This is a genomic window from Paracoccus sp. UBA889, assembly GCA_002294185.1.
GTDB lineage: Bacteria > Pseudomonadota > Alphaproteobacteria > Rhodobacterales > Rhodobacteraceae > Paracoccus.
The window spans coordinates 1-55,001 of the sequence record DBFD01000027.1 but is presented as its reverse complement, the minus strand read 5'-3'; the positions used below and the strand labels follow the sequence as shown (position 1 = coordinate 55,001).

58 protein-coding genes (1 of these 58 running past the window's edge) are annotated in these 55,001 nt (G+C 65.7%); 28 read left to right on the top strand and 30 right to left on the bottom strand.

What is annotated here, in order from left to right:
* The 3 genes in view from rfbB to rfbA are tightly spaced (each overlapping or abutting the next) and all read left to right on the top strand, a layout consistent with a single transcriptional unit that may run on beyond the window.
* Nucleotides 1-125, top strand: the 3' portion of a protein-coding gene (gene rfbB / locus B4L36_RS04760) for a dTDP-glucose 4,6-dehydratase (protein ID WP_292953150.1). It extends 916 nt beyond the left edge of the window; only the last 125 of its 1,041 coding nucleotides appear in the window; its start codon lies off the left edge, out of view; it ends in the stop codon at nt 123-125.
* Nucleotides 122-979, top strand: a complete 858-nt coding sequence (gene rfbD / locus B4L36_RS04755; RefSeq protein WP_292953147.1) for a dTDP-4-dehydrorhamnose reductase — start codon at nt 122-124, stop codon at nt 977-979. Before rfbB ends, rfbD begins: the two co-directional genes overlap by 4 nt.
* The gene (rfbA, locus tag B4L36_RS04750) at nt 976-1,857 is read left to right on the top strand and encodes a glucose-1-phosphate thymidylyltransferase RfbA (RefSeq protein WP_292953144.1); all 882 of its coding nucleotides are present in this window, start codon (nt 976-978) and stop codon (nt 1,855-1,857) included. Before rfbD ends, rfbA begins: the two co-directional genes overlap by 4 nt.
* Before the next feature lie 23 nt (nt 1,858-1,880).
* Here rfbA and B4L36_RS04745 read toward each other — a convergent pair whose 3' ends face one another.
* The 9 genes from B4L36_RS04745 to B4L36_RS04705 are packed head-to-tail and all read right to left on the bottom strand — an operon-like array spanning nt 1,881 to nt 6,498.
* Nucleotides 1,881-2,447 (bottom strand): hypothetical protein, encoded by a 567-nt coding sequence (locus tag B4L36_RS04745; RefSeq protein WP_292953141.1) that lies wholly within the window; start codon nt 2,445-2,447, stop codon nt 1,881-1,883.
* 9 nt (nt 2,448-2,456) lie between these two features.
* The gene (gene flgH, locus B4L36_RS04740; protein WP_292953138.1) at nt 2,457-3,182 is read right to left on the bottom strand and encodes a flagellar basal body L-ring protein FlgH; all 726 of its coding nucleotides are present in this window, start codon (nt 3,180-3,182) and stop codon (nt 2,457-2,459) included.
* Between the two features lie 26 nt (nt 3,183-3,208).
* Nucleotides 3,209-3,625, bottom strand: a complete 417-nt coding sequence (flgA, locus tag B4L36_RS04735; protein WP_292953135.1) for a flagellar basal body P-ring formation chaperone FlgA — start codon at nt 3,623-3,625, stop codon at nt 3,209-3,211.
* Nucleotides 3,625-4,410, bottom strand: coding sequence for a flagellar basal-body rod protein FlgG (gene flgG, locus B4L36_RS04730; RefSeq protein ID WP_292953132.1), 786 nt, complete (start codon nt 4,408-4,410; stop codon nt 3,625-3,627). The genes flgA and flgG overlap by 1 nt, the downstream gene beginning before the upstream one ends.
* 11 nt (nt 4,411-4,421) lie before the next feature.
* Entirely contained in the window at nt 4,422-5,138 is a 717-nt protein-coding gene (locus B4L36_RS04725; protein WP_292953129.1) for a flagellar hook-basal body complex protein, read from the bottom strand.
* 3 nt (nt 5,139-5,141) lie between these two features.
* Nucleotides 5,142-5,408 (bottom strand): flagellar biosynthetic protein FliQ, encoded by a 267-nt coding sequence (locus B4L36_RS04720; RefSeq protein WP_292953126.1) that lies wholly within the window; start codon nt 5,406-5,408, stop codon nt 5,142-5,144.
* 3 nt (nt 5,409-5,411) lie between these two features.
* On the bottom strand, nt 5,412-5,696 hold the full coding sequence (locus tag B4L36_RS04715; RefSeq protein ID WP_292953123.1) for a flagellar hook-basal body complex protein FliE: 285 nt from the start codon (nt 5,694-5,696) through the stop codon (nt 5,412-5,414).
* An 11-nt stretch (nt 5,697-5,707) separates the two neighbouring features.
* Nucleotides 5,708-6,100 carry a flagellar basal body rod protein FlgC gene (gene flgC / locus B4L36_RS04710; protein WP_292953120.1) on the bottom strand — a complete coding sequence of 131 codons (393 nt, stop codon included), beginning with the start codon at nt 6,098-6,100 and terminating at the stop codon, nt 5,708-5,710.
* An 11-nt stretch (nt 6,101-6,111) separates the two neighbouring features.
* Nucleotides 6,112-6,498: a FlgB family protein gene (locus tag B4L36_RS04705; RefSeq protein ID WP_292953117.1), complete on the bottom strand. Its 387-nt coding sequence runs from the start codon at nt 6,496-6,498 to the stop codon at nt 6,112-6,114.
* A 98-nt stretch (nt 6,499-6,596) separates the two neighbouring features.
* Between B4L36_RS04705 and B4L36_RS04700 the strand changes: the two genes are divergently transcribed.
* Nucleotides 6,597-7,934, top strand: coding sequence for a FliI/YscN family ATPase (locus B4L36_RS04700; protein ID WP_292953114.1), 1,338 nt, complete (start codon nt 6,597-6,599; stop codon nt 7,932-7,934).
* A gap of 113 nt (nt 7,935-8,047) precedes the next feature.
* A complete protein-coding gene (locus tag B4L36_RS04695; protein WP_292953111.1) occupies nt 8,048-8,779 on the top strand; it encodes a Crp/Fnr family transcriptional regulator in 732 nt (243 codons plus the stop codon).
* 4 nt (nt 8,780-8,783) lie between these two features.
* Here B4L36_RS04695 and B4L36_RS04690 read toward each other — a convergent pair whose 3' ends face one another.
* Nucleotides 8,784-9,638 (bottom strand): extensin family protein, encoded by an 855-nt coding sequence (locus B4L36_RS04690; RefSeq protein ID WP_292953108.1) that lies wholly within the window; start codon nt 9,636-9,638, stop codon nt 8,784-8,786.
* Nucleotides 9,635-10,999, bottom strand: coding sequence for a L,D-transpeptidase family protein (locus B4L36_RS04685; RefSeq protein WP_292953105.1), 1,365 nt, complete (start codon nt 10,997-10,999; stop codon nt 9,635-9,637). Before B4L36_RS04685 ends, B4L36_RS04690 begins: the two co-directional genes overlap by 4 nt.
* A gap of 380 nt (nt 11,000-11,379) precedes the next feature.
* Between B4L36_RS04685 and B4L36_RS04680 the strand changes: the two genes are divergently transcribed.
* A complete protein-coding gene (locus B4L36_RS04680; protein ID WP_292953102.1) occupies nt 11,380-12,693 on the top strand; it encodes a TRAP transporter large permease in 1,314 nt (437 codons plus the stop codon).
* Here B4L36_RS04680 and B4L36_RS04675 read toward each other — a convergent pair.
* Complete coding sequence (locus tag B4L36_RS04675) at nt 12,690-13,379, bottom strand: GntR family transcriptional regulator (RefSeq protein ID WP_292953099.1); 690 nt, start codon at nt 13,377-13,379, stop codon at nt 12,690-12,692. The genes B4L36_RS04680 and B4L36_RS04675 overlap by 4 nt on opposite strands.
* A 291-nt stretch (nt 13,380-13,670) precedes the next feature.
* Between B4L36_RS04675 and B4L36_RS04670 the strand changes: the two genes are divergently transcribed.
* The 5 genes from B4L36_RS04670 (at nt 13,671) to B4L36_RS04650 (ending at nt 18,945) form a co-directional block, all read left to right on the top strand.
* Nucleotides 13,671-14,879 carry an MFS transporter gene (locus B4L36_RS04670; RefSeq protein ID WP_292953096.1) on the top strand — a complete coding sequence of 403 codons (1,209 nt, stop codon included), beginning with the start codon at nt 13,671-13,673 and terminating at the stop codon, nt 14,877-14,879.
* Complete coding sequence (locus B4L36_RS04665; RefSeq protein WP_292953093.1) at nt 14,879-16,588, top strand: glycosyl transferase family 90; 1,710 nt, start codon at nt 14,879-14,881, stop codon at nt 16,586-16,588. The genes B4L36_RS04670 and B4L36_RS04665 overlap by 1 nt, the downstream gene beginning before the upstream one ends.
* Before the next feature lie 23 nt (nt 16,589-16,611).
* Nucleotides 16,612-17,091, top strand: a complete 480-nt coding sequence (locus B4L36_RS04660; protein ID WP_292953090.1) for an ureidoglycolate lyase — start codon at nt 16,612-16,614, stop codon at nt 17,089-17,091.
* A complete protein-coding gene (locus B4L36_RS04655; RefSeq protein WP_292953087.1) occupies nt 17,088-17,726 on the top strand; it encodes a ribonuclease HII in 639 nt (212 codons plus the stop codon). The genes B4L36_RS04660 and B4L36_RS04655 overlap by 4 nt, the downstream gene beginning before the upstream one ends.
* Before the next feature lie 88 nt (nt 17,727-17,814).
* Nucleotides 17,815-18,945, top strand: a complete 1,131-nt coding sequence (locus tag B4L36_RS04650; RefSeq protein ID WP_292953084.1) for a site-specific DNA-methyltransferase — start codon at nt 17,815-17,817, stop codon at nt 18,943-18,945.
* Nucleotides 18,946-19,034: 89 nt separating this feature from the next.
* On the opposite strand, the gene B4L36_RS04645 is transcribed toward B4L36_RS04650, so the two are convergent.
* The 3 genes from B4L36_RS04645 to B4L36_RS04635 all read right to left on the bottom strand — a co-directional run bounded on the left by B4L36_RS04645 (nt 19,035) and on the right by B4L36_RS04635 (nt 22,217).
* Nucleotides 19,035-19,754 (bottom strand): Crp/Fnr family transcriptional regulator, encoded by a 720-nt coding sequence (locus B4L36_RS04645; RefSeq protein WP_292953081.1) that lies wholly within the window; start codon nt 19,752-19,754, stop codon nt 19,035-19,037.
* A gap of 303 nt (nt 19,755-20,057) precedes the next feature.
* Nucleotides 20,058-21,197, bottom strand: a complete 1,140-nt coding sequence (locus tag B4L36_RS04640) for an alkane 1-monooxygenase (RefSeq protein WP_292953079.1) — start codon at nt 21,195-21,197, stop codon at nt 20,058-20,060.
* Nucleotides 21,198-21,206: 9 nt separating this feature from the next.
* On the bottom strand, nt 21,207-22,217 hold the full coding sequence (locus tag B4L36_RS04635) for an A/G-specific adenine glycosylase (RefSeq protein WP_292953076.1): 1,011 nt from the start codon (nt 22,215-22,217) through the stop codon (nt 21,207-21,209).
* A gap of 100 nt (nt 22,218-22,317) precedes the next feature.
* On the opposite strand from B4L36_RS04635, the gene B4L36_RS04630 reads away from it, so the two are divergent.
* From B4L36_RS04630 to mscL, 3 genes are all read left to right on the top strand, one after another.
* Nucleotides 22,318-22,866 (top strand): DUF721 domain-containing protein, encoded by a 549-nt coding sequence (locus B4L36_RS04630; protein ID WP_292953073.1) that lies wholly within the window; start codon nt 22,318-22,320, stop codon nt 22,864-22,866.
* Nucleotides 22,863-23,489 (top strand): DsbA family protein, encoded by a 627-nt coding sequence (locus B4L36_RS04625; protein ID WP_292953070.1) that lies wholly within the window; start codon nt 22,863-22,865, stop codon nt 23,487-23,489. Before B4L36_RS04630 ends, B4L36_RS04625 begins: the two co-directional genes overlap by 4 nt.
* A 167-nt stretch (nt 23,490-23,656) precedes the next feature.
* Nucleotides 23,657-24,103 carry a large conductance mechanosensitive channel protein MscL gene (gene mscL / locus B4L36_RS04620; protein WP_292953067.1) on the top strand — a complete coding sequence of 149 codons (447 nt, stop codon included), beginning with the start codon at nt 23,657-23,659 and terminating at the stop codon, nt 24,101-24,103.
* A gap of 43 nt (nt 24,104-24,146) precedes the next feature.
* Here the strand turns inward: mscL and ald are convergent, their stop codons facing one another.
* Complete coding sequence (ald, locus tag B4L36_RS04615) at nt 24,147-25,265, bottom strand: alanine dehydrogenase (protein WP_292953064.1); 1,119 nt, start codon at nt 25,263-25,265, stop codon at nt 24,147-24,149.
* A 132-nt stretch (nt 25,266-25,397) separates the two neighbouring features.
* Between ald and B4L36_RS04610 the strand changes: the two genes are divergently transcribed.
* On the top strand, nt 25,398-25,859 hold the full coding sequence (locus B4L36_RS04610) for an Lrp/AsnC family transcriptional regulator (RefSeq protein WP_292953061.1): 462 nt from the start codon (nt 25,398-25,400) through the stop codon (nt 25,857-25,859).
* Here B4L36_RS04610 and B4L36_RS04605 read toward each other — a convergent pair.
* Together B4L36_RS04605 and rpsU are read right to left on the bottom strand one after the other, a co-directional pair.
* Nucleotides 25,812-26,549 (bottom strand): hypothetical protein, encoded by a 738-nt coding sequence (locus B4L36_RS04605; protein ID WP_292953058.1) that lies wholly within the window; start codon nt 26,547-26,549, stop codon nt 25,812-25,814. The genes B4L36_RS04610 and B4L36_RS04605 overlap by 48 nt on opposite strands.
* 163 nt (nt 26,550-26,712) lie before the next feature.
* The gene (gene rpsU / locus B4L36_RS04600) at nt 26,713-26,919 is read right to left on the bottom strand and encodes a 30S ribosomal protein S21 (RefSeq protein ID WP_292953055.1); all 207 of its coding nucleotides are present in this window, start codon (nt 26,917-26,919) and stop codon (nt 26,713-26,715) included.
* A 96-nt stretch (nt 26,920-27,015) separates the two neighbouring features.
* On the opposite strand from rpsU, the gene B4L36_RS04595 reads away from it, so the two are divergent.
* Together B4L36_RS04595 and B4L36_RS04590 are read left to right on the top strand one after the other, a co-directional pair.
* Nucleotides 27,016-27,669, top strand: coding sequence for a COQ9 family protein (locus tag B4L36_RS04595; protein WP_292953052.1), 654 nt, complete (start codon nt 27,016-27,018; stop codon nt 27,667-27,669).
* Between the two features lie 18 nt (nt 27,670-27,687).
* Complete coding sequence (locus tag B4L36_RS04590; protein ID WP_292953049.1) at nt 27,688-28,680, top strand: NAD(P)H-quinone oxidoreductase; 993 nt, start codon at nt 27,688-27,690, stop codon at nt 28,678-28,680.
* Here B4L36_RS04590 and B4L36_RS04585 read toward each other — a convergent pair.
* Nucleotides 28,677-28,973 carry an HNH endonuclease gene (locus tag B4L36_RS04585; protein ID WP_414692136.1) on the bottom strand — a complete coding sequence of 99 codons (297 nt, stop codon included), beginning with the start codon at nt 28,971-28,973 and terminating at the stop codon, nt 28,677-28,679. The two genes, B4L36_RS04590 and B4L36_RS04585, sit on opposite strands and share 4 nt — an antisense overlap.
* Nucleotides 28,969-30,855 (bottom strand): acyl-CoA synthetase, encoded by a 1,887-nt coding sequence (locus tag B4L36_RS04580; RefSeq protein ID WP_292953043.1) that lies wholly within the window; start codon nt 30,853-30,855, stop codon nt 28,969-28,971. The genes B4L36_RS04585 and B4L36_RS04580 overlap by 5 nt, the downstream gene beginning before the upstream one ends.
* 287 nt (nt 30,856-31,142) lie before the next feature.
* On the opposite strand from B4L36_RS04580, the gene B4L36_RS04575 reads away from it, so the two are divergent.
* Nucleotides 31,143-31,664, top strand: a complete 522-nt coding sequence (locus B4L36_RS04575) for a CAP domain-containing protein (protein ID WP_292953040.1) — start codon at nt 31,143-31,145, stop codon at nt 31,662-31,664.
* Here B4L36_RS04575 and B4L36_RS04570 read toward each other — a convergent pair.
* Nucleotides 31,661-33,469 carry an ABC transporter transmembrane domain-containing protein gene (locus tag B4L36_RS04570; RefSeq protein WP_292953037.1) on the bottom strand — a complete coding sequence of 603 codons (1,809 nt, stop codon included), beginning with the start codon at nt 33,467-33,469 and terminating at the stop codon, nt 31,661-31,663. The two genes, B4L36_RS04575 and B4L36_RS04570, sit on opposite strands and share 4 nt — an antisense overlap.
* Nucleotides 33,470-33,540: 71 nt before the next feature.
* Complete coding sequence (locus tag B4L36_RS04565; RefSeq protein WP_292953034.1) at nt 33,541-34,173, bottom strand: 5'-methylthioadenosine/S-adenosylhomocysteine nucleosidase; 633 nt, start codon at nt 34,171-34,173, stop codon at nt 33,541-33,543.
* Nucleotides 34,174-34,276: 103 nt separating this feature from the next.
* Between B4L36_RS04565 and zapE the strand changes: the two genes are divergently transcribed.
* The gene (zapE, locus tag B4L36_RS04560) at nt 34,277-35,389 is read left to right on the top strand and encodes a cell division protein ZapE (RefSeq protein WP_292953031.1); all 1,113 of its coding nucleotides are present in this window, start codon (nt 34,277-34,279) and stop codon (nt 35,387-35,389) included.
* Nucleotides 35,390-35,635: 246 nt separating this feature from the next.
* On the opposite strand, the gene B4L36_RS04555 is transcribed toward zapE, so the two are convergent.
* Both B4L36_RS04555 and accD read right to left on the bottom strand, forming a co-directional pair.
* Complete coding sequence (locus B4L36_RS04555) at nt 35,636-36,907, bottom strand: bifunctional folylpolyglutamate synthase/dihydrofolate synthase (RefSeq protein ID WP_292953028.1); 1,272 nt, start codon at nt 36,905-36,907, stop codon at nt 35,636-35,638.
* Between the two features lie 61 nt (nt 36,908-36,968).
* Nucleotides 36,969-37,913, bottom strand: coding sequence for an acetyl-CoA carboxylase, carboxyltransferase subunit beta (accD, locus tag B4L36_RS04550; RefSeq protein WP_292953025.1), 945 nt, complete (start codon nt 37,911-37,913; stop codon nt 36,969-36,971).
* A gap of 89 nt (nt 37,914-38,002) precedes the next feature.
* Here accD and cls point away from each other — a divergent pair, with 89 nt between their 5' ends.
* From cls to B4L36_RS04510, 8 genes are all read left to right on the top strand, one after another.
* Nucleotides 38,003-39,430, top strand: coding sequence for a cardiolipin synthase (gene cls / locus B4L36_RS04545; RefSeq protein ID WP_292953022.1), 1,428 nt, complete (start codon nt 38,003-38,005; stop codon nt 39,428-39,430).
* 14 nt (nt 39,431-39,444) lie between these two features.
* On the top strand, nt 39,445-39,777 hold the full coding sequence (locus B4L36_RS04540) for a 4a-hydroxytetrahydrobiopterin dehydratase (protein WP_292953020.1): 333 nt from the start codon (nt 39,445-39,447) through the stop codon (nt 39,775-39,777).
* Nucleotides 39,778-39,837: 60 nt separating this feature from the next.
* A complete protein-coding gene (gene ilvD / locus B4L36_RS04535; protein WP_292953018.1) occupies nt 39,838-41,571 on the top strand; it encodes a dihydroxy-acid dehydratase in 1,734 nt (577 codons plus the stop codon).
* Between the two features lie 9 nt (nt 41,572-41,580).
* On the top strand, nt 41,581-42,363 hold the full coding sequence (locus B4L36_RS04530) for a DUF6478 family protein (RefSeq protein WP_292953016.1): 783 nt from the start codon (nt 41,581-41,583) through the stop codon (nt 42,361-42,363).
* Nucleotides 42,364-42,373: 10 nt separating this feature from the next.
* Nucleotides 42,374-42,745, top strand: coding sequence for a hypothetical protein (locus B4L36_RS04525; protein WP_292953014.1), 372 nt, complete (start codon nt 42,374-42,376; stop codon nt 42,743-42,745).
* A gap of 108 nt (nt 42,746-42,853) precedes the next feature.
* The gene (locus B4L36_RS04520) at nt 42,854-43,954 is read left to right on the top strand and encodes a carboxynorspermidine decarboxylase (RefSeq protein WP_292953012.1); all 1,101 of its coding nucleotides are present in this window, start codon (nt 42,854-42,856) and stop codon (nt 43,952-43,954) included.
* Between the two features lie 35 nt (nt 43,955-43,989).
* A complete protein-coding gene (locus tag B4L36_RS04515) occupies nt 43,990-45,216 on the top strand; it encodes a saccharopine dehydrogenase family protein (RefSeq protein ID WP_292953010.1) in 1,227 nt (408 codons plus the stop codon).
* A gap of 109 nt (nt 45,217-45,325) precedes the next feature.
* Entirely contained in the window at nt 45,326-46,564 is a 1,239-nt protein-coding gene (locus B4L36_RS04510; RefSeq protein ID WP_292953008.1) for an AI-2E family transporter, read from the top strand.
* 107 nt (nt 46,565-46,671) lie between these two features.
* Here B4L36_RS04510 and B4L36_RS04505 read toward each other — a convergent pair whose 3' ends face one another.
* Nucleotides 46,672-47,109, bottom strand: coding sequence for a pore-forming ESAT-6 family protein (locus tag B4L36_RS04505; RefSeq protein ID WP_292953006.1), 438 nt, complete (start codon nt 47,107-47,109; stop codon nt 46,672-46,674).
* A 349-nt stretch (nt 47,110-47,458) separates the two neighbouring features.
* On the opposite strand from B4L36_RS04505, the gene B4L36_RS04500 reads away from it, so the two are divergent.
* On the top strand, nt 47,459-49,612 hold the full coding sequence (locus B4L36_RS04500) for a malate synthase G (RefSeq protein WP_292953004.1): 2,154 nt from the start codon (nt 47,459-47,461) through the stop codon (nt 49,610-49,612).
* Between the two features lie 316 nt (nt 49,613-49,928).
* Here the strand turns inward: B4L36_RS04500 and uvrC are convergent, their stop codons facing one another.
* The 5 genes from uvrC to B4L36_RS04475 form a co-directional block, all read right to left on the bottom strand.
* Nucleotides 49,929-51,779 (bottom strand): excinuclease ABC subunit UvrC, encoded by a 1,851-nt coding sequence (uvrC, locus tag B4L36_RS04495; RefSeq protein WP_292953003.1) that lies wholly within the window; start codon nt 51,777-51,779, stop codon nt 49,929-49,931.
* 294 nt (nt 51,780-52,073) lie between these two features.
* Nucleotides 52,074-52,847: an SDR family oxidoreductase gene (locus B4L36_RS04490; RefSeq protein ID WP_292953001.1), complete on the bottom strand. Its 774-nt coding sequence runs from the start codon at nt 52,845-52,847 to the stop codon at nt 52,074-52,076.
* Entirely contained in the window at nt 52,844-53,770 is a 927-nt protein-coding gene (locus B4L36_RS04485; protein ID WP_292952999.1) for a calcium/sodium antiporter, read from the bottom strand. The genes B4L36_RS04490 and B4L36_RS04485 overlap by 4 nt, the downstream gene beginning before the upstream one ends.
* Before the next feature lie 105 nt (nt 53,771-53,875).
* Nucleotides 53,876-54,688, bottom strand: coding sequence for a S49 family peptidase (locus B4L36_RS04480; RefSeq protein ID WP_292952997.1), 813 nt, complete (start codon nt 54,686-54,688; stop codon nt 53,876-53,878).
* 45 nt (nt 54,689-54,733) lie between these two features.
* On the bottom strand, nt 54,734-55,001 hold a 268-nt coding region (locus B4L36_RS04475), incomplete at its 5' end, for a substrate-binding domain-containing protein (protein WP_292952995.1).

Sequence of the window (55,001 nt, the reverse complement as noted above, 5' to 3'; positions counted from 1 at the left end):
GTCCCTCGGTGACCATAGAGGAGGGGCTGCGCCGGACCGTCCGGTGGTATCTGGACAATCCCGCGTGGTGGCAGCCCTTGCTGGGGCGGGACGGCGTCGGGAAGCGGTTGGGGACCGGTCGGTGAAGGGTTTGCTGGTCTTCGGTCTGAACGGACAACTGGCGCGGGAATTGCGTGGCCTGGCTCCAGAGGCGATTTTCCTCGGCCGGCAGCACGCGGATCTGTCAAGGCCGGAGCGCTGCGCCAAGGTGATCGGGACAATCGCACCCAGCGTCATCGTGAACGCAGCCGCCTATACCGCCGTCGACCGCGCCGAGACGGAGCGCGACCTTGCCTGGAAGATCAATGCCGAAGCGCCGGCCGAGATGGCGCGAGCGGCGAAAGCGTTGGGCATTCCCTTTTTGCATGTCTCGACCGACTATGTCTTCGACGGTTCAAGCCTGACGGCGTGGTCCGAGGATGATCCGACCAGAGCACTGGGGCAATACGGCGCCAGCAAGCTGGCCGGCGAACAGGCCATCGCCGATACGGGTGGGCGATGGGCCGTCCTGAGGACGTCATGGGTCTTTTCGGCGCATGGCAGCAATTTCGTGAAGACCATGCTGCGCCTCGGCGCGGAAAGGGAGATTCTGTCCATCGTCGCGGACCAGTCGGGTGGACCGACCCCCGCGAGGGATATTGCTCAAGCCCTGCTGCACATGGCAAGTCGGATGCTGACTGCAGAAACAACGCGCGGCATCTATCACTTTGCCGGAACCCCCGACGTGTCCTGGGCGGATTTCGCGCGCGAGATCTTTTCACATGCCGGCCTCACCTGCGAGGTGCGCGATATCGCGACGGCGGATTACCCGACGCCCGCCCGGCGCCCTTTGAATTCCAGACTGAACTGCCGCAAGATCGAGCGGGATTTCGGAATTTCACGCCCGGATTGGCGCGTTGGTCTGCAAGATGTGCTGCGTCAGTTGAAGGAGACAGCATGACCACGCGCAAGGGCATTGTGCTGGCAGGCGGATCGGGCACCCGGCTCTATCCGATCACGATGGGCGTGTCGAAGCAGCTTCTGCCGCTCTATGACAAGCCGATGATCTATTATCCGATCAGCGTTCTCATGCTGTCCGGAATCCGTGAGATCGCGATCATCACCACGCCGGAGGACCAGACCCAGTTTCAGCGACTGCTGGGTGATGGCAGCCAATGGGGACTGCGTTTCGAATGGATCGCGCAACCCTCGCCCGACGGGTTGGCCCAGGCATATCTTCTGGCCGAGAATTTTCTGGCCGGTGCACCCTCGGCGATGGTGTTGGGCGACAACATCTTCTTCGGGCATGGGTTGCCGGTGTTGCTGCAATCGGCCCATATGCGATCCGACGGCGGGACCGTTTTCGGTTACCGTGTCGCCGACCCGGAACGCTATGGCGTGGTGGATTTCGATGCGGCAGGCCGCGCGCGGGCGATCATCGAAAAGCCTGAAAGACCGCCTTCGAATTTCGCGGTGACTGGGCTGTATTTCCTCGACGGCAGCGCGTCACGGCGTGCGGCAAAGGTGCGACCTTCCGCACGGGGCGAGCTTGAGATCACGACATTGCTGGAAAGCTACCTTCAGGAAGGCGCGCTGACCGTCGAAAAGATGGGGCGCGGCTTCGCCTGGCTGGATACGGGAACCCATGCAAGCTTGCTGGATGCGGGAAATTTCGTGCGCACGCTGGAAAATCGGCAGGGTCTTCAGACCGGATGCCCGGAAGAAATTGCCTTCGAGGCCGGATGGATCAGCGCCGATCAGCTGAGCGCGCGTGCCGAGAAATTCTCGAAGAATTCCTACGGGCGGTATCTTCGCGCGCTGCTGGGAGATCGCGACTGACATTGGTGCCGGTGTCTTGCCGCTCAACTGGTCTGCCGTGCGATATCCTCGATCAGGACGGCGTCGATCTGCAGGTCCGTCGCGGCGCGGGCGGCCTTGAGCAATTCTTCGCGCAGAACGCGCTGTGACGGTTCGGTCGTGAAATTGCCGTCGAAACCGCCGGTATTGGCCTGGATCATCAACTGACGCAGCAAGGCGTCGCGCAGCCGGGATTCCTGCTTCTGCACCTTTTCCAGTTGTGCGGCATCGGTTTCGATGGTCAGGGTCACGATCATCATCGCGCCCATGTCGCCGTTTCGCATCAGCGGCACGAAGAATTGCGAAGGGAAGGTGAACCAGCCACGACCTTCGGTCTTCTCGTCGTTCCCACCGGAATCTCCATAGCCCGAGGACGCGCTGGCATCGGCCTTCGCGTCTTTTTCGCCGCCTGCCTGATCGGCCCGAGCGTCATCGGCGGGTTGCTGCTTGCCCTCCGTCGACGAGGCGATTTCGGTATTCCCGCTTTCGGTCGAAGGGCGCAGGATCTCGCCGCCGGCGATGCCGCCGCCAAGCGCGGCAAGCGGCAGCAGGAATGTCAGGATCTTCTTCATCGGCGGTCCTCAATAGGGCAGAAGGATATCAGCGATCTGCTGGCCATAGCGGGGTTGCTGCACATCCGTGATCTGCCCCCGACCGCCATAGGAAATGCGCGCACCGGCGATGCGGTCATAGGCGATCTCGTTGTTGCGGTCGATGTCGCCAGGCCGCACGAACCCGCTGACCGTCAGTTCGCGCAATTCGTAGTTCACCCGGACCTCTTGGGTGCCCTCGATCTGAAGGGTTCCATTGGGCAGCCGGTCGGTGACCGTCGCCGCGACCCGCAAGGTCAGCTTGTCGCGACGCGAGATATTGCCGCTGCCCTTGTAGGTCGAAGATGATTTCGCGTCGGCCAGATTGTCGAAGCTGGCGCCGTCCGGCAGCTTGTTGGCCAGCCGCTGCGGAATGCCGGCCATCTGCGGCATCGACATCTTGTCGCCCGCCGCGCGCGAACGGCCCGACGAATTGCTGATCTCTGCGCGATCGTCGATCTGGATCACCACCGTCAGGATGTCGCCGCGCGTCGCCGCACGCCGGTCGGTGATCAGAGAGGATGTGGTCCCGGCCCACAGCGATGCCGCAGCCTCCGGTCGGCCAGAATCGACCGGAATTTCCAGCGGCGGATTGGTCATGGCGATGAATTCCTCGCCTTCGCGGGGTGAGGTCAGTTGCGGCGGCCGGCCGATATTGGCGGCGCGGGAACAGGCACCCAATGCAAGGGCAAGGCAAAGCAGGTGGATCGGTTTCATCGGAATTCCTTGGCTTCTGCGCCGCGTCAGTTCAGCGTCGTGAGGCTGCCGTCTTCTTCGACGAGAGCATTGATGATGGAACGTGAATCGAGGTTCATCACCCGGATCACGTCGCCCGCCGCACCGTCCGACAGCGTCCGGCCCTGGGCATCGATCCGCAAGGCGCCGCGACGGAATGACAGGCGCACGATCTGGTTGCGCCCGACCAGCTTCGGGGCTTGCAGCAACGTCGCCTGGATGGGACGGCCCTCGTATATCGTGATGCGGGTCTGCAACCCGATGGCCTGCGACGGATCGTCCAGACCGGGCCGTTTGCTGTCGATGGCCCTGAGATCGGCGGCGGTGATGATGGTGCCCGCGGGCAGGGTGCGCGCCGCCGCCAATCCGCCGGCCGAGGCAGGCAGGGCGACCAGCAGCGCCGCGATTGTTGCAAGCGCCCGCATCACCGCACCTGCGTCGTGGCGCCGAGCATCTGGTCGGCGGCGGTGATGACCTTGGCGTTCAATTCGTATCCACGCTGTGCCTGGATCAGTTCGGTGATCTCGCGAACCGCGTCGACCGAACTGTCTTCCAGATAGCCCTGCCGCAAGGTGCCCAGACCCTGCTGACCGGGATTGGCAACGCCGGCCGCGCCAGAGGCCGCGGTTTCGAGGAACAGGTTCGACCCGATCGCCTCCAGCCCCTTTTCATTGGCGAAGCCGGCAAGCGTCAGTTGCCCCAGCAATTCCGGCTCGACGCGATCGTTGAAATAGGCATAGACCTCTCCCGCGGCGTTGATCGAGATTGATCGGGCATCATCGGGAATGGTGATTTCCGGCACCACGGGGTAACCATCCGAGGTCACGATCTGGCCTTCGGGTGACCTTTTCAGTCCGCCATCGCGTGTATATCCCGAGATCCCGGAGGGAAGCGTCACCTCCAGATAGCCGTCACCGTCGATCGCCAGGTCCAGATCGCCGCCGGTCTGGGTCAGCGAACCTTGCTGCAGGTTGATGCTGACGGCGGTGGGGCGGACGCCCAGGCCCAGTTGTACGCCGGCGGGGATAACGGTGCCATCGGCGGCGGTGACGGTGCCGGGGCGGGTGGCCTGCTGATATTGCAGATCCGCGAATTCGGCGCGCCGGGCATTGTAGCCGGTGGTGGACATGTTCGCGAGATTGTTCGAGATGACCTCGACCCGCGTCTGCTGCGCGCTCATGCCGGTTGCGGCGATTTGCAGGGCTCTCATGCTGTTTCCTCTCAGCGTGTCATGGCAGAGATCGCGTTACGGATCCGCTGGTCCTCGCGATCCAGAAAGGACTGGCCCAGCTCGTAGGCGCGCTGGACTTCGATCATGCGGGAAATCTCGAACACCGGATCGACGTTGGATTCCTCGAGAAACCCTTGCTGGATGCGCGGTGCCTCGACAGGCTCGGCATCGCCATCCAGTGCAAAGAGGGTTCCGCCCTGACGGGTCAGGTCGGAACCTTCCGGCGCATCGAACACGCCGATCCGGGCAAAGGGCGCACCATTCGCGGACATCGTGCCATCGGCGCCGACGGCGACCTTTCCCGCACCGGCGGGCAGGATGATCGGCGCCTGGCCCTCGTCCAGCAGCCGGTTGCCGTCGGCCGTCATCAATTCGCCTTCAGCCGATGGCAGGAAGGCGCCGGCGCGGGTCAGGCGCGGCCCGTCGGGGGTTTCGACCATGAAAAAGCCATCGCCCTCGATGGCGAGATCCAGGTTGCCATTCGTTTGCGTCAGCACGCCCTGCTTCAGGTCCAGCATCCGGCCGCGCGCATCCGCCATCGAAAGCGTATCGCCATTGCGGTCCAGCGCAGACAGATTCTCGGCGAAGATCACCCCTTCGCGGCGATATCCGGTCGTGTTCGCATTGGCGATGTTGTTCGCGACCACGCGCATTTCCTTCATCAGGCCCGATTGCCGGGTCAAAGAGGCGTAGATGGCATTTTCCATGGATCAGCCTCCGGCGATCAGGGGGATGATCTGGCCGAGATAGAAATCGGACAGCGCGGTGGTCATGAAGCTCATCGTGACCCAGAAGACGATCAGCATCAGCCCGACCTTGGGCACGAAGGTCAGCGTCAGTTCCTGCACCGAGGTCAGGGCCTGGAACAGGCCGATGACGACGCCCGCGACCAGCGCGACACCCAGCATCGGGGCAGAAATCCGCACCGCGATCAGCAGCGCCTGGCGCATCATGTCGAAAAGCAGAGTTTCGCCCATGGCTCAGACCGGCATCCGCAGGATTTCCTGATAGGCCTCGACGACCTTGTCGCGAATGGCGACGACCGTTTCCATCGCCAGTTCGGACTCGGCGATGGTCTGGACAAGCTGCTGGGTCTCGACCGAGCCGGTCATGGCGCCGGTCGAGGCGGCGTCGACCTGCGACATCTGGAGGGCGAAATCCTCGGCCGCCTGAGAGATTTTCTCGATCGCCGGTGACGATTGTCCAGGCGCCACGGCGCTGCGGGCGGCGGAATAGGCATTGGCGGCGTTCAGGCTGTTGATCATGGAATATCCTTTCAGCGGCGAAGAAGTTCAAGCAACGAAGAGCCCATCTGTCGGCTCTGTTCGAACATCTTCAGATTGGCCTCGTAGCTGCGGCCGGCTTCGCGGGAATCGGCGATCTCGATGACCAGATCGACGTTCGATCCGAGGTAATAACCGTCCTGGTCCGCAAGCGGGTTTGACGGGTCGTAGATCTGCGGCAGTTCGGACTGGTCCAACAGCGTTCGCGAGGTCTGAACCTCTCCGGTCGGGCGGCCGAAACGGACGGCCTCTTCGAAGGCGACCAGCTTTCGGCGATAGCCGGGCGTATCGGTATTGGCGATGTTTTCCGCGGTGCGGCGCAGGCGTTCGCTTTGCGCGCGCATTCCCGAGGCCGAAAGCTGCAGGGGCGAGACGGGGTCGGACATGGGTTTTTCCTTCAGCGGCGGCCGATGCTGGTGCGCATCAGGTTCAGGGCGGAACGGTAGATTCCCAGCGACAGATCGTGATCGCGCTTCAGTTCGGCCGCTTTCACCATCTCGTCCTCCAGCGAGACCGAATTGCCGTTGGGTGAGGTTCCGCTTGTCTTGGAGAAGGCGCGCATCGCGGCCGGCGACCACTCGGGCGTGGCCATATGGCGCGGATCCGTCGTGCGCATCGTGGCGAAGCCTGTGCGCCGATATCCTTCCTCGAAGGGCTCCAGATCCTGGGCCTTGTATCCCGGGGTGTCGGCATTCGCGACATTGCGTGCCACAAGTGTCTGCCGCTGGGCGGCATTCTGACCCATGGCGCGGGCCATTCGCATCATCTCGATGTTATCAAACATGAGGCTTCTCCTCATTCGGCGATAACCCGGTCTTAACCCCAATTGGTTTAGAAACCGTTTCACAGGCAGGAATTGCCGCTGACGGAGAAAGCCGCGAAATGGATAAGATTGAATCGATCGTCGCCCGAATCCGGAATCTGCGTCCGGCGCAGTATTATGGGCAGGTGCAGCAGATGCGCGCCGGGCTGATTTCCGTCGAGGGATTGAACGGCCATGCCTCGGTCGGAGACAGGGTATTGATTTCGCTTCAGAAAGGTTGTGTCGCCGGAGAGATCGTCGGTCTTGCACCGGATGTTTGCGACGTGCTGCCCGAAGGCAATGCCGACGGCCTTTCGGTCGGGGCCGAGGTCGAGCTGCTGTTCGCGCCGACCATCGCGCCCTGCGATTCGTGGATCGGGCGAATCATCGACCCTCTGGGTCGGCCGCTGGACAACAGGCCGCTGCCCAAGGGGCTTCAGCCGCGGCCGTTCCGCTGCGAGGCGCCGCCCGCGGTCGGCCGCAAGCGGCTGGGTGCGCGCCTGGCGACCGGGCTGGCGGTCTTCGACACGCTGCTGCCCTTGGTCGCCGGCCAGCGGATCGGGCTTTTCGCGGGGTCGGGCGTGGGCAAGTCCACCCTGCTTTCGAATCTTGCACGTGGGGTAGAAGCCGATGTCGTGGTGATCGCCATGATCGGCGAACGGGGACGGGAACTGCGCGAATTTGTTGAAAAAACACTTGGCACCGAAGGGATGAAGCGGGCCGTGATCGTGACGGCGACTTCGGATCGCTCGCCACTGATTCGCAGGCGCTGTGCCTGGGCCGCGATGGCGGTTGCCGAACATTTTCGCGACCAGGGCCGCCATGTCCTGCTTCTGGCCGATTCGATCACCCGTTTTGCCGAGGCCCATCGCGAGATCGCCCTGGCTGCGGGCGAGCCGCCAAGCTATCGCGGCTTTCCACCCTCGGTGTCGAACCTGATCATGGCTTTGGCCGAACGCGCCGGCCCCGGCCTCGACGGCAGCGGCGATATCACCGGCATTTTCAGCGTCTTGGTCGCCGGGTCCGATATGGAAGAACCGGTGGCCGACATCCTGCGCGGAACGCTGGATGGTCACGTGGTGCTGGACCGCGCAATCGCCGAGCGCGGAAGATTCCCGGCAGTGGATGTGGTCCGGTCGGTATCGCGGTCCTTGCCCGACGCAGCCACGCCCGAGGAAAACGCGATGATCGCCAAGGCGCGCGGGGCGATGGGCGCTTATGCGGAATCAGAACTGATGATTCGCGCGGGCCTCTATGCGCCGGGGTCGGATCCGCGACTGGATGAGGCGGTCAGGCTTTATCCGCAACTCGATGATTTCGTGGCCTTGTCGGGAAACAGCATCGCGCAGAGCTTCGAGCGCCTGTCCGAGGCTCTGCGCCTGCCACAGGCCGCCCGTCCGGCAAGACGGGCGGGATGAAGGAACAGGAAGTCTCGGCAATTACTTAATGAATGTTACACTAAGCCCCCCGACCATTGCGCCGGTCGGGCTGATTTGCAACTGTCCGGCAGTTGCGCGAAAGGAAGGGGCGGATGGCGATTACCGAGTATTTTATCCGCTATCTTCAACGGCGTGACAGTCTTTCCGAGGCCGACCTTCAGCGACTTCGCGCCTTGAAGACCGAGCAGGCCAGCTATGGTCCGGGCGACGTGATCGTGCCTTTCGACCGGACCGAGAGCCGCAGTTGCATGATGCTGCGCGGCCTGTCCGCCCGATCACACAAGCTGGTCGGCCGGCCCGACGATCGGGTGATCACGGCCTTGCATGTGCCCGGCGATTTCGTTGATCTTCACGGGTTCGTTCTGGCTGGGCTGGAACATGCCGTGATCGCTGTCGGTTCGGCCGAGGTCGAATTCATAGGTCACGATCAACTTACTGAAATAACAGAGAATTTTCCGCATCTGACACGGCTCTTATGGATGGCGACGCTGATCGACGCGGCTGTGCACCGGCAATGGCTGGTCGCGGCGGCCTCGCTGCGATCCAGCGCGCATCTGGCACATCTCTTGTGCGAGATCTACACGCGCCTGAATGTGGTCGGCGCGGCGGCGAACGGGCAATTTTCCCTGCCGCTGCTGCAACGCGAACTTGCAGACATCCTTGGCTATTCCCCGATCCATGTGAACCGGGCGGTCCGCGATCTGAGAGATCGGGGGCTGTTGCGCTGGTCCGGCGCCGACGTGACCATTCTGGATTGGCGCGGACTGGCGACACTGGCGCGTTTCGATGCGACCTATCTGGATCTGGAACGGCGCAACCGCTGAGCCTTTACTGACACAGGCGCCAGTCTCCGCGTCGCGCGGCAATGTCGAAATGCAGGTGTTCGGCATGGGCCTTGTTCACGCCCGGACCCAGGACAGTGGTGAAGAACAGGCAGGCCGCACCCCGAACCGTTCGCTGAAACGCCTCCGCCTGGTCGCCGCTGTCCCGTCGGGGCTGAACCGGCAGCGTCCCGGCCCCTTCGAACAGGAAAGCCGAGATGTCGATGGCATTTCCAAGCGCGTGTTCGGACAGTTTCGGGCGGGCCTGACCCGTGCCGACACGGGCGCGACAGGCATAGGTGCTGCCAAGCCGCAGCCCCGTCAGGCGGGGTGCGCCGGGCAGGGTCGCTGCCGCCGGCCGCGCGAAATCCCGCGCCCATAGACCAAGTGCCCGCGCGGTGTCGCATCGCATCTCCGCGCCGCCCTCGAGTATCAGGTCCGGCAGGATGCGCTGAACCCGGATCGGCCGGGCGATGCCGCAATCGGGATTGTCCGGATTCGTCACGGCGGGCCGGTTTTCGTAAACCGTGCCCAGCATCGCCAGAGCCAGTCGGCAGGCGGCGAAATCCTCGTCGCTTTCACGCGCCGCGTACCATGCGGGCGGTGCTGGCGGACCGAAGGCCTCGGCCGGCGGGGCCGCCGCTTCTTCGGTTTCGGGAACGCCGGCCTGCTCCGGCTTGGGGGGCGACGCCGTGGTTTCCTCGGATGCCTTGGCTTCCTCGGCGGGTCGTTCCGGCGGGCGGATGCCTGTCAGCGCGGACTGCGCCCTGACGGGGCCGGCGCCCGGTGGCCGTTCCTGCGCCACGGCCGGCCCGGCCAGCAGCAAGACCAGCAGGGTCAGAACCGGGGTCGGCCCCCTCAATTCTCGCCTTCCAGCGGCGGCACGACGAAGGCGTCCGGCAAGGCGCCCGACAGGGCATGGCTCAGCGGATCACCGCGCTGAGGCGCCAGCGACGCCGCCGCGTCGGCGGTTTCCTCGCTGGTGTTTTCATAGACCTTCGGGGGCGCGGGTGTGGCCCCGCCACCGGTTTCGGGCAGGGAAAGGGGTGCTGCGGGTTTCGTCGTGACCGTCGCCGGCGCGGGCAGGGTGTCGGACACGGTGTTTGTCTGCGTCACGGCTTCGGCGGCCGCGGCGCTGGCCGTTTCCAGCATCGCGTCCCTGGTTGCGGCCGGCTGCGCCCCTTCGCCCGTGACATCCGCGATCGTCACGCCCGCATCGAGGAACTCGACCGTGGTCACGCCGGGTATGACCAGCCTTGCCAGTTCCTGTGCGTCCCAGTTCGTCAGCCGCACGCAGCCGCGCGACTGGTTCCTGAACAATTGCGAAGGGGTCGGCGTGCCGTGGATGCCGTAGGTCGGCTTGGACAGATCGATCCAGACCGATCCCACCGGCCCGTTCGGGCCCGGCGGTATGATCAGCGCCTTGTCGTTGTTGCCCTGCTTGAAATTCTTCGACGGGTTGTAGGTATAGTTCGGATTTATCGCGACCGACGTGACACGGTGCTTGCCCGAGGGCGAGGGTGTCGCGTCCGAGCCGATGGTCGCCGGATAATCGACGATCATCCTGCCCGCTTCGTCATAGGCGGCCACGCGTCGCGTCGCCTTGTCGATGAAGATGCGGGCCACCTTCTTGCTCATGTTGGCAGCCGGGTTGGCGACCTTGATCGTCGATCCAGGCACCATCGGAACGCCCGGATTGAGGAAGGAGATGAACTTTTCGTCCATGTGGAAACGTTCGCCCAGCTTTTCGGCAATGCTGGTATAGCCCTGCGTGGACATCTTGGCCTTTTCGGCGAAATCGGACGGGATGTCGTCGACCAGCCCTTCGGCGTCCTCTTGGGTGATGGTGTAGGTCTGCGTCAACGGAATTTCGGAATAGGATTGCAGCAGGTTCCAGACATGCGGATCCATCAGCCCGTCCTCGGGCAGGCCGACGCGGCGTTCGAAGGCGCGGATGGCGCTTTCGCTCATCGCGCCCTTGTAGCCGTCGATGACGCCCGGCGACGTGCCCGAGCGATCCAGCAGAAGCTGCACCTTGGCTGTCAGCGCCGAACGGCCGCGCGGAAGATCGCCGCCATCATAGGCCGCAAGCTCCATCTGCTCTGCGGTGAAGGGCACATCGCGATCCTGCGTCGCGGCGCTGGTCTGGGCTGCCGCAGGGATCGCCGAGGCCGCAAGAAGCGACAGTCCGAAAAATGTCGAAAGGGCAAGGCGGCGCGGCATCAGGGTCTCCGGTGATCGTGTTTCGCCAGCATCGTGTGTTTCTCGGCAAAACTCCATAGACTGCGGGGGTCACGTTTCGTTCAAAATGCCGCCCCCGGGCGCGGCGCCTGTGAAACGGCCCTTCCCGCTCTGGTCAAGCGGGAAGAATTCAGCGAGGTTTCGCATGAAGGACGGACCGGGAAAGGGGGCCGGATGAGGATCTCCAGTTGCGGCAACCCGCAAGATCCGGCGCGACCGCCGCGATGAGGTCGACCAGGCCCCTCGCGCCGGACGTTCCGATGGCCGCGCCCCGAAGACGATGCCCGCTTTCGCGGAATCCGGCGACATTGCGCGAGACCGCGACGATCGACGATCGCTGCGGCAAAGGAACGGTCTAGGCCATGGCTGCAAGCCTTGGGCCGATCCTGCTGTTGCTTGCGCTGGTGCTGCTTTGGTTGCGGGTGCCGCTGGCCTTGGCGTTGTTGGCGATATCGGTGCCGGGGCTTTTGCTGATGCCGGCGGGCGGGGCGTTGCCCAGTGCGATTGCGTCGCTGTTTTCCTCGCTTGACGGCCTGCTCCATTCGCCCGGGCTGCTCCTGGTGCCGCTGGTCGTCCTGCTTGGCAATCTTGCGCTCTATGCCGGAATCAGCACGCGAATCTACGATGCCTCCGCCGTCTGGCTGAGATCGCTGCCGGGTGGCCCGGCGCTGGCCGCCGTGCTGGGTTGCGGCGGTTTCGCGGCCATTTCCGGATCGTCGACCGCCTGCGCCTCGACCATGGGCCGGATTTGCGTGCCCGAGATGCTGCGCCTGGGTTATGACCCGAAACTGGCCGCCGCATCGGTGGCAGCGGGCGGCACGCTGGGCTCGCTGATCCCGCCGTCGATCCTGTTCGTCCTGTTCGGCATCCTGACCGACAGGCCCATCGCGCCGCTGTTCATGGCGGGCATCCTGCCCGGCCTGCTGTCGCTGGCGGGCATGATCGCGGTCGTCGCATGGTGGGTGCGAAGCGATCCGGGCGCCGCGCCCGATGTCCCGCGCACGACCGCGACGCCGCTGGACGCCACCTTCGCCGCATGGCCCGCGATCCTGATCTTTGCCGTGATCGTCTTCGGCATCTTCAGCCGGGCGCTGACGGTGGCGCAGGCCGTCGCGATCTCGGTCGCGCTGACGCTTGCCATCGGTGTCGCGCAGACTCGGCTGACCTGGGGCGCTGTATGGCGCGCCTGCCGGGAAAGCCTGATCGAAAGCGTATCGATCCTGCTGGTCCTGGCGGGTGCCTGGCTGTTTGCCGATTTCGCCACGCAAAGCGGCATGGCCGAGGCCTTTTCGATGTCGGTCGCGCAGCTTGATCCCTCGTATCTGATGCTGATGCTGGCGATTGCTCTGATCTATCTGATCATGGGGATGTTTCTGGATCCGCTGGCCATCCTGGTCCTGACGCTGCCCTTCCTGGCCCGGCTGGTCGCGGATTACGACCTGAATCCGGTCTGGCTGGGCGTGGTCATCGTCAAGCTGCTGGAAATCGGGCTGATCACGCCGCCGGTCGGGCTGAACGTCTATATCATCGCCGGAGTGACACGCGACATGGGTATCGACCGCATTTTCGCCGGGATCGGGCGGTTCCTGGCCGTGGACCTTCTGGTCCTGACGATCCTGATCCTGTTTCCCGCGGTCTCGCTGCTGATCCCGACGGCGATGGGCGCCGTGCCCTAATCCTCGGAAACCAGCCGGTGCTGCGGCGGGTAGAACTGCCGCGAGAACGAGACCGGGGTCGCGTTGCGCCAGTTCGTCCGCTCGATCGCGAGGATCGGCGTTCCCGGCTCGATCCACAGATTGTGGGCACAGTCGCCGCTGGCGCCCTCGGCCAGGATCGTCACCCTGCCGCGCGTCAGGGGCACGTGCCGGGCCAGCCATTCGGGTGCCGACTGGCCCTCGAGATCGGCGCGCGTCAGGGGGGGCAGGGCGCGGGGGTTCAGCCAGATCGCCTCGCAGCAATGCGGCGCGCCATCGGCCAGATATTGCGCCTTGACCAGCAGCAGATTCTGGCTTGCCTCGACCTGCAGTGCGCGCAACGCCGCCTCCGAGGGGATCGGCCCCCGCTCGAACGCGGTCAGGACATAGCGATAAACCGCGCCGGCTGCCTCGATCTCGCTGCGGATGACCGGCATTTCCAGCGTCGTGCGCTGATGCGGCGTGGCCGTGACACGGGTCCCGACCTTGCGGCGGCGTTCGACCACGCCGCTTTCGGCCAGTTCGCGCAACGCGCGGTTCACCGTCGCGCGGGCGCAGCCCAATTGATGCGCAAGCTGGTGTTCCGTCGGGATCAGCGTGCCCGGCGCCCATTCGCCCGACCGGATCCGCTCCAGCACCTCGGCACGGACGGATTGCCAGGTGTTCATCCGTTTGGGCGCCCTGGCCGAGCCGCCGGGACGCAATGAACGGACGAAGGTCGGTGGAAGTTTTGTCATCTGAAACCTGAAACCGGCGAAAAGCACATGCCAATAGTGTCAATCCGCGCGGCCCGGAAGGAAACCTGTCGATATCGGCATAGTTGACGCAGCTGGAGCTTGGCTGTTCCAGCTTGTTTTCCAACACGAATCCCCCGCGTCCAGGTTGTGCCGGCCGGGGATTTCCAAGCCGCTCCGCGAATGATATTTCATCATCTGCAAGCGATCGGAGGACAGCGCGCCATGAGCGTCGGTGACAACCTGCCTGCGACCGGCCGCCCGCTGGCCGGCCCGGCCCGGACGACGTGGCCGATCCTGATGGCGATCAGCCTGTCTCACATGATCAACGACGTGATGCAGTCGATGCTGGCCGCGATCTATCCGCTGCTGCGGGTCGAATTCTCGCTGAGCTACGCGCAGATCGGGATCATGACCTTTGCCTTCCAAGTCACGGCCTCGCTGCTGCAGCCGCTGATCGGTATCGTGACCGACCGTCATCCGCAGCCAAGATCGCTGTCGCTGGGAATGGCCTCGACCTTCTGCGGCGTGCTGCTGCTGGCTTTTGCAAGCAGCTACGGGATGCTGCTGGCGGGCGCGATGATGATCGGCATCGGATCGGCCGTGTTCCATCCCGAAAGCTCGCGGGTGGCGCGGCTGGCTTCGGGCGGGCGGTTCGGGACCGCGCAATCGCTGTTCCAGCTTGGCGGCAATTCCGGACAATCGCTGGGGCCGTTGCTGGCGGCCTTCATCGTCGTGCCGCTGGGCCGACCGGCGGTGGCATGGTTTGCGGTCGCCGCGGCGCTTGGCATCGCGCTGTTGTGGCGTGTCGGCGACTGGGCCGAGGGGCGGCGCCGGGCCACGGCGGCACAGGTCGACCGCGCGCTGCGGCTGCCGCGCGATATGGTCTTCCGTTCGATCGCGGTTCTGGCCATTCTTGTCTTCACCAAGAATATCTACACCGCCGCCATGACCAGCTATTTCACCTTCTTCACCATCGAGAAGTTCGGCCTGTCCACGCAGGCGGCACAGATCATGCTGTTCCTGTTCCTCGGCGGCATGGCGGCAGGGGTCATGCTGGGCGGCGTCGTCGGGGACCGCGTGGGACCGTTGCGCGTGATCTGGTTCTCGATCCTCGGCGTTCTGCCCTTCACGCTGCTTTTGCCGCATGTCGGACTGGTGCCGACAGGTATTCTGGCAGTGCTGATCGGGCTGATCCTGGCCTCGGCATTTCCGGCCATCGTGGTCTATGCGCAGGAACTGGTGCCCGGCCGCACAGGCATGATCGCGGGGCTGTTCTTCGGCTTTTCCTTCGGCATGGGCGGCATCGCGGCCGCCGGGCTGGGGGTGCTGGCCGACGCGAGGGGGATCGAGACGGTGTTCCTGCTCTGCTCGTTCCTGCCGATCCTGGGCTGCCTGACGATCCTGCTGCCGCGCCGGCTGACCGGGGGCTGATGGCGGCCCCGATCTTCTTCCATATCAGTCCGGAATGGTGCGGTGACGCGCGGCTGGTGCGCCTGTTCCGCCGCAACGGCCACTGCGCCGCGATGGGCGAGAACGGCGACCTTGCCGCCCGGATCCTGCTGGCCGAGGCCGAGGGTCGGGTGCCGTTCTCGGGTCGCGACGACATCCGCCTGTTCGCGGGTCTGTGGCGCAACGACCCCTTCTGGCAGCCGCCGCTGGAGGCGTGGCGCCGCTTTGCCTTTCTGGCCCGCACCGTGCCGCAGGCGCATTTCATCCTGACCACGCGCGCGCTGGATGGCTGGCTGCTGGACCGCCTGACCCGCGACAGGGGCGCGGTCGCGCGGTGCCACGCCTATCACCGCGGCATCCCCGAAGCCGACCTGCCGGATTTGTGGAGGGCCGAATGGAACGCCCATCTCGCAGCCGTTCAGGACTTTTTCGGCGATGATCCGCGGCTGATCCGCGTGGATCTGGACCGCGAAAGCCCTCACGACCTGATCGACCGGCTGCGTCCCCTGATTTCCATGCCGCACAAGCCGGTTCCGCTGCATTGGATCGCCCCACCCAGGGCCATGCGCGATGACGATCTGCTGGCGGCGCTGGACCGGGTGCGGGCGCCGGCGGCCATCGATCCCGATTACGTTCGCGACGTGGCCGGGTTCTGTCTGCGCGGTCGGGCGCCGGGCAAGGGCGCGGTTGCGGGATTGTCGGGCTATGCCTGCCTCTGGGACGGCGGCGCCAGGGTGCTGGATCCGGCGGGCGCGCCGCGCCGGATCCGGGTCGCGGGATCCGTCGCAGTTTCGCAGCCTGGCCGCCATTTCAAGCTGCTCAGGGCCGAGGCGGTCATCAACGATGCCCTGCGACTGGGCCGCAGAAGCCCCCTGAGCATCGACATGGAGGATTCGCGCTGGCTCGGTTCGGATGACGGTGCCGCGCCGGGACGGCCGGTTCTGGGTCATTGCCGCCGCGAGGGCGCGCGCAACATGGTTCTGTGGCCTTTGCCGGGCCAGCACGATGTCGGCCTGCCGGGCTTTGATCCTGCCGCGCCGGCCGACCCCATCGCGTTCGAGGACAAGGAGGACCGGCTGGTCTGGCGCGGCATGATCTCGGGCAGCGAGATGCGCGATACGGTGCGGCCCGGCCCGGCCTCGCATGTGTTTCTGCGGCAACTGGCGGCGGCACAAGACGATGCCGATGCCCGGCAAGAGGCATTCGGGGGGCTGTGCCGCACCAGCCGCATGGCCTTTGTCCGGCGCTTCTGGGACCATCCGGATTTCGATCTGGGCGTCGTCATGGCCTGGGGCTATCGCGAATTCGCCGCGGATCCGCTGATCGCGCCCTATTGCGTGCCGCGCCGGAAGCCGGGCTTCTTCCGCCAGTTCCGCTATCAGCTTTGCCTGACCGGCTATGACCACGGCTCTAACTTCATTCCGATGATCGACAGCCGATCGGTGCTGCTGAAGGAAGAAGATGGCTGGGAAGTATTCTATTCCGGCCGCTTCAAACCGTGGAAACACTATATCCCCGTGGCACGGTATTGTGCGGATATCGAGGAAAAGCTGGCCTGGGCACGTGACAATCCCAGGGAATGCAAGGCGATGTCCGCCGCCGCCCGGACCGAATGCGCACGCCTGCGCGACCTGCCGACGCGCCGGGCAATCATGGCCGCGATCCTCGACGGGCTGGGCGAGGCGCGCTAGAGATGATCGCGCAAGGAGGCGCCATGACCACGATCCGAATCCGCCCCATCTCGGCCGATGCCTTCGCGCCTTTCGGTGATCTGCTGACGCCCCGCGACAGGCCCGACAGGATGATCAACGAAGGCCGCTGCGAACGGCATCATGCGCTGGCGACGGTGCAGCGCGGCGGCGGCGAGGCCATCGTGTCGATCTTCCGCAGTCAGCCGGTCAGCCTGCCCCATGATTGCACGCTGCTGGAACGGCATCCGCTGGGATCGCAGGCATTCATGCCGCTGGGGCCGGATCCCTGGCTGTCGGTCGTGGCGCCCGATCGAGACGGGCGGCCGGGCGATGTGCTGGCCTTTCTAGTGCCGTCGGGGATGGGGGTGAACCTGCGGGCGGGTGTCTGGCATGGTGTGCTGACGCCGCTGGACCGCGCCGCCGATTTCCTGGTCGTCGATCGCGAGGGCGAGGGCGTCAATCTTGAAGAAGTCCGCATCGCGCCGGTCAGCATTACCGCATGACCGGCCTGCCCGATTTCAGCCATGAACAGGCCGCCATGTCGCGCGGCGCCAGGCTGGTGGCCGGCGTCGACGAGGTCGGTCGCGGGCCTCTGGCCGGTCCGGTGACGGCGGCCGCGGTGGTGGTGCGGGATCCGGTGAACATCCCCGAGGGGCTGAACGATTCCAAGAAGGTCGGGCGCAAGCAGCGCGAAGTGCTGGCCGATTGGATCATGGCCCATTGCGACTGGTCCGTCGCCCATGTCGAGGTCGCGGATATCGAGCGGCTGAACATCTATCACGCAGCCCATCTTGCCATGGTCCGCGCCGTGGCCGGGTTGCGGTGCAGGCCCTGCCGGGTGCTGGTCGACGGCAACCGGGTGCCCGCCGCGCTGGACCGGCCTGCCGAGGCTATCGTGGGCGGCGACGCGCGGTCGCTGTCGATTGCGGCGGCCTCGATCCTGGCCAAGGTGTTGCGCGACCGCATCATGGTGGATTTGGCGCAACAGCATCCCGGCTATGGCTGGGAGGTGAACGCAGGCTATCCCACGCCCGCACACAAGCGTGCCCTTCTAGATTTGGGTCTGACCCCACATCATAGGCGCTCGTTTCGGCCGGTCCACAATATCTTGTGTAAACCCCGTTCTTCAAGCCCTTGATTCAAAAAAGAAATTGACGGCGAATCGCCTGTGACTCATCCTGTCCACAGATCAGACCGGCCAAAGCCGGCATCCCCGAGAGGCAGAGATGACGAAGACCAAGGAAAGCTGCGCCGCGGCGGCGCGACCGCTTCCGCTGAACCGGATTCTGGCGGGCGATTGCATCGAGATCATGAATTCGCTGCCCGAAGGCAGCATCGACCTGATTTTTGCCGACCCGCCCTATAACCTGCAATTGCGCGGCGACCTGCATCGGCCGGACAATTCCAAGGTCGATGCGGTGGATGATGACTGGGACCAGTTCGCCGGTTTCGCGGCCTATGACAGCTTTACCCGCGACTGGCTGGCCGCTGCGCGGCGCCTGTTGAAGCCTGATGGCGCGATCTGGGTCATCGGATCCTATCACAACATCTTCCGCGTCGGCGCCGAACTGCAGAACCAGGGTTTCTGGATCATGAACGACGTGATCTGGCGCAAGTCCAACCCGATGCCGAACTTTCGCGGCAAGCGGCTGACCAATGCGCATGAAACGATGATCTGGGCCTCGAAATCCGAAAGCTCGAAATACACTTTCAACTACGAGGCGCTGAAATCGTTGAACGAGGGTATCCAGATGCGCAGCGACTGGGTGATTCCGATCTGCAATGGCGGCGAGCGGCTGAAGGACGGAAAGGGCGACAAGGCCCATCCCACCCAGAAGCCCGAGGCCTTGCTGCATCGCGTGCTGATAGGCACCACCAGTCCCGGCGATGTCGTGCTGGATCCGTTCTTCGGGACCGGCACCACCGGCGCGGTGGCAAAGATGCTGGGCCGCGACTTCATCGGCATCGAACGCGAGGCTGCCTATCGCGAGGTCGCAGAAAAGCGGCTGGCGCGCATCCGCCGCTTCGACGCCGATGCGCTGGCAACGACGCGGGCCAAACGGGCCGAGCCGCGCGTGCCCTTTGGCCAGGTGATCGAACGCGGGATGCTGCGTCCGGGCGAGGAACTGTTTTCGCTGGGCAGCCGGCACAAGGCCAAGGTCCGCGCCGATGGCAGCCTGATCGGCAACGATGTCAAGGGCTCGATCCATCAGGTCGGCGCCGCGCTGGAGGGCGCTCCGTCCTGTAATGGCTGGACCTACTGGCATTTCAAGCGCGAGGGCAAGATGATCCCGATCGACCTCTTGCGCCAGCAGATCCGCGCCGAACTGGCCGGAGAAGTCGCCCGCCCGAATTGATCCCGAATACGGTTCGCCGTCGTTCCGCCGCCTGCCGCGCGGCGGGACCGCCTTGCCCCGCCATGTCCGCATGGCGGGGCCTTTTCGTCCTATGCGCCGTCTTCGCGCGGTACGGTGGTCTGCGGCAATGCCGTTAAATCCGATCCGGGGCGCGGACCCTGCAACCGGGCCCGGTCGAGGACGCGAATCGTGCCCCGGGTTATCTCCACGATGCCCGCGCCGCGCAGATGCGCCAGTGTCTGGTTCACCGTCTGGCGCGAACATCCCGCCAGCAGTGCCAGGTTGTTCTGGCTGATCAGCGCCTCGGGCCGGTCGGGCGCGGTCAGGCTTAGCAGATGGATGCGAATCCGGTCCTCGGCGGCGTAGAACATCGCGACCGATTGCTGAGCATTGTCGCGGGTCAGGCGGTCATGGAAGATGCCGGCAAAGTTTCGAAGCAGCGTTTCGGCGGGCAGGCAGGCCATGATCTTTTCCGCGCTGAAGGCGGCCAGCATCGTGTCGGGCCAGGTCGTGCAGGTCGCGGCGCAAACCCGGCCCGAGAAAATCTCGACCTCGCCCATGACTTCGCCCGGATTGGCGATATGAGCCAGAACGCGGTTGCCGTTGACGTCGATCACGCTGACCTCGACCCGCCCCTGCAGGATCAGGTAGCAATGGTCCGTCGGCTCGTCCTGACGCAGAATCTCGTGGGGTTTCGGATGATGGTGCAGGCTGCATGTCGCCAGAAAATCCTGGAATGCCGCACCATCCAGCCCCTTCAGCAGATCGGGACGGCGTTCATGCAGCATCTCGGCGGCGCGACGCGCCAAGATGGCAGAGCCGCCCGGCGGATGCCGCAACCTGATCGCAGAAATGTCTCGGGATGCCACGCCATGCTCCGCTGGGTTGTAAACCAGGCTACACAGCGTACCATAACATGAAAAATCCGGCGCAAAAGGCCGGGTCGGCCACGCCGATGGGCGTAGCGGATCGAAGGTGCTGAAAAAAGACGAACCGAGACCTGCGAACCTGCACCTTCGATCTGCCACCAAAGGAATACAGCGGAAATCCGCCGAAAGTGTCGGCTTGCCGACACTCGCGTTCTTTTTGGATCGAAAACGTGACGGCAGAGGCTATGGCGCGTTGCGCGGCATCGGCAGCGTGCCCCGGTCATAGGCGGTCCAGTCCTCGATATCGGGATAGAATTGCCGCCGCCACCTGCGCACGCGCGGGTTCATCTTCCGCCGCCACCAACAGGGCGCCATGGCCAGGAAATTCATCGCCGGATAACCCATCGGAAGCTGCGGCGCCTCGTCGGGCCCATAGGTCTGCAACAGCGGAAACCGGCGGTCGGGCCTGTAGTGATGGTCCGAATGACGCTGCAGATTGATCATCAGCCAGTTCGTGACCCTGTGGCTGGCATTCCAGCTGTGCCGCGGCCGGATATGTTCATAACGCCCTGCACCCAGATGACGGCGGGTCAGGCCATAATGTTCGACGTAATTCGTCAGCTCAAGCTGCCAGACGGCGATGAAGGCCTGGAAGACGAACAGCAAGAGGCCCACCCCGCCGCCCAGAATCAGCGCCAGCGCGACCATCCCCAGTTGCAGCGCTGCATAGCGCCAGAACGGGTTGCGCCGGTCCCGGGGCTTGCGGCGGGCGCGGGCCAGCAGCCGCGCCTCGGCCCGCCATGCGCTGCGCGGGCTTTCCAGCAGCACCCGCAGGAAAAAGCCGTAGAAACCCTCGTCATAGCGGGCCGAGACGGCATCGCGCGGTGTCGCCACCCAGGAATGGTGAACCAGAAGATGTTCGCTGCGGAAATGCGAATACAGCACGCTGGCCAGCAGCAGATCGCCCATCCAGCGTTCCAGGGCGGTCTTCTGATGCAGCAATTCATGGGCATAGACGATGCCGATCGTGCCCGACAGAACGCCGATCCCGAAGAACAGGCCCAGCTTTTCCAGCCCGGACAGGTGGCCGCTGTTCTGGACATACCAGATGGCGCCGAAAATGGCCGCGAATTGCAGCGGGAACCAGATGATCGTGATCGCGCGGTGCCAGAACAGCCGCTCGGCGCCTGCCCGCGGATCGGGATTGCCTTCGTTCAGTCCCAGAACGCTGTCCATGACCGAGGTCATGAACCAGGCGGCAAGCGGCAGCAGCAGCCACCACGCCCCTCCCATTCTGGCCGCAAGCGCGACCAGCGGCAGCATCAGCAGCGACATCCAGAACGGTGCCGCGGCGGGCAGCGGCGAGACGGGCTTCGGGGTCATGGCAAAAGCCTACGCCGCGATTTCCGCCCGCGCCAGATCCCAGACCTTGCGCATCAGGCCGGGCAGGGCCTTTCGGTCGATGTGACGCAACGGCACCAGCCGGCCGCGTTCCGGCCGGCCCGACAATTCGCCCAGCATGACACGCATCGTCAGGCTGAAATGAGTGAAGACGTGTCGCACCTCGCCGATCTCGGTCCAGTCGGCGGGACCGGGGGGCGGCAGGTCGCGCCCGTCCCATCCGGCCGAGGGAAAGGCCAGCGTGCCGCCCAGCAGACCGCTTGCAGGGCGTTCCTCCAGCAGCAGCGCATCGCCCTTGCGGGCGATCCAGACGATGCCGCTGCGCGCGGGTCTGGCAGCCTTCGGGGACTTGCGTGGCAGGTCGGATGCGATTCCGGCCGCGTATGCGTCGCAATCGCGAATCAGCGGGCAGATGCCGCAGGCCGGGCTGCGCGGGGTGCAGATCGTGGCGCCCAGATCCATCATCGCCTGGGCGAAATCGCCGGGCCTTTCGCGCGGCGTCAGGGTTTCTGCCAGGGTCGTCAGTTCGGGCTTGGCGGCGGGCAGCGGGGACGGCACCGCGAAAAGACGCGACACGACGCGCTCGACATTGCCATCGACGACCGTTTCCGGCTGCTCGAAGGCGATGGCGGCGATCGCGGCGGACGTATAGGCGCCGATCCCCGGCAGCGCGCGCAAGCCGTCGCGCGTATCGGGAAATCCGCCTCTTGCGGCCACGATGCGGGCGCAGGCCAAGAGGTTGCGGGCGCGGGCGTAATAGCCGAGGCCGGCCCATTCCGCCATGACCCGCGCATCCTCGGCGGCGGCCAGGTCCTCGACGGTGGGCCACAGCGCGGTGAAGCGTAGGAAATAATCCTTCACCGCCGCAACGGTGGTCTGCTGCAGCATCACCTCGGACAGCCAGACCCGGTATGGATCGGCCCGCCCGTGCCCAGGCCGGACCCGCCACGGCAGAATCCGGGCGTGACGGTCATACCAGTCCAGCAGGTCCGTCGCTATCATCCTGCCGTCACGCAATTATCAGGCTCCGTTTCAGCGACCACGCTTTCATCGCCGGTGTCCTCTGGCTAAGAATAAAGGGGTGATACCAGAACGGGCACAGATGGCACAGGCGAATGACAACAGCAGGAAGGGGTCCCGTCGTCGCAGGCGCGGCTTCGAGGCCGCATCATCGCTGCTGGCCGAGCGGGTGCAGAAGGCGGCCGAGGGGCGTGGCTTCGCGGTTTCCCGGCTGCTGACCCACTGGCCCGAGATTGCCGGCGACAAGCTGGCCGGCCTGACCCGGCCGGTTCGCATCAGCCACGGCCGCGGCAGTTTCGGCGCGACGCTGACGCTGCTGACGACCGGTCCCGTCGCACCGATGGTCGAGATGCAGCTGCCCCAGCTTCGCGACCGGGTGAATGCCTGCTATGGCTATAACGCGATCCAGAAGATCGTGCTGACCCAGACCGCCGCGACGGGTTTCGCCGAAGGCCAGGCCCGGTTTGCGCCGGCGCCGCAGGTTCCCGCGCAGCCCGATCCCGAAAGCCGCGCCGCCGCAAGTCGCGTGGCCGGGCAATTCGACGATCCCGTTCTGGCCGAGGCGATGGCGCGGCTTGCGCTGAACGTCGCGGCCCGCAGAAAACGGTCAACCCGAAAGGACAATCCATGATGATCCGCTCTATCGCGGCAGCGCTTGCGCTGTTTCTGGCCGCGCCCGCCATCGCCCAGGACGCCGCCCCGGCCGAACAGGGCCAGGTCGAGATCCTGCCCGACATCACGATGGGCGCCGAGGACGCGCCGCTGACCATCTTCGAATATGCCAGCTTTACCTGCGGACATTGCGCCGCCTTCCATGACGAAAGCTGGCCCAAGCTGAAGGCCGATTACATCGATACCGGCAAGGTCCGGTTCATCCAGCGCGACGTCTATTTCGATCAGGTGGGACTCTGGGCCGGAATTCTGGCCCGCTGTGGCGGCGACGACAAGTTTTACGCCGTCTCGGACCTGCTGCTGGGCGAACAGAAGAAATGGCTGTCGGGCAATTCGGGCGACGAGATCGCGACCAATCTGCGCAAGATCGGCCTGAAGGCCGGCATGACCGATGATCAGATCACCGCCTGCTGGGACGACGGCGCCAAGGCCGAGCAACTGATCGCGACCTTCCAGAAGAACGCCACCGACGACAAGGTGGATGCCACGCCGACCTTCATCATCGGCGGCGAGAAGGTTCCCAACCAGCCCTGGAACGATCTGAAGGCGAAGATCGACGAAAAGCTGGCCGCTGCCGAATGACCTTGCCTGCGGGTCGCCGCAGGCCGTGCGACCCGCCTGCAACCCGGCCCGGGCGATGCGTGGGCCGATTCCGCCGGTCGGAACATGACATTTGATTTTTCCGACGGCCGAAACGATGCTGCACCCCGACAAGCAACCGCAATGCGGCACAGGGGGACGATCGGATCATGTTTCAGGAATTCAAGTCTTTCATCGCGCGTGGCAACGTCATCGACCTTGCCGTCGGGATCATCATCGGCGCGGCCTTCACCGCGATCGTCAGTTCGATGGTCGACGACCTTCTGAACCCCATCCTGGGTCTGGTGACCGGAGGCATCGACTTTACCAACAAATATGTGGTGCTGTCGGGCGATGTCCCGGCCGGCGCCAGCCTGCAGGCGGCGCGCGATTCCGGGGCGGCGGTCTTCGCCTATGGTTCGTTCCTCATGGCGGTGATCAACTTTCTCATCATCGCCTGGGTCGTGTTCCTGCTGGTCAAGGGTGTGAACCGGATGCAGGAAGCCGCCGCCCGCAACAGGGAGATCCCGGAAGAAACGGCGCCCTCGGCCCCGACCCAGGAAGAATTGCTGGCCCAGATCCGCGATCTGCTGGCCGACCGCGCCAACCCGGTCTGATCCATGTGACCGCCAGGGTCTGGCCTCTGCCCGCCCGGCGCACTCAGCCCGCCAGCAGCGTGTCGGGGCTGACCGAGGCCAGGCCCAGGGCCTCGCCCACCGGCGGCGAGGTCAGCTGCCCGTCATGCACGGCCAGGCCTGCGCGCAGATGCGGATCGTCGGTCACCGCCCGCCGCCAGCCCTTGTCGGCCAGCGCCAGCAGGAAGGGCAGCGTGGCGTTCCCAAGCGCCTGGGTCGAGCTTCGCGCGACCGCGCCGGGCATGTTCGCCACGCAATAATGCATGATCCCGTCCACCTCATAGATCGGATCCTCGTGGGTGGTGGGTTTCGAGGTTTCGAAACAGCCGCCCTGGTCGATCGCCACATCGACCAGAACCGCGCCGGGCAGCATCATGGCCAATTGTTCGCGCCGCACGAGTTTCGGCGCGGCGGCGCCGGGGACCAGCACGGCCCCGATGACCATGTCCGACGCCGCGACCAGTTCCTCGGTCAGCGCGCCGCTGGCATGGCCGGTGCGGAACAATCCGCCGAAGACATCATCGAGATAGCGCAACCGCGGCAGGGATCGGTCCAGCACCGTCACCGACGCCCCCATCCCCGCCGCGACACGCGCCGCGTGGGTGCCGACGACACCGCCGCCGATCACGGTGACGCGGGCGGGCAGGACACCCGGCACGCCCCCCATCAGCACGCCCCGCCCGCCATTGGCCTTTTGCAGCGTCCACGCCCCCACCTGCGGTGCTAGCCGGCCCGCGACCTCGGACATGGGTGCCAGCAGCGGCAGTCCGCCCGCGCGATCGGTCACGGTTTCATACGCGATCGCGGTGACACCGGATTCCAGCAGGTCGCGTGTCTGGTCCGGATCGGGCGCCAGATGCAGATAGGTGAACAGCACCTGACCCCTGCGCAGCATCGCGCGTTCGCTTGCCTGAGGCTCCTTGACCTTGACGATCAGATCCGCCTCGCCATAGAGGCTGGCCGCGTCGGGCAGGATCCGGGCACCCACGGCGGAATAATCGTCATCGGCAAAGCCCGCGCCAAGTCCCGCGCCCTTCTGGATCGCGACCTCATGGCCACGTGCGACCGCCTCGGCGGCGGCGGCGGGGGTCAGACCCACGCGAAATTCCTGCGGCTTGATCTCTGCCGGGCAACCGATCTTCATGATGTTCTCCTCTCGCTGCGTGCCAGTGTGCCAGCGGCGGGCGCGAAGGTGCTGCGAACCTGTCCGCGCGCCATCGCCGGCGATCGAAGAAAACGCTGGAATGGCGGCGAATCTTCGAAGAAATTGCCCAGCATGGAACAGTTGGACGCAACAGACCGCCGGATTCTCGCCTTGCTGCAGAAAGAGGGGCGAATCAGTAATGCCGATCTGGCGTTGCGGGTGAATCTATCAGCCTCGGCCTGCCACCGGCGCGTGCAGCGGCTGGAGGCGGCGGGAGTCATCTCGGCCTATGTCGCGCTTCTGGACGCGCGCAAGCTGCGCCGTCAGACCACGGTTTTCGTCGAAATCACGCTGTCGGGGCAGACCGACGACGTGCTGGACGGATTTGAACGCGGCGTGCGCGCGATTCCGGATGTGCTGGAATGTCATCTGATGGCGGGAACGGCGGATTACCTGTTGAAGATCGTGGTCGAGGATACCGACGATTTCGCCCGCATCCACCGGCAATTCCTTGCCAAGCTGCCCGGCGTCCAGCAGATGCATTCGTCATTCGCGCTGCGCACCGTCTTTCGCACCACCGCGTTGCCGGTCTGAGGCCCGCGCGGGCAGGCCGAATGTGCCCAGGGCATAGGCCAGCATGGCCGACATGAAGACCATCTCGCCGCCATCCTCGATGATTCCCAGGATTCCGGCGATCAGCGTATTGCCTTCGACCAGCGAATGCACGAAGTCGACGCCCATTCCGCAAGCGACCACCCCCGCGAAAAGCAGGATCAGGGGCGCGATCTGCAACCGCTGCCGCGCCGTGCTGCGAATCAGGGCAAGGCTTGCCGGCAGCATCAGGATGGCGCCGGCGGCGATGAAGAAGGCGACCTCGATCACTCCCGTGTCGATCGTCTTCGACGGCAGCCGGGACAGGACCGCAAGGGCGACATTCTCGTGCAATTGCAGGCTGTCATCGGCCAGCGCGAAAAGCCAAAGCGCGGCCAGTGCAAGAAAGACCGGCGCGCGGCTGCGCAGATAGGCTGCGACCATGATCGCAACCAGCGCGGCCCATTTCGCATAGCCGAAGGTTTCGCCCAGACCGAAATCACGGTCGATCCGCAGCAGATCGGGAATCGCGTCCAGCGCGTTCACCATCAGCAGATATCCAAGAGCAGAATGCAGCAGGACAAGGCCAAGATCGACCGACAGAAGCGCCATCAGCGTGGGCCGGTGAATGCCATCGCGCATCTGCCGCAGAAGCGAGCCCGGCTGCCAATCGCGGCGGTTCAGGACGGACATGCCAAGTTCCGGAACAGACAGATGTGAGACAAGGAAACCAACCAGATCCGTAACAAAAGTGTTGCAAACACCAACGGCATTGTCGCGCCGCGCAAGAGGTCGCGAGGAAGAAAAGAAACCCCCGCCGGGGCGGGGGTTCGTGATGTCGCGTGTCGCGGCTGTCTTACAGCGCGCCTTCGCGCTGTGCCTTTTTACGGGCCAGCTTGCGGGCGCGGCGGACGGCCTCGGCCCGTTCACGGGCTTTCTTGACCGACGGCTTCTCGAAATGCTGCCGAAGCTTCATCTCGCGGAAGACACCTTCGCGCTGAAGTTTCTTCTTCAGCGCACGAAGCGCCTGTTCGACATTGTTGTCGCGAACATTGACCTGCATGTGGTTGTCACCACCTTCCTAGGTTAGAGTTGCAAGATTGCAGGAAACGCCCCCTTATCAACTGCCGGGGCGCTTGTCCACAGAAAGGAGCCCGCGATGCAGACCGAACGCGATGCGCTGCTCGAGGCCGCGCTGAGCCACGTTCCCTTCGAGGGGATGAATGACCGCGCCCTGGTCGCGGGCGCGCGCGACATCGGCATGACCGAGGCCATGGCGCGGGTGCATTTTCCCCAGGGCGGCGCGGGCCTTGCCGCTGCCTATCACCGCCGCGCCGATCAGCAATTGCGCGACTGGCTGGCCCGGACCCCGCCCGAGGGCCGCTTTCGCGACCGGGTGGCCGAGGCCGTCTGGCACCGGCTGTCGCTGGTTCAGCCGGATCTGGTGCGCGCGGGCGCGGCGGTGCTGGCCCTGCCGCAGAATGCCGGGCTGGCCGCGCGGCTGGTCTGGGAGACGGCGGACATGATCTGGACCGGGCTCGGCGACACATCGGACGATGTGAACTGGTATTCCAAGCGCGCCACCCTGTCGGCGGTGATCAGCGCCTCGGCCCTGTTCTGGCTGGGCGACGCCTCCGACGATGGCGCCGAGACCCGCGCCTTCATCGACCGCCGCATCGACGGCGTGATGCGGATCGAAGGCGCCAAGGCGAGGCTGAAGAAGCTGCCCGGCGCGCAGGCGGTGACCGACCTGGCCTTCGGCTGGATCCGTGCGCCTCGGCCCCGCGACCTGCCGGGCCGCACTCGGCCGTGACATGACAACAAAGGACCAATGATGTTTCCCGATGCGATGAACGCGGTAAAGATCGCCGCCGCCGGCGATGCCGACCAGTTGAAGACGACCCGCCGACCGGTTCCGGTGCCGCGCCACGACCAGATCCTGATCCGCATCGCCTATGCCGGGGTGAACCGCCCCGATGTCTTGCAGCGGCAGGGCAGCTATGCGCCGCCGCCGGACGCATCCGATCTGCCGGGCCTTGAATGCTCGGGCGAGATCGTGGGCATGGGCGCCGGCGTCACCCGCTGGAAGAAAGGCGAAAAGGTCTGCGCCCTGCTGCCCGGCGGCGGCTATGCGGAATATGCGCTGTGCCACGCCGATCATGCCCTGCGCATCCCCCACGGCCTGTCCCTGCGCGAGGCCGCCTGCCTGCCCGAAACCGCCTTCACCGTCTGGTCGAACGTGGTCCAGCGCGGCGGTCTGCGCGGAGGCGAGCGGTTTCTGGTCCATGGCGGCACGTCGGGCATCGGCATGATGGCGATCCAGATCGCGCGGGCTCTGGGCGCGCGTGTCTTTGCCACCGCCGGCAGCGATGAGAAATGCGCCGCCATCGAGGCGCTCGGCGCCACCGCCATCAATTACCGGACCGAGGATTTCGTGAAGCGGCTGTCGCCCGACGGCGGCGTTGATCTGATCCTCGACATGGTGGGCGGCAGCTATATCCCGCGCAATGTGACGACGCTGGCGCAGGACGGGCGGCTGGTGATGATCGCCTTTCTGGAAGGCCCCAAGGTCGAGCTGAACTTTGCGCAGGTCATGGTCAAGCGGCTGACGATGACCGGATCGACCCTGCGTCCGCAATCCGACACCGCCAAGGCCGAGATCGCCGACCAGGTCCGCAAGAAGCTGTGGCCGATGATCGCCAGCGGCGCGGTCGCCGTCACCATCGACAGCGAATTCGACCTGGCTGACGCCGCCCAGGCGCACAGGCGCATGGAAAGCAGCGACCATATCGGCAAGATCGTCCTGAACGTCGCGGGCGACTAGCGCACCTTGCCCTTCCAGCCGGGGGGGCGTTTCGCCACCCAGGCAAAGAACCGCGCCAGATCGGGATGGGCGCGCAGGGCATCCACGCTGTCATAGCGCCGCGCGAGGTCGGTTTCGCTCAGGGTCTTGTGAATGGTCGAATGGCAGACCTGATGCAGCAGCACGGTCGGGCCGCCCTTGCCGCCGCGCAGCTTGGGGATCAGGTGATGGCGGCTTTGCGGCACATCCGGCGGGATCGGCCTGCCGCAAAGCGGGCAGAGGGGCGTCCCGGTATCTGCGGGCCGCGTCTCAATCGGCCCATTCCCAGGGCCGGGTGAATTCGCCCAGCTTGTGGGCCACCACATCCTCGTCTGGGCGTGCCGCGCGGGACAGCCGCGCCACCAGACCGCGCTTCTTGTCGTCGATCACCTCGATGACATGACAGCCGGTGCCGTCCAGCGCCGCGTCATAAACCCGCGTGATCGCCAGCTTGCGCAATTCCGGCTTGAAGATCTTGCCGACCGCCGTCTTGGGCAGTTCCGGCAGGATTTCGACGTATTTCGGTGCCGCGGCGCGTTCGTGGATGTTCCGGCGCGCGTGATCCATCAGGTCATCGACCGATGTCTGGGCATCGGCGACCAGTTCGACATAGACGCAAGGCAGTTCGCCGGCGAAGGCGTCGGGCTGGCCGATGGCGCCGGCAAAGGCCACGGCGGGATGGGACAGCAGCGCGTCCTCGATCTCGGCCGGGTCGATATTGTGGCCGCCACGAATGATCAGATCCTTCGCCCTGCCGGTGATCCACAGATAACCGTCGCTGTCCAGCCGCCCCAGATCGCCAGTGCGCAGATACCGATCCTCGGCGAAAAGGTCATGGTTCTTGTCGGCTTCGGTATAGGTCGATCCGGGCAGGACGCCGGGATTGGCCACGCAGATCTCGCCCACCTCGTCGGTGGCGCATTCATGCACGCGCCCCGCGTCGTCGTGGTTCAGGATGCGGACATGGGTATAGGGCAGGGGTATCCCGACCGAGCCGACCTTCTTCATGCCGTCCACCGGGTTGCAACTGACCAGGCAGGTCGCCTCGGTCAGGCCGTAGCCTTCGGAAATCTCGACCCCGGTGGCGGATTTGAAGCGGTTATACAGTTCCATCGGCAGCGGGGCCGAGCCCGAGATGGCGGTCTTCAGGCTGCTGACATCGGCATCCACCGGACGCTGCATCAGCGCCGAGATGGCGGTCGGAACGGTGATCAGGAACGTTGCCTGCCAGCGTTCGATCAGCTTCCAGAAATTGTCGAACACGCCTTCGCCGCGATAGCCGGCGGGGGTGGGCATGACCACATGCGCCCCCGATGCGATGCAGGACATCAGCACGGGATAGGCGGCGAAGACGTGAAACATCGGCAGCGGGCACATCAGCACGTCGGTTTCGTCAAACAGCAGCGCGCCGCCCAGCCAGCCGTTGTAGATCATGCCGCGATAACTGTGCTGGGCGACCTTCGGCGTGCCGGTGGTGCCGCCGGTATGGAAATAGGCGGCGATGCGATCCTTCGGAATATCCTCGAAATCCAGCCTGGTGTGCCTTTCGGCGCTGGCCGCGGCTTCGAAGTCCAGAACCCTGGCCTTGTGGCGTTTCCGGACCCGTGGCCGAAGCAGCGGAACCAGGAATCGTTTCGGGCCGCGCAGGTGGCGCCTGAGGTCGATCTCGATGATATGGGTGACGCCCGGCGCCTCGGCCACGGCTTCGGCGGCCTTCTGCGCCACATCGGTTCTGGGAAAGGATTTCAGCGTCACCAGAACCCTGGCGCGGGTCTCGCGCAGGATCCCCGCGATCTGTTTGGCGTCCAGCAACGGGTTGATCGGGTTCACGATCCCGGCCGTGGCCCCGGCCAGCAGCACGACCGGCGTCTCGATCGAATTGGGCAGAAGATAGGCGACCGTATCGGTCGGCCCGATGCCCAGCTTGCGAAAGAGATTGGCGGTCTCGGTCACGCGCTCCAGCAGATCCTGCCATGTCAGCGTCGTCGCGGGATCGCGCGGACCGGCAAGAAGCTGAAAGCTGATCGCCGGCCGGTCGGGATGCGCCTTGGCTGTGCGCGAGAGGAAATCATGGATCGTGACGGGCAGATCGCGGGCCTCGTAGGCCATTTCCGCCTCCAGCCTGTCGCGATCCTCGTAGGTACCGAATCGGCCCATGCTTCACCTCTCCCTTCCGGCGCATCACCTTGCGCCGCCCTCGGGTGACAGGATGCGACAAGGGCGCCGGGCGGGGCAAGGGTCGCAAGCGGCCGGTTGCGCCGAAACGCCGCGTCACGGCCGCGTCGAATGCGCGGGATCCCGCGCCGGGCGCGCCGCGCTGGTGGCAAAAGATTGCCCGGCTGCGGCTTTTCTGCAACCATTGGTTGAAAACCGGGATGGGATCATCCAGACCCGAGGGACGATTGCCAGGGAAAGTTTGCGAGACGATGACTGCCCGAACGACGATGACCGCGCTTCTGACCGCGACCCTGACGCTGGCCGCCTGTGCCGGGGGAACGCCGTCTCCGAAGGGCGGCGATCCCACCGATGTGCAGGCCACGGCGCCGGGCAAGGCCACCTGTCCCGCCACATCGCAGGCCCAGAACCGGGCGGGCGCCGAAGCGACGAACGGCATCCGTGGGCGTTCGGATCTGCCTCCGGTTCGCGCGAACATGCTGCTGGCCGAAGTCGCTGCACAACATGCCTGCGACATGGCCAAGCGCGGTCGCATGACCCATGTCGGCAGCACGACCACGGGGCCCGGTCCGCGCGTGAAGGCGCGCGGCTATGCGCCGATGCTGACGGCCGAGAATATCGCGGCGGGCCCGTTCGATCTGCCCCGCGTGCTTGGCGAATGGAACAATTCGCAGGGCCACCTGCGCAACATCCTGATTCCGCAGGTGCGCGACTACGGCATCGGCCAGGCCATCGCGGCGGATGGCAAGACGCGCTTCTGGGCCGCGGTCTATGCCGCGCCGCGCAACTAGGCCGGCTCTTCCTCGGCGGGGGCTGCGACGCTGCCTTCGGTAAACTGCATTCGTGCCAGCCGGGCATAGAGGCCGCCTTGCGTGACCAGGGCTTCGTGGCTGCCTTCGGCCACGATGCGGCCGCGATCGAAGACGATGATCCGATCGGCTTTTTTCACCGTGGCCAGCCGGTGGGCGATGACGATGGTGGTGCGGCCCTGCGCAAGATCGTTGACTGCCGCCTGAACCAACGATTCGGATTCGGCGTCCAGCGCGCTCGTCGCCTCGTCCAGCAGCAGCACGGCTGCGTCGCGCAGGATGGCGCGGGCGATGGCGACCCGCTGACGCTGACCGCCCGACAGCATCACGCCGCGTTCGCCAAGCGGCGTGTCATAGCCGTCCGGCAGCGCGGCGATGAAGTCGTGGGCATGGGCGGCGCGGGCGGCCGATTCGACCTCTGCCGGGCCGGCCTCGGGACGACCGAGGCGGATGTTGTCCAGCACCGAGGCGGCGAAGATCACCGGCTCTTGCGGAACCAGCGCCATGCTTTTGCGGAAATCGTCGCGGCGCATGTCCCGCAGGTCGATCCCGTCCAGCGTGACCCGGCCCGTGCCGGGATCCCAGAACCGCTGGATCAACTGGATCACCGTGGTCTTGCCCGCCCCCGACGGGCCGACCAGCGCCACCGTCTCGCCCGGCCGGATGGTCAGGTCCACCCCGTCAAGCGCCGAGACATCGGGCCGCGTCGGATAGTGGAAACCCACCCCCTCCAGCGCGATCCGACCCTTGACCGGGCGCGGAAGGGGCACGGGGCTGGCGGGATCGGTCAGCGCATCATGGGCGCCCAGCAATTCGGCCAGACGCTCGGTCGCGCCGGCGGCGCGCTGCAATTCGCCCCAGATTTCCGACAGCGCGCCGGTGGAGCTGGCCACGAGGATGGCATAGATGACGAACTGCACCAGTTGCCCGGCGGTCATCACGCCCTGGCGCACGTCGCGCGCGCCGACCCACAACACGCCGATCACGCCGGCGAAGATCAGGAAGATCACGATGGCGGTCATCAGCGCGCGGGTGCGAATTCGGGTCAGCGCCACGTCATAGGATTGTTCGGTCACGCCGTCGAACTGCGCGATGCTGCGCGATTCATGGGTGAAGGCCTGCACCGTCTGCGCCGCCAGCAGGGTCTCGGAGGCGGTGCCGGACGAGGACGCGATCCAGTCCTGATTGGCGCGCGAGAGGGTGCGCAACCGACGGCCCAGGACGATGATCGGGATCAGGATCGCGGGCACGATCAGCAAGACCAGCCCCATCAGCTTGACCGAGGTGAAAGCCAGCATCGCCATCCCCCCCGCGAGGATCAGCATGTTGCGCAGCGCGATCGACAGGGACGAACCGATCACCGACTGGATCAGCGTCGTGTCGGTGGTGATCCGCGACAGGATCTCGCCCGTCATCACGCGCTCGAAAAAGCCGGGGCTGAGGGTGACGACACGGGCAAAGACCGCCTTGCGCAGATCGGCCACGACCCGTTCGCCCAGTCTGGTGACGAAGAAATAACGGGCCGCCGTGCCCAGGGCCAGCAGCGCGACGATGGCCAGCGCGGCGCCGAAATACTGGTCCAGCAGACCCGCGCCGTCGTCGAAATTGTCCACAACGCGGCGCACCGCCAGGGGCAGGACCAGGCTGATGGCCGAGGTCAGGACCAGCGCCGCCAGCGCCACCGCCAATTGCCCCCGATAGGGCCGGACAAAGGGCCACAGGGCGCCGAGCGCGCCCACCCGTCTGCTGGTTGGACGGTCCTCGATGATCTTCGCGCGGCGTGCCATGTCTGCTCGTTCCCGGCCGATTTTCCCGGCCCCGGTCTAGGCCCGGGGGCGGACGAGGACAAGGCGGCGGCTCAGAGCCTCAGCGCGCCCCCGGACAGCGCGCGCTCCAGCCTGTCCACGGCGCCGGCCAGTTTCGCGTCGATGAGATGCAGATATTGCGTCCAGTCCGTCAGGTGCCGCAATTCCTGTGCTCCGTCCGAAATCCCGCGCAGGCCGATCAGCGGAATATCGAAATGCTGGGCCGCGCGCAGATGGGCGAAGGTTTCCATGTCCACCATGTCCTCGGCGATGCTTTCATAGGCGCCGCCGCTGACGATATTGCCGCCGGTCGAAAGGCTGGCCTCGGGCAGGCCGGGGATGCGCAGGGGCAGGTCGAGACGGGCGGGCAGGTCCGCGAACGGCGTGCAGCCGCGCTGAAATCCCAGGGGCGAGGCATCCATGTCGCGATAGGCGACGCCGCTGACCTGATACAATCCCGCTTGCGGCAGACGCGCCGACCCGGCCGAACCCAGCGACACGATCAGGCACGGCCTGTTCGTCATCGCGGCCAGCGCGGCGGTCAGGCGGACCGCGCTTTCGACCGGACCGACTCCGGTGATCAGCGGAGCGATGCGCGATCTCAGCGCCGACCCGTATTCGGCCTCGGCCGCCATCACGAACAGGACCGGTCGGCCGGCGATCGTGTCAGGGCGCGGATGGTTCATGCGCAGATCCTTGGCAGCAGCGCGGAATGCGTGCCATGGCGGCAGATCACGGTCAAGAAGGGCCTTGCGGCGCGATCCGGCAATGTGGCAGGTGCAGGCTGGAATGGGCAAGGTCAGCGATCTTTACCGGCAGCGCGTGGCGGAGGGGCGGCTGAGACCCGATCCCGCGCAAGAGGCCGTGCTGCCGCATCTGGATCGGGTTCTGGCCGATCTGGGCGACGCCGGCGCCGCCCCAAGCCGGCCGAAATCGGCCTGGCGCGCCTTTCTGGGCGTGGGCCATCCGCAGCAGGCGGCGCGGCCGGGCGCGACGGGGCTTTATCTGTGGGGCGGCGTCGGGCGCGGCAAGTCGATGCTGATGGACCTGATCGCCGAGGCGGCGCCCGAACGCAGCCGCCGCGTTCATTTCCACCAGTTCATGCAAGAGATCCAGGATGGATTGAACGAGGCGCGCAAGCGCGCCGATCAGGACGCGGTGCGCCCGGTCGCAATGCAGGTTGCGCGCGAGGTCCGGCTGTTGTGTTTCGACGAGATGCAGATCACCGATATCGCCGATGCGATGATCGTCGGACGACTGTTTCAACTGCTGTTCGATCAGGGTGTGGCGGTCGTGACCACCTCGAACCGGGTGCCCGAGGATCTCTACAAGCACGGGTTGAACCGACAGCTTTTCCTGCCTTTCATCGACCTGATCCGCAAGCGGATGGAGGTGGTCTGCCTGGACAGCGACACCGATTACCGCCAGGGCCGCACGACCGGCGGGCCGGTCTGGTTCTGTCCCGCCGATGCCGAGGCGCGCAGTCGGATGGACGCGATCTGGCGCGACCTGACCGACGCTGCCGCGCCCGAACCGGGCGAGATCCAGATGAAAAGCCGGCGGTTCCAGATTCCGGCCCTCGCGGGCAAGGTCGCGCGGTCTGATTTCTGGTCGCTTTGCGGCAAGCCCCTGGGCGCAGCGGATTATCTGGAACTGGCCCGCCGGATCGAGGTGCTGATGATGGACGGAATTCCGCATCTGTCCGCTTCGAACTATAACGAGGCCAAGCGCTTCGTGACGCTGATCGACGCGATCTACGAGGCCCGCGTGCGACTGATCGCCAGTGCCGCCGACGCGCCCGAGCAATTGTATAACGAAGGCGAGGGCAGCTTCGAATTCGAACGCACGGCCAGCCGCCTGCGCGAGATGCAGGATGCCGGCTGGGGCCGGGTTTCGGCCTAGCAGCCCGGCAGACTTCGGATCGTCTGCATCCGGCTGTGGTCGCGATGCCGGATGAAGGGGCGTGCCGCGATCATCGGGCTCCCGACCGGTCGCCGGATCCGGAAGGCACTTCAGCAATTCCGGCTACTCGACCGGAGACAGCGTCTTCACGACCGTCCGGCCGGTGAAAAAACTTTCCATCGGGCGTCCCCGGATGTCAGGGTTTCGACCGGGCCGTGCCATCCGCCGGCGCCGAGCGCGGCCGGCTCAGCCGTTCTGCACAAGAACCCGCCCGGCCAGATACAATGATCCGCAGATCAGGATCCGCGCCCGTGGCCGGGCAGCGGCGATCCGGGCGATGGCGTCCTTCGCATCGGCGGCGGTTGCCGCCTCCAGTCCCGCTTCGCGCGCGATCCGCGCGGTTTCCGCGGCGGGCAGGGTGTTCGCCTCGCCGGGAATGTCGATGGCGGTCAGGCTTTCGGCATGGCCGGAAAGCGGCCGCATGTAGCCTGCGACATCCTTGGTGTTCAGCATCCCGCAGACCAGATGCGTCGGCCGCGGCGGCAGTGCCGCCAGCGTCTGCGCCAGCGCCTCGGCGCCCGCCGGATTATGACCGCCATCCAGCCAGAGTTCGGCCTCGGGGCCTGCCGCCTCGACCAGCGGGCCGCGGGTCAGGCGCTGCATCCGGGCGGGCCATTCGGCGCGGGTGACGGCGGCCAGCGCCTGGGCATCGGTCGCGCCCAGTTGACGCAGGGCGGCCAGGGCGGTGCCCGCGTTCTGAATCTGGTGTGGTCCGATCAGGTTCGGAACCGGCAGATCCCAAAGCCCGTGATCGTCCTGATAGACCATCCCGTCGCGGTCCCGCGCGATCATCCAGTGCTGGCCATGGGCGAAAAGCGGCGCGGTCAGGCCCGAGGCGCGGGATTCGATCACGCGCAGCGCAGGATCGGGCTGGGGGCCGGTAACGCAGGGGATGCGGGGCTTGATGATGCCTGCCTTCTCGGCGGCGATCAGATCCAGCGTGTCGCCCAGGTATTGCGTGTGGTCGATGCTGACCGGTGTGATGACCGTCAGCTGCGGCCTGGCGATCACGTTGGTGGCGTCCAGCCTGCCGCCAAGGCCGACCTCGAGCAGCGTGTAATCGGCGCGCGTCCGCGAAAAGGCCAGGAAGGCGGCGGCTGTCGTGATCTCGAAGAAGGTGATCGGCTGGCCGTCATTCGCCGCCTCGCATTCGCGCAGGGCGGCGGCCAGGTCAGGCTCGCCGATCAGATCGCCCGCCAGCCGGATGCGTTCGTGGAACCGCGCCAGATGCGGCGAGGTATAGGCATGGACTCGCGCGCCCCCGGCCTCGAGCCCGGCGCGGATCATCGCCAGGGTCGAGCCCTTGCCGTTGGTTCCGGCGATGTGGATCACCGGCGGGATGCGGCGTTCCGGGTGATCCAGTGCCGCGAGCAGACGCCACATCCGGTCCAGCGACAGGTCGATCACCTTGGGGTGCAGCGACAGGAGGCGATCGAGAATGGCGTCGGAATGATTCATGGTCGCACGCACCGGGGGCCAGCCCCCGGACCCCCGGGGTACTGGGACACGGAGAAAGGGCTCAGCCGCCGGATTTGACCGCCCCGGCGGGTTCCGAAGCGGTCAGCACGGGCGTTTCGGCCGGGGCGGGCGGCGGCAGATCGGCCTTGGTCGGGGCGGGCATCCCCGACAACATCCGCAGGATCGAGATCAGTTCGTCGCGCATCCGCTTGCGGTGGGTGACGCGATCCAGCATTCCGTGTTCCAGCAGATATTCGGCGCGCTGGAATCCCTCGGGCAGCTTTTCGCGGATGGTCTGCTCGATCACGCGCGGGCCGGCAAAGCAGATCAGCGCATTGGGTTCGGCGATCTGCACATCGCCCAGCATCGCATAGGAGGCGGTGACGCCGCCCGTGGTCGGATGGGTCAGCACCACGACATAGGGCAGCCGCGCCTCGCGCAGCATTTCCACCGCGACGGTGGTGCGCGGCATCTGCATCAGCGACAGGATGCCTTCCTGCATCCGCGCGCCGCCCGCCGCCGAGAACAGCACCAGCGGTCGTTTCAGCTTCACCGCCCTTTCGGCGGCGGCGATGATGGCGTTGCCGACATACATCCCCATCGACCCCGCCATGAAACTGAAATCCTGGGCTGCCGCCACGATCGGGGTGCGGCCGATCTCGCCCTCGGCGACCAGCATCGCCTCTTTCTCGCCGGTGGCCTTCTGCGCCGCGCGCATCCGGTCGGGATATTTCTTCTGATCGCGGAATTGCAGCGGATCGGCGGTCGGTTCGGGCACCTTGACCTCGACGAAGGCGCCGCCGTCGAACAGCGCGCCAAAGCGGTCGCGGGGCGTGATCGCCATGTGGTGATCGCAACTGGTGCAGACAAACAGATTGTCGCCGAGTTCGCGGTGAAACAGCATGGTCCCGCATTCGGGGCACTTGGTCCACAGGTTCTCGGGCACTTCGCGGCGGGAGAACAGCGAATTGATACGCGGACGAACGTAATTGCTGATCCAGTTCATTCGGGGTCCACCTTGGCTGGTTCAGCGCCCCAGATAGGCCGCGCGGGGGGGAATTGCAATTGCCCGGCGGGGCAGGAATGATGCGCCGCATGTGGGCTTCGTTCCTTCTTGTTCTCTATGCGACGATCACCCTGGCCTTCATCGGGCGGGTTCTGATCCGGCCGCGGCTGGACCCGTCGGTGCGGCTGGCATGGATCATGGTGATCGAGGCCGTTCCGCTTGTCGGGATCGCGGCCTATCTGCTGTTCGGCGAGGTCAGGATGAACCACGCGGAGGTGCAGCGGATGGCCGATGTGCGCGACCGGCTGACGGGCCTGCGCAGCCAGACGCCCAGCCTGCTGGCCGAACCGCCGAATTTCGCCCGCCCCGTCGCCGCCGCGAACGAGGCGGTGGGCGGGATGCCGGTTCTGGGCGGCAACCGGGTCGCGCTGCTGGAGGAAAGCGACGACGCGATCGACGTCCTGGTCTCTGCCATCGACCGGGCGCAGGATCATGTCCATATCCTGTTCTACATCTGGCTGCCCGATCTCAGCGGGCGCAAGGTGGCCGACGCGGTTGCCCGCGCAGCCCGCCGCGGCGTCGCCTGCCGGGTGATCGTGGATGCCCTGGGCTCGCGCGGGCTGGTCCGGTCCGAGGCATGGCGCGAGATGTCCGAGGCCGGGGCCGAATGCGTCACCGCCTTTCCCTGGGGCCTGCCCTTCGTCAGCATCCTGTTTCGCAGGCTGGATCTGCGCAATCACCGCAAGATTCTGGTCGTGGACAACAAGATCGCCTTCACCGGCAGCCGCAATTGCGCCGACATGGCCTTTGCGATCAAGCCGCGCTTCGCGCCCTGGATCGACGTGCTGATGCAGGTGGAGGGGCCGATCGTGCGGCAATTGCAGTCGGTCTTTCTGGGCGACTGGATGAGCTATACCGGCCGCGACCTGGGCGACATGCTGCCGGTCGTGCCCGCCGCGGGCGATCCGGGCATCGATCTTCAGATCGTGGCCACGGGACCGGACCGGCGCGCGGGCAGCATTTCGGATTGTCTGTCGGCGATGCTTCATGCGGCGCGCGACCGGGTGGTGATCACGACGCCCTATTACGTGCCCGACGCGGCGCTGGATGCAGCCATCCGGGCGGCGGCGCGGCGTGGCGTCGAGGTGGTGATGATGCTGCCCGCCCGCAACGATTCCCTGATCGTGGGCGCCACCAGCGAAGGCTTCTATTACGGGCTGCTGGCAGCTGGCGTGAAGCTGCATTTGTTCCAGGGCGGTCTTCTGCATTCCAAGATCATGACCATCGACGGGCGCATGGCCATGGTCGGCAGCGCCAACCTGGACCGACGCAGCTTCGAACTGAATTACGAGGTCAACATGGCGATCTTCGACCGTGGCTTCGTCGGCAGGATCGACGAGCGCCAGCGAAGCTATGCCGAACGCTCGCGCGAGATCACGCTGGACGAAGTGCGCGGCTGGGGACTTCTGCGCCGGCTGCGGAACAATCTGCTGGCACTTGCGTCTCCCTTGTTGTGAGAAAGGAGGCGGCGATGACCGATCTGGCGAAAAGAACCTGCAAGCCCTGCGAGGGCGGCACATCGGCCATGGGGCGCGACGAGGCGGAAGGGATGCTGGCCGGGCTTGAAGGTTGGCGCCTGTCCGGGGACGCGTCGTCGATCCGGCGGCATTTCGAGTTCAAGGGCTTTCTGAAGGCGGTCGAGATGGCCAACCTGGCCGCCTGGCTGGGCAACAAGCAGGGCCACCATCCCGACATCACCTTCGGCTATGGCTATTGCGACGTGACCTTCACCACCCATGCCGCGGGCGGGCTGACCGAAAACGACTTCATCTGCGCCGCCCGGCTGGACGCGCTGGTCGCGTGACGCTTGTTCCGCTTCGCCCGGCAGGCTATCCCGGAGCCATCGCCGACGAGGGAGGGACGGATGACCGACCAACGCTTTGACAAGTCGCGGCTGCCCAGCCGTCACGTCACCGAGGGCCCGGCCCGGGCGCCGCATCGCAGCTATTTCTACGCGATGGGAATCTCGGAGGACGAGATTCACAGCCCCTGGGTGGGTGTCGCGACCTGCTGGAACGAGGCCGCGCCCTGCAACATCTCGCTGAACCGGCAGGCGCAATCGGTCAAGCAGGGTGTCAAGAAGGGCGGCGGCTGCCCGCGCGAATTCACCACGATCACGGTGACTGACGGCATCGCCATGGGCCACGAGGGGATGCGGTCCAGCCTTGCCAGCCGCGATGCCATCGCCGACACGGTGGAACTGACCATTCGCGGTCATTGCTATGACGCGCTTGTGGGCCTGGCGGGCTGCGACAAGTCGCTGCCGGGGATGATGATGGCGATGGTGCGGCTGAACGTGCCCTCGGTCTTCATCTATGGCGGCTCGATCCTGCCGGGCAAGTTGAACGGGCGCGATGTCGTCGTCCAGGACGTGTTCGAGGCGGTGGGCCAGCATCAGGCCGGCAACATGACCGACGCGGAACTGGACATCCTGGAACGGGTGGCCTGTCCCTCGGCCGGGGCCTGCGGCGGGCAATACACCGCGAACACGATGGCTTGCGTCAGCGAGGCGATCGGCCTGGCGCTGCCGAATTCCTCGGGTGCGCCGGCGCCCTATGAATCCCGCGATCAATACGGGCTGGCCTCGGGCGAGGCGGTGATGCGGCTGATCGAAAAGAACATCCGCGCCCGCGACGTGGTGACGCGCAAGGCGCTGGAAAACGCCGCGCGCGTGGTCGCCTGCACGGGCGGATCGACCAATGCCGGGCTGCATCTGCCCGCCATTGCGCATGAGGCGGGGATCGATTTCGACCTGTTCGATGTCTGCGACATCTTTCGCGACACGCCCTATTTCGTGAACCTGCGACCGGGCGGCGAATATGTGGCCAAGGACCTCTACGAGGCGGGCGGTGTTCCGGTGGTGATGCGCGAATTGCGCCGCGCCGGGCTGATCCACGAGGATTGCATGACCGCAACCGGCCGCACCATCGGCGAGGAACTGGATCTGGTCGATCGCGACATCGACGGCAAGGTGATCCATTCCGTCGCCACGCCCTTGTCCGCGACCGGCGGCGTGGTCGGGTTGAAAGGCAACCTGGCGCCGGACGGGGCGATCGTGAAGGTCGCGGGCATGGCGCCCGAAGATCAGGTCTTCACCGGCCCCGCGCGGGTCTTTGAAAGCGAGGAGGAGGCTTTCGCCGCCGTCCAGCGCCGGGACTACAGCGAGGGCGACGTGATCGTGATCCGCAACGAAGGCCCGGCGGGCGGGCCCGGCATGCGCGAGATGCTGGCCACGACCGCCGCCTTGTCGGGTCAGGGCATGGGCAAGAAGGTCGCGCTGATCACCGACGGCCGCTTCTCGGGCGCGACGCGCGGATTCTGTGTCGGCCATGTCGGGCCCGAAGCCGCGCAAGGCGGGCCCATCGCGCTGCTGCGCAACGGCGACATGATCACCATCGACGCGGTGAAGGGCGAGATCGGCGTCGATCTGTCCGACAGGGATCTTGCCGCGCGCAGGGACGCGTGGGGCGGGTCGCGCCGGACGGATTACGCCTCGGGCGCGCTGTGGAAATACGCGCGGCTGGTGGGCGGCGCGCGATGGGGCGCGGTCACCCATCCCGGCGCGGCCGAGGAAACCCATGTCTACATGGATCAATAGAGGCCGGGCATGATCGGTTGGCAGGGCTGGAGGTCGCGACGCGGCCGGCAGTCGGCCGGCCGGCAATGGGCCGCGCTGGCCAACAGCGCCATGCAGGGCCGCCGCGCGCCGGATCCCGACCTGCGCGACGAGGCGCTGGCGCTTCATGCCGACCTGCGCCGCTTTCTTCAGCACAGCGATGCCAGCCCTTCGCGCGCGCGCGACGATCTGCAATTGCTGGACCTGCCGCCGGGGACAGACTGGCGCTGGCGGCCGATGACGCTGCGTGGCCGGATCGTTCCTGCAGCCTTGGTCGCGCCGGAAAACGGCCAGCGGTTCAGCGACGAGGTGGTGCTGTGGCACGATTGCGGCCATCGCGCGGCGATCCTGCGGCAGGTCCGCAACCGGCAGGGCACCGATCTGGCGCATTACGGCCTGTCGCTGGAAGTGATGGGATTCTCGGGCGGGTATCTGTCCTTGTCGCTGGATCTGCCCGATGCAATGCAAGAGGATCTGGGCCGCGATCACGTGCTGCGGGTGGACGCGCAATTGTCGGCCGAGAGGGCGATGACCGTCTACGGCCGCATCAACATCGCCCAGGGTCCGGACACGGCCAGCATGTTGCGGCAGCTTGGCCATCCGATCGAGGGGCGGAACAATCCGCGGGTGGTCGAATTCGACCTGGCCTATGCCGATCTGGCGGGACGACCGGCCGACAAGGTCTGGCTGGATCTGATCTTCGAGGCCCCGGCGATGAACGCGGTCACGCTGACCGATCTTGTCATGTCGCGCCATCCGCGCGCGCAGATATAGGAAGCGACGGATGCATTTCGACAGCCACGGAATCGCCGGCGGAATCTGGCGCGGCACCCTGACCGGCAGCCTGCCCGGACGGTTGTGCATCGCCCATGAGGGCGAAGTCGTGGCCGAGGCGCGGGCCACCGGTCCCGATGGCGGGCCGTGGCAGATCGAGGTCGAACTGCCCGGCAGTGTGATTTCGGACGGGATCACGTCGCTTTTACTGCTGGCCTGCGAGGCCGGGATGGCGCCCGGCCCGGGCGCGCCGGTCCTGGGGCGGCTGGACCTGCGGGCCGGTCAACCCCTGGCCCAGGATGTGCTGGCCGAGATCGCGCTTTTGCGGGCCGAACTGGAACTGATGAAACGCGAATTCCGTCGCCTTGCCGCCGGTGGCTGAGCGGGCGCCCGGCGTCACGGCTGTGCCGCACTTTCTTGCGAAAAGCGCCCGATCTGTCTATATCCCGCCTTTCTCTTTCGCCCTTCGGGGCCTGGACACGGAAACGCCATGACCGATCTGCCGACGCCCTATTATCTGATCGACAAGGCGGTGCTGCGCGGCAACATGGAAAAAATTGCCCGGTTGCGCGAAAGATCCGGCGTCAGGGCGCTGCTGGCGCTGAAATGCTTTGCCACCTGGTCGGTCTTCGATGTCATGCGCGATTTCATGGATGGGACCACCTCGTCCTCGCTGTTCGAATTGCGGCTGGGGGCCGAGGAATTCGGCAAGGAAACCCACGCCTATTCCGTCGCCTGGGCCGATCACGAGATCGACGAGGCGATTTCCCATGCCGACAAGATCATCTTCAACAGCCTGGGCCAGCTTGACCGGTTCGGCGACAGGGCAGCGGCGATCACGCGCGGGCTGCGGCTGAACCCGCGCTTTTCGACCAGCGGCTTCGATCTGGCCGACCCGGCGCGTCCCTTCAGCCGCCTCGGCGAATGGGACATATCCCGTCTGGAGGCCGCGATGGACCGGATCAGCGGCGTGATGATCCACTACAATTGCGAAAACGGGGACTTCGACCTGTTCGATCACCAGTTGACCCGGATCGAAACCGAGTTCGGCGACATCCTGCAAAGACTGGACTGGGTCAGTCTGGGCGGCGGCATCCATTTTACCGGCGAGGGCTATCCGCTGGACCGGCTGGCCGACCGGCTGGCCGCCTTTCAGGACCGGTTCGGCGTTCAGGCCTATCTGGAGCCCGGCGAGGCCAGCATCACGGGGGCCGCGTCCTTGCAGGTCAGCGTTCTTGACCTGATCGACAATGGCAAGAAGGTCGCGATCGTCGACAGCAGCATCGAGGCGCATATGCTGGATCTGCTGATCTATCGCGAGACGGCCAAGCTGCCGCAGGACGGCGACCACGAATACCAGATCGCGGGCAAGACCTGCCTTGCGGGCGACATTTTCGGCGAGGCGCGCCTTGCCCGGCCGCTGAAGATCGGCGACCGGCTCGGCATCGCCGACGCGGCCGGCTACACGATGGTCAAGAAGAACTGGTTCAACGGCGTCGCCATGCCCTCGATCGCGATCCGCGAAGAGGACGGAACGATCCGCCTTGTCCGCAGCTTTTCCTATGACGATTACAAGTCCAGCCTGTCCTAAGGCGACCCGTTCTCTGCCCCCGAAAGGAGTTGGAATTGGCCAAGAAGAATGTCCTCATCATCGGCGCGGGCGGCGTCGCGCAAGTCAGCGCCCACAAGGTCGCGCAATGGGCGGCCGAATTCGGCGACCTGCACATCGCCAACCGCACCCAGGCCAAGGCCGACGCCATTATCGCCAGCCTGCGCGGCAAGGGGCATGACATGGCCTTTGCCAGCCATGCGCTGGACGCGATGGATCCCGATGCGGTCGAGGCGCTGTTGAAACGGATCGAGGCCGGCATCGTCATCAATGTGGGCACGGCCTTCATCAACATGTCGGTGCTGGAAGGCTGCATCCGGGCAGGCGCGGCCTATATCGACACCGCCATCCACGAGGATCCGGCCAAGGTCTGCGAGACCCCGCCCTGGTATGCCAATTACGAATGGAAGCGGCGCGAGGATGTCGAGAAGGCAGGCATCACCGCGATCCTTGGCGCGGGTTTCGATCCGGGCGTCGTCAACGCCTATGCCCGTCTGGCCGAGGATGAATATTTCGACCGGATCGAGTCCATCGACATCGTGGACATCAATGCCGGCAGCCATGGTCGCTGGTTCGCCACCAATTTCGACCCCGAGATCAATTTCCGCGAATTCACCGGCACGGTCTATTCCTGGCAACAGGGCGCATGGCAGGAGAACCGGATGTTCGAGATCGGCCGCGAATGGGATCTGCCCGTCGTCGGCAAGCAGAAGGCCTATCTGTCCGGCCATGACGAGGTGCACAGCCTTGCCGCCCGCTACAAGGACAGCGACGTGCGGTTCTGGATGGGCTTCGGCGACCACTACATCAACGTCTTTACCGTGTTGCAGAACCTGGGCCTGCTGTCCGAACAGCCGGTCACGACCGCCGAGGGGCAGCAAATCGTGCCGCTGAAGGTGGTCAAGGCGGTTCTGCCCGATCCGGCCAGCCTTGCGCCCGACTATACCGGCAAGACCTGCATCGGCGATCTGGTCAGGGGCAGTCTTGATGGCAAGGCGGGCGAGGTCTTCGTCTATAATGTGGCCGATCACAAGGAGGCCTTCGACGAGGTCGGAAGCCAGGGCATCAGCTTCACCGCGGGGGTGCCACCCGTCGCTGCGGCGATCCTGATCGCGCGCGGAACCTGGGATGTCGGGAAGATGGTCAATGTCGAGGATCTGCCTGCGCGGCCCTTTCTGGACTTGCTGGGCCGGATGGGCCTGCCGTCGCGGGTGATCGACGCCGCGGGCGATCACCCCATCTGACGCCGCGATTGACAAAGATCAGGCCGCGCGGACGGTTCGGAACAATCGGTTCGCATCCTGCGTTCCGGGCCCGGGCGGGGCGATGAATGCGCCGTGGAGGGGGGATTTCATGGTCGGTCCGCAAGGGCACAATTTTCCGCGCACCGGGCGCGAGGACGGTGTGACGCGCGTTCTGGTCAACTGGGCCGTCATCGGCATCTTTCTGATCATGGCCTTTGGCGCTGTCGCAGCCGCCCGTGATTTCCTGATGCCGGTGACGATGGCGATTCTGTTGTTCTTCGTCTTCACCCCGTTGCGCCGTTTCAACGAACGCCGGGGCATTCCCGACGGGGCGACCGCCCTGCTGGTCACGGTCAGCATCCTGATCACGGTCGGCGTCATCGCCTATGCCGCCAGCGGCCCGGTCAACCGCGCCGCGGCCCGCATCCCCACGATCAGCAGTCAGCTTGAATACAAGTTCCAGAACGTCCGCGATTCGATGCGCGATCTTCAGGAGGCCGCCAAGAAGATCGACGACGCCCAGAACATGCAAGAGGAAGGCGGCGATGCCGCGACAACCGTGCGGGTCCAACAGGAGGGCGAATCCACCTTTGCCGCCGTCCTCAAGCTGACCCCGCAATTGCTGGGTCAGGTGGTCTTCACGCTGATCCTGCTGTTCTTCATGATCGCTTCGGGCGATCTGCTTTATCTGAAAATCGTGCAAAGCTTCGACACGATGCACGACAAGCGCACCGCCTATCTGGCGCTGCGCGAGATCGAGGATTCACTGGGCAGCTATCTGGGCGCGATCACCGTCATCAATGCCTGCCTGGGCTTTGCCGTCGGCCTTGCCATGTGGGCCTGGGGAATGCCCTCGCCGCTTCTGTTCGGGATCGGGGCGTTCCTTCTGAACTTCATTCCCTATCTGGGCGCCATCGCCGGCGTGGGCATCGCGGCCGTGGTGGCGCTGGTGGTGATGCCGGGATTGTTCTGGCCGGCGATGGTGGCAGCGTCCTATCTGGCGCTGACCTCGCTGGAAGGGCAGATCATCACACCCTATTTCGTGTCGCGCCGTCTGCAGATGAATACGGTGGTGGTCTTCATCTCGGTCGCGCTTTGGGCCTGGCTGTGGTCGGTGCTGGGTATGGTGATCGCGGTGCCGGTGCTGGTCGTGATCCGGGTTCTTTCCGAACATGTTCCGGGGTGGGAAAAATTCGGAAACTTCCTTGCCGGGGAAGAGCCTCCCGCGATCGAGGACGAGGATGAGGAAGAGGCGCGCGAAATCGTCGAAAGCGGCGCGCCCGCCGAGGACGAAGAGGCGGCGCGCGCCGTCACCCGGCCCCTTGTCGCCGATGACGGGCGCAACTGAGCAGGGCGCCTCAGGGTCTGCGCATTATCGGGGATCCCTGAACGAACGGGCCGGCGCATCGCTGCACCGGCCCGCCGTCGTGCCAGTCGGGGAGGGAGCGCGGGCGATCAGCCCGCCGGCAACTGGCTTGCGACCTGATTGACCGCCGCCTCGATGCGCTGGCACTGCGATTTTTCGCTGGTGCCCTGCTGCGAGGCGGCGTCCTTCAGCGAAATCTGGGTTTCTCCCAGCGAGACGGTGCCCTGGGTTCCCTTCTGCTCGGCCGCGGCGCCGGCCTGTGCATCACCCTCGGGCAGCATTCCGACCAGCTTCTGCTGCGCGGATACCGCCTCGGCGCCAGAGAAACCCTGGGATTGGCAATATTTCAGAATGCCCAGCTGGTTCCGGGCGGCCTCATAGGCGGCTGCGGGGTCGATCCTGGCGGCCTGGGGCGCCTTCTGCGCGGGCGCGGCGCCGCCACCCTGGGCGGGCGTCTCGGCCGTCTGGGCGAAACCTGCGGTCGCGGCCATCGAAAGGCCGGCAGCGAAAGCGATCTGGCGGAACATGTGGTTCTCCTTTGTCCGTCAAGGGCGCGACACCGGAACGGCGCGCGCTTCCTGCGCGGCCAGAGGTGGCAGCGGCAAGGGCAGAGGAAAACCCCCCGCCGCGCCAGAGGCGGAACCGTGCCGATTCGCCGGTGATCTGCCCGGCGCGATCGGCGGGCGCAGGCCGAAGACCCGGTCTTGCGCGGGACCGCGCGCGAATGTGACCGGTCGCGAGGGGTGAAAAAATCCGCTGAAACCCCCGCTCGCACATGGCGACCTATGGTCCCCGGCGGCTACGGTGCGCTATTGTATACATCGACCGCCGCCGCGCCGCGGCCGCGACCGGCACCGCAGCTACAGGAGGATGACCATGCCCGCCCAGCCTATCCAGCGACACGGACTTGAAATCGATGCGACTTTCGCGACCTTCATCGAGGACGAGGTCCTGCCCGGCACCGGGGTCGATGCCGATCGCTTCTGGTCCGGATATGCAGGGCTGCTGGCGGATTTCGCCGACGAGAACAGCGCGCTGCTGGCCCGGCGTACCGAATTGCAGTCGCAGATCGACGCCTGGCACAAGGCGCGCGGCAACCAGCCCTGGGACGCCGCGGCCTATCGCGAATTCCTGACCCGCATCGGCTATCTGGTGCCGCAGCCCGAACCCTTCACCGTCGAGAATGGCGAGGTCGATCCCGAAATCGCCAGCATTGCCGGTCCGCAGCTGGTCGTGCCGGTCAGCAATGCCCGTTTCGCGCTGAATGCGGCCAATGCCCGCTGGGGATCGCTTTACGATGCGCTTTACGGATCGGACGCGATGGGGCCGCCGCCATCGGACGGATTCGACCCGGCGCGGCGCGATGCCGTCGTGGCGCGTGTCGCCGGATTCCTGGACGACACCTTTCCGCTGGCCAGGGGCGGTCATTCCGACGCCACCGGCTATCGCGCGGATCAGGATGGGCTGCATGTGTCGATCGAGGGGACCGAGGTCGCGCTGGCCAACCCTTCGGCCTTTGTCGGCACCCGGTCCGAGGGCCAGGATACCGCCTTCGTTCTGGTCCATCACGGGCTTCATGTGGAACTGGTCGTGAACCCGAAAAGCCCAATCGGGTCGGCCTCGGCGTCCGGGCTGAGCGACGTGGTCTTGGAGGCGGCGCTGACCGCGATCGAGGATTGCGAGGACAGCGTTGCCGCGGTCGATGCCGAGGACAAGATCGTCGTTTATCGCAACTGGCTGGGCCTGATGAAGGGCGACCTTTCCGAAACCTTCGAAAAGGGCGGCAGGCAGATGACACGCCGCCTGGCCCCCGACCGGCAGATCACCCGGCCCGATGGCAGCACCCTGACGCTGCCCGGCCGCGCCCTGTTGCTGGTGCGCAATGTCGGTCTGCTGATGACGACGGATGTGATCAGGCTGAACGGTCGGGAAACGCCCGAGGGCCTTCTGGACGCGATGGTGACGGTGGCCTGCGCGATCCACGACCTGAAGCGCGACAAGGGTCTGGGCAACAGCCGCGCCGGTGCGATCTATGTGGTCAAGCCCAAGCTGCACGGCCCCGACGAGGCCGCCTTCACTGATCGCACCTTTGCCCGCGTCGAGCAGGTGCTGGGTCTGCCCGCGAACACGGTCAAGCTGGGCCTGATGGACGAGGAACGCCGCACCAGCGCCAATCTGGCCGCCTGCATTCATGCCATCCGCAACCGCGTCGTGTTCATCAATACCGGCTTCCTCGACCGCACGGGGGACGAGATCCATACCTCGATGCAGGCCGGTGCCTTCGTCGGGCGCGACGGAATGAAATCGTCCGACTGGCTTGATGTCTATGAACAGGGCAATGTCCTGATCGGGCTGGCTTGCGGACTGCGCGGCAAGGGTCAGATCGGCAAGGGCATGTGGGCCAAGCCCGATGCCATGGCCGAGATGCTGGAGACCAAGATCGGTCATCCCCGGTCCGGCGCGAATACCGCCTGGGTGCCCAGCCCGACCGCCGCGACGCTGCACGCGCTGCATTATCATCAGGTCGATGTCGCCGCGCGGCAGGCGGACCTGTCCGGCAGCGCCATGCCCGATCTGGACCGGCTGCTGACGCCCGCGCTGATGGATGGCGCACCCGCCGGCCGGGACCAGATCCTGCGCGAGGTGGAAAATTCCTGCCAGGGGATTCTGGGCTATGTCGTCCGCTGGGTCGATCAGGGGATCGGCTGTTCCAAGGTGCCCGACATCAACGACGTGCAGTTGATGGAGGATCGCGCCACCTGCCGGATCAGCGCCCAATACATGGCCAACTGGCTGGAACAGGGGCTGATCTCGCGCGATGAGGTCGAGGACGCGCTGCGCCGCATGGCCGCCAAGGTCGACCGGCAGAACGCGGGTGACCCGGCCTATGTCCCCATGGCGCCGGATTTCGACGGCCCGGCGTTCGAGGCGGCGCGCGATCTGATCTTCGGCGGTGCCGAAAGCCCTTCGGGCTATACCGAACCGGCGCTTCATGCCCGCCGCAAGCAGGCCAAGGCATTGCGGCGCTGAGCCCGCGACGCCTTGGCGATGAGCCCGGGAATGGCCGATTCCCGGGCAGGACGGAACGGCGGACCCAGGCACCGCAAGGCGGGTGCCTGCGGTTGCGCCAGGGAACCCGCCAAGCGGCCTTCGCCGCTCACCCTCACGCTGCGAGCCCCTGACCAGCCGTCAATAGCCGTGCTGCAACATTTGACAACGATATTCACATCGATCCTGTCGAAACAGACAGGGCCGCGGTCGCTGTCAGAACCCTGGCCGTTCCAGTGCGGCCTCCGACCGGTTCACGGCGTGGACGCCACCCTACGTGGCGAGGGTCGTCGGACGATCAGCCGCGCGCGTGGAAATGGTCATAGACCTTCTGCGCCATCGCGGCCGAGATCCCCTCGACCGCCCGCAGATCGGCCAGGCCCGCGCGGCTGACGGCCTTGGCGCTGCCGAAATGCGCCAGCAGCGCGCGCTTGCGCGCGGCGCCGATGCCGGCGATTTCGTCCAGCGGATTGGCCATGACCGATTTCGCGCGCCGCGCGCGGTGGGTGCCAATGGCCCAGCGATGCGCCTCGTCGCGCAGGCGTTGCACGAAATAGAGCACCGGGTCGTTCATGCGCAGCGCAAAGGGACGTTGGTTCGGGCGGTGAAATTCCTCTTTCCCGTGCTCGCGGTCCACGCCCTTGGCGACGCCGATGACCGGAATATCCTCGACGCCCAGATCGGCCAGAATCCCATCGACGGCACTGACCTGTCCGGCGCCGCCGTCGATCAGCAGAAGATCGGGCCAGGCCTCGGTCTGCCGGTCGGGGTCTTCTTTCAGCAGGCGGGTGAATCGTCGTGTCAGCACCTCGCGCATCATGCCGAAATCGTCGCCCGGGGTGATCTCGGTCCCCTTGATGTTGAACTTGCGATACTGGTTCTTGATGAAGCCGTCGGGACCGGCGACGATCATGCCGCCGACGGCATTCGTCCCCATGATGTGGCTGTTGTCATAAACCTCGATCCGGCGCGGGGTCGCAGGCAGATCGAAGGCCTTGGCGACGCCTTCCAGCAGTTTCGCCTGCGCCGCGCTTTCCGACATGCGCCGGCCCAGGCTTTCGCGGGCATTGCGCAGGGCATTTGTCACAAGCTCGAACTTCTCGCCCCGCAGGGGAACCGCGATCTCGACCTTGCGGCCGGCGCGTTCGGCCATGACTTCGGCGGTCAGGTCGGGATCTTCGGGCGCGTGGGACAGCAGGATCTGGCGCGGCGGGGGCTTGTCGTCGTAGAATTGCAGCAGGAACGCCTGCATCACCTCGTCCGGGCTTTCGGCGCCGCCCAGTCGGGGATAGAAATCGCGGTTGCCCCAGCTTTGATTGCCGCGGATGAAGAAGACCTGGATGCAGGCCTGACCGCCTTCCATGTGCAGCGCAACGATATCGGCCTCGGCCACGCCCTTGGGGTTGATGGCCTGGACCGACTGCACGGCGGTCAGTGCCTTGATCCGGTCGCGCAAGGCGGCGGCGCGTTCGTATTCCATCGCCTCGGCCGCCTGCGCCATCTCGGCCGCAAGCTGGGTCTGGATCGCGGTGGTCTTGCCTTGCAGGAAAAGCTCGGCATCCCGCACCAGCCCGTTATAGTCGTCCCGATCGATACGGCCGACACAGGGCGCGCTGCACCGCTTGATCTGGAACAGCAGGCAGGGGCGGGTGCGGCTTTCGAAGACGGAATCGGTGCAGTTGCGCAGCAGGAAGACGCGCTGCAACTGGGTCAGGGTCCGGTTCACCGCGCCGGCGCTGGCGAAGGGTCCGTAGTAATCGCCCTTTTCGGACTTGGCGCCGCGATGTTTCTTGATCTGGGGGAAGTCGTGGCTTTTGGCGACAAGGATGTTGGGAAAGGATTTGTCGTCGCGCAGCAGCACGTTGTAGCGCGGTTTCAACTGCTTGATGAGGTTCTGTTCCAGCAGCAGCGCCTCGGTCTCGGTGCGCGTGGTCAGGAACATCATCGAATGGGTGTCGCGGATCATCCGCGCGATCCGCCCCGAATGACCCGAGGGGCGGGCATAGTTCGAGACACGCGCCTTCAGGTCGCGCGCCTTGCCGACATACAGGACTGCGCCCTGCCCATCCAGCATCCGGTAGACGCCGGGACTGGAATCAAGCGTGCGAAGATAATCCTGGATCAGAACGTGGCCGGTTTTCTGGCTCATGGCGTAAAGAAAGTGATTCCGTCACCCGGCTGCAAGTTTCAATCGGCGATTGCAAGGGCGAACCCGTCCACCATTCCTGTGGATAAGGCTGTGAGTGGAGGCGGCGCCAGCAGGCGTCGGACCAGCATTTATTGCAGTTTGGTAACTTTGCCGAAAGTTTGGGCAGCGGATGGGGGCATTGAAAAACAACGATATTTTCTTTTGACTGCGATCGAAACCCGAAACATTGTGAGTTTTCGGGCGGTTCGCCCAAGATTTGAAGGCAAGGTGCACAAATGGACCGGTGTGGCGCATTCAGCCGGCCTGGACATCGGGCGTCTGCCAGGCCAGATGTTGGCCGCCATCCACGCAGATCAGTTGTCCCGTGACCGCCTTCGCATCGAGAAGATAGCCCAGAGCGGCGACGATATCGTCAGGTTCGGCCCCTCGCCGCAGGATCGTGGCATCGCGCTGAGCCGCGAATTCGGTCGCGGACTGATGCGCCCCGACCAGGGTCGGGCCGGGGCCGATGGCGTTCACGCGGATATGCGGCGAAAGCGCCTGCGCGGCGGTGCGGGTCAGCGCCCACAATCCGGCCTTCGACAGTGAATAGGTCATGAAATCGGGCGTGGGCTTCAGCACCCGCTGATCGACCATGTTGACGATCAGCGCCTGCGCCACGGGCTCGCCGCGGTCGTCGGGAAGGGCGGCCGGGGCCTGCGCGGCGAAAGCCTGGATCAACTGGAACGGCGCCCGCAGGTTCGATCCCAGATGTCGGTCCCAACCTGCCATCGTGGCGCTGTGGATGGTGTCGTGCCGGAAGATCGAGGCATTGTTGACCAGCACCGCAAGCGGCCCCATCGCGGCCGCAATCCGCGGAATCAGATCGGCGGCCGCGTCCGGATCCAGCAGATCGGCGCCGAAACAGCGCGCCTCGACGCCGAAGGCGCGGGCCCGGGATGCGGTGTCACGGGCCTCGTCTTCCGAACGGTTGTAGTGGATCGCGACATCATGGCCGCGGCTTGCCAGCGACAGCGCCATGGAACGGCCCAGACGCCGCGCGGCGCCGGTGATCAGCGCGACGCTCATAGCAGGATCACGACATATGCGGCATAGGCCGCCAGAAAGCCCGCGCCGACAAGCCTGCCGATCGGGATGGCGCGGAACAGGAACGGTCCCATCAGCAAGGCTGCGGCCAGCATCACCCACAGATCGAGCTGCAGCATCTGCGCCGGAACCGGCAGCGGCTTCACCAGCGCGGTGATTCCGAGGATCGCGAGAATGTTGAACAGGTTCGAACCGACGACATTGCCAAGCGCCATGTCCGCGCGCCCGCGCATCGCCGCGGCGACCGAAGCCGACAATTCCGGCAGCGAGGTGCCGATGGCAACCAGCGTCAGGCCGATCACCGCCTCGCTGATGCCGAAAAGCCGTGCGATATCGCCCGCGCCGCCGACCAGCAGATGCGCGCCCGCCGGCAGCGCGATCAGCCCGCCCACCAGCCACAGCACGATCCGGCGCCAGCGCGCGCCCGGCTCGACGCCCTCCAGATCTTCCGCCTTTTCGGTCGATCCCGCGCTGAGCTGGCGCCAAAGCACCAGGATCAGCGCAATCAGCAGCACGGCCCCCTCGATCCGGCCGATCTCGCCGGTGAAGGCCAGCACGATCAGCAACAGGGACGCGCCGATCATCATCGTCCAGCTTTCGCGCAGATCGTGGCCGCGGGTCGGAATGCCCGAGATCAGCGCCGCCGCCCCGAGGATCACCAGCACGTTGGCGATGTTCGAGCCCACGACATTGCCCATCGCGATATCGGTCGATCCGCCAAGCGCCGCCGAGAGCGACACGATCAGTTCGGGGGCCGAGGTGCCGAAGGCCACGACGGTCAGGCCCACGACCAGCGGCGTGATCCCCAGCCGCAGCGCAAGGTTGACCGCCCCCTTGACCAGCAGGTCGCCGCCGAGGACCAGCAGTGCCAGCCCGCCCAGAACCAGAGCGATGTCAACGATCACGAGGCTTGATCCCGAGCAACCTGAACAGGAATTTGCGAAAGCCCGGCCCGCTGACCAGCGCCAGCGCCATCATGACCAGCAGAAACACGATGACCAGCTTGACCATCAGCCGCCGGTCCCGAAACGCTGGAACGCCGCCGTTTCCGCGGCCGCGTCGAAAACCGCTTCGGCCGACAGGCCCAGGCGGCGGAACAGCGATTGTTTCGGCGTGTGGACGGAAAAGCGGGTCTTGTCGCCGAACAGCGCCTTCATCTTGGGCACCAGATGCGCGATCCCGTCAGCCAGGCCCAGATCGACCGCCTCGCGCCCGGCCCAGAATTCACCGGTGAACAGATCGCGCCCATCGGCCAGTTTCGAGCCGCGCCGTGCGGTGACATGGGCCTTGAACGCCGCGTGAATCGGCTCCAGCACCTTGTGCAGACGGGCGACATCCTCGGGCTTTTCCGGGCGGAACGGGTCCAGGGTCGATTTCGATTGGCCCGCGGTGTGCACGCGACGCTCGATCCCCCAGCGGTCGATCAGATCGTGAAAGCCGAACCCGGCAGAGATCACGCCGATCGAGCCAAGGACCGAGCTGTCATCGGCCCAGATCCGGTCGCCCGCGCAGGCCAGCCAATATCCGCCCGAGGCCGCGACATCCTCGACGAAGGCATGGACCGGGGTTCCGGTTTCCTCCGACAGACGCCGGATGCGCGCGGCGATCAGCGATGATTGCACCGGCGAGCCACCGGGCGAATTGATGGACAGGGCCACCGCGACCGGCTTGCCCTTGCGAAAGGCGCGTTCGATCACCGGGGCAAGCGCCGCGTCGTTCAGGCCGCCGCCGCCGCGCCCGGCCATGCCGATGGCGCCGTGCAGGCGAACGACCGAAACGCGCGGTCCGCGATGGATCAGGCGGCTGAGAAACGGAACATGCATGAGGCCCGACATAATGGCGCCGCGTTCCCGCCACAAGCGGCAGGATCAGGACAGCGTGTCGCGGATGGTCTGGCCGGGCATGAAGGTCGGGACCATCTCGACGATGCGGTTTTCGGGCAGGGCATCCTTGCCGGCGACCAGCCTGGCGGCGCGGCGCCCGATTTCGACCCGTCTCGCATCGGTCGTGGTCAGCCTGACCGGCAGCCCATCCAGCAGATCGACGCCATTGAAGCCGGCCAGCCCGATCCGATTGGGGATGTCGTAATTCCGGTCCAGGCAGTAAAGCAGGCCGCCCGCGCCGATCATGTCGTTG

Excerpts from the sequence above, each read along its gene's own strand:
- rfbA (WP_292953144.1), top strand. The coding sequence starts at position 976 with ATGACCACGCGCAAGGGCATTGTGCTGGCAGGCGGATCGGGCACCCGG.
- B4L36_RS04745 (WP_292953141.1), bottom strand. The coding sequence starts at position 2,447 with ATGAAGAAGATCCTGACATTCCTGCTGCCGCTTGCCGCGCTTGGCGGC.
- flgH (WP_292953138.1), bottom strand. The coding sequence starts at position 3,182 with ATGAAACCGATCCACCTGCTTTGCCTTGCCCTTGCATTGGGTGCCTGT.
- flgA (WP_292953135.1), bottom strand. The coding sequence starts at position 3,625 with ATGCGGGCGCTTGCAACAATCGCGGCGCTGCTGGTCGCCCTGCCTGCC.
- flgG (WP_292953132.1), bottom strand. The coding sequence starts at position 4,410 with ATGAGAGCCCTGCAAATCGCCGCAACCGGCATGAGCGCGCAGCAGACG.
- B4L36_RS04725 (WP_292953129.1), bottom strand. The coding sequence starts at position 5,138 with ATGGAAAATGCCATCTACGCCTCTTTGACCCGGCAATCGGGCCTGATG.
- B4L36_RS04720 (WP_292953126.1), bottom strand. The coding sequence starts at position 5,408 with ATGGGCGAAACTCTGCTTTTCGACATGATGCGCCAGGCGCTGCTGATC.
- B4L36_RS04715 (WP_292953123.1), bottom strand. The coding sequence starts at position 5,696 with ATGATCAACAGCCTGAACGCCGCCAATGCCTATTCCGCCGCCCGCAGC.
- flgC (WP_292953120.1), bottom strand. The coding sequence starts at position 6,100 with ATGTCCGACCCCGTCTCGCCCCTGCAGCTTTCGGCCTCGGGAATGCGC.
- B4L36_RS04705 (WP_292953117.1), bottom strand. The coding sequence starts at position 6,498 with ATGTTTGATAACATCGAGATGATGCGAATGGCCCGCGCCATGGGTCAG.
- B4L36_RS04700 (WP_292953114.1), top strand. The coding sequence starts at position 6,597 with ATGGATAAGATTGAATCGATCGTCGCCCGAATCCGGAATCTGCGTCCG.
- B4L36_RS04695 (WP_292953111.1), top strand. The coding sequence starts at position 8,048 with ATGGCGATTACCGAGTATTTTATCCGCTATCTTCAACGGCGTGACAGT.
- B4L36_RS04685 (WP_292953105.1), bottom strand. The coding sequence starts at position 10,999 with ATGCCGCGCCGCCTTGCCCTTTCGACATTTTTCGGACTGTCGCTTCTT.
- B4L36_RS04680 (WP_292953102.1), top strand. The coding sequence starts at position 11,380 with ATGGCTGCAAGCCTTGGGCCGATCCTGCTGTTGCTTGCGCTGGTGCTG.
- B4L36_RS04675 (WP_292953099.1), bottom strand. The coding sequence starts at position 13,379 with ATGAACACCTGGCAATCCGTCCGTGCCGAGGTGCTGGAGCGGATCCGG.
- B4L36_RS04670 (WP_292953096.1), top strand. The coding sequence starts at position 13,671 with ATGAGCGTCGGTGACAACCTGCCTGCGACCGGCCGCCCGCTGGCCGGC.
- B4L36_RS04665 (WP_292953093.1), top strand. The coding sequence starts at position 14,879 with ATGGCGGCCCCGATCTTCTTCCATATCAGTCCGGAATGGTGCGGTGAC.
- B4L36_RS04660 (WP_292953090.1), top strand. The coding sequence starts at position 16,612 with ATGACCACGATCCGAATCCGCCCCATCTCGGCCGATGCCTTCGCGCCT.
- B4L36_RS04655 (WP_292953087.1), top strand. The coding sequence starts at position 17,088 with ATGACCGGCCTGCCCGATTTCAGCCATGAACAGGCCGCCATGTCGCGC.
- B4L36_RS04650 (WP_292953084.1), top strand. The coding sequence starts at position 17,815 with ATGACGAAGACCAAGGAAAGCTGCGCCGCGGCGGCGCGACCGCTTCCG.
- B4L36_RS04640 (WP_292953079.1), bottom strand. The coding sequence starts at position 21,197 with ATGACCCCGAAGCCCGTCTCGCCGCTGCCCGCCGCGGCACCGTTCTGG.
- B4L36_RS04635 (WP_292953076.1), bottom strand. The coding sequence starts at position 22,217 with ATGATAGCGACGGACCTGCTGGACTGGTATGACCGTCACGCCCGGATT.
- B4L36_RS04630 (WP_292953073.1), top strand. The coding sequence starts at position 22,318 with ATGGCACAGGCGAATGACAACAGCAGGAAGGGGTCCCGTCGTCGCAGG.
- B4L36_RS04625 (WP_292953070.1), top strand. The coding sequence starts at position 22,863 with ATGATGATCCGCTCTATCGCGGCAGCGCTTGCGCTGTTTCTGGCCGCG.
- mscL (WP_292953067.1), top strand. The coding sequence starts at position 23,657 with ATGTTTCAGGAATTCAAGTCTTTCATCGCGCGTGGCAACGTCATCGAC.
- ald (WP_292953064.1), bottom strand. The coding sequence starts at position 25,265 with ATGAAGATCGGTTGCCCGGCAGAGATCAAGCCGCAGGAATTTCGCGTG.
- B4L36_RS04610 (WP_292953061.1), top strand. The coding sequence starts at position 25,398 with ATGGAACAGTTGGACGCAACAGACCGCCGGATTCTCGCCTTGCTGCAG.
- B4L36_RS04605 (WP_292953058.1), bottom strand. The coding sequence starts at position 26,549 with ATGTCCGTCCTGAACCGCCGCGATTGGCAGCCGGGCTCGCTTCTGCGG.
- rpsU (WP_292953055.1), bottom strand. The coding sequence starts at position 26,919 with ATGCAGGTCAATGTTCGCGACAACAATGTCGAACAGGCGCTTCGTGCG.
- B4L36_RS04595 (WP_292953052.1), top strand. The coding sequence starts at position 27,016 with ATGCAGACCGAACGCGATGCGCTGCTCGAGGCCGCGCTGAGCCACGTT.
- B4L36_RS04590 (WP_292953049.1), top strand. The coding sequence starts at position 27,688 with ATGATGTTTCCCGATGCGATGAACGCGGTAAAGATCGCCGCCGCCGGC.
- B4L36_RS04580 (WP_292953043.1), bottom strand. The coding sequence starts at position 30,855 with ATGGGCCGATTCGGTACCTACGAGGATCGCGACAGGCTGGAGGCGGAA.
- B4L36_RS04575 (WP_292953040.1), top strand. The coding sequence starts at position 31,143 with ATGACCGCGCTTCTGACCGCGACCCTGACGCTGGCCGCCTGTGCCGGG.
- B4L36_RS04570 (WP_292953037.1), bottom strand. The coding sequence starts at position 33,469 with ATGGCACGCCGCGCGAAGATCATCGAGGACCGTCCAACCAGCAGACGG.
- B4L36_RS04565 (WP_292953034.1), bottom strand. The coding sequence starts at position 34,173 with ATGAACCATCCGCGCCCTGACACGATCGCCGGCCGACCGGTCCTGTTC.
- zapE (WP_292953031.1), top strand. The coding sequence starts at position 34,277 with ATGGGCAAGGTCAGCGATCTTTACCGGCAGCGCGTGGCGGAGGGGCGG.
- B4L36_RS04555 (WP_292953028.1), bottom strand. The coding sequence starts at position 36,907 with ATGAATCATTCCGACGCCATTCTCGATCGCCTCCTGTCGCTGCACCCC.
- accD (WP_292953025.1), bottom strand. The coding sequence starts at position 37,913 with ATGAACTGGATCAGCAATTACGTTCGTCCGCGTATCAATTCGCTGTTC.
- cls (WP_292953022.1), top strand. The coding sequence starts at position 38,003 with ATGTGGGCTTCGTTCCTTCTTGTTCTCTATGCGACGATCACCCTGGCC.
- B4L36_RS04540 (WP_292953020.1), top strand. The coding sequence starts at position 39,445 with ATGACCGATCTGGCGAAAAGAACCTGCAAGCCCTGCGAGGGCGGCACA.
- ilvD (WP_292953018.1), top strand. The coding sequence starts at position 39,838 with ATGACCGACCAACGCTTTGACAAGTCGCGGCTGCCCAGCCGTCACGTC.
- B4L36_RS04530 (WP_292953016.1), top strand. The coding sequence starts at position 41,581 with ATGATCGGTTGGCAGGGCTGGAGGTCGCGACGCGGCCGGCAGTCGGCC.
- B4L36_RS04525 (WP_292953014.1), top strand. The coding sequence starts at position 42,374 with ATGCATTTCGACAGCCACGGAATCGCCGGCGGAATCTGGCGCGGCACC.
- B4L36_RS04520 (WP_292953012.1), top strand. The coding sequence starts at position 42,854 with ATGACCGATCTGCCGACGCCCTATTATCTGATCGACAAGGCGGTGCTG.
- B4L36_RS04510 (WP_292953008.1), top strand. The coding sequence starts at position 45,326 with ATGGTCGGTCCGCAAGGGCACAATTTTCCGCGCACCGGGCGCGAGGAC.
- B4L36_RS04505 (WP_292953006.1), bottom strand. The coding sequence starts at position 47,109 with ATGTTCCGCCAGATCGCTTTCGCTGCCGGCCTTTCGATGGCCGCGACC.
- B4L36_RS04500 (WP_292953004.1), top strand. The coding sequence starts at position 47,459 with ATGCCCGCCCAGCCTATCCAGCGACACGGACTTGAAATCGATGCGACT.
- uvrC (WP_292953003.1), bottom strand. The coding sequence starts at position 51,779 with ATGAGCCAGAAAACCGGCCACGTTCTGATCCAGGATTATCTTCGCACG.
- B4L36_RS04490 (WP_292953001.1), bottom strand. The coding sequence starts at position 52,847 with ATGAGCGTCGCGCTGATCACCGGCGCCGCGCGGCGTCTGGGCCGTTCC.
- B4L36_RS04480 (WP_292952997.1), bottom strand. The coding sequence starts at position 54,688 with ATGCATGTTCCGTTTCTCAGCCGCCTGATCCATCGCGGACCGCGCGTT.